Below are 57,671 nucleotides of genomic sequence, written 5' to 3'. Positions count from 1 at the left end.
AACCTCGGCGTCGACACCGTCGACCTGGTGCAGCTGCACTGCCCGCCGACGCCGGTCTACGCCACCGACGCGGTCTTCGACGCGCTCGACACCCTCGTCGACGAGGAACGCCTCGCCGCCTACGGCGTCAGCGTCGAGACCTGCGCCGAGGCGCTGACCGCGATCGCGCGGCCGAACGTCGCCTCCGTCCAGATCATCCTCAACGCCTTCCGGCACAAGCCCCTCGAAGAGGTCCTGCCCGCCGCGCGGGAGGCCGGGGTCGCCGTCATCGCGCGGGTCCCGCTGGCCAGCGGCCTGCTGTCGGGGAAGCTCACGGCGGCAACGGACTTCGCCGCCGACGACCACCGCAACTTCAACCGGCACGGTGCGGCCTTCGACGTCGGTGAGACCTTCTCCGGCGTTGACTACGCCACCGGGCTGACCGCCGTCGAACGCATCCGCGAGCTGCTCCCCGAGGGCATGACGATGGCGCGTTTCGCGCTGCGCTGGATCCTCGACCAGCCGGGTGTCAGCGTGGTCATCCCGGGCGCGCGCAACCCCGAACAGGCCACCGCGAACGCCGCCGCCGCAACGGACGCGCCCTTGAGCGAGGAGACCCACGAGGCCGTGCGCGCGATCTACGACGAGCTCATCCGCCCGCAGGTCCACCATCGCTGGTGAGCGCCGACAGATAGCCCAGCACGACGGCCCGGCCGACTGCCGGCGCCGACACCGGCAGTGGTCCACTGTGGATGACCGGTGCCCGGCCGCCGCCTCCGTGGGTCGCGAAGAACGCGGCCGTGGCCAGGTGTTCGGGGTCGCCGCAGGCCACCACGCGCTCCCGCCAGACCGGCAGCGGCTCGACGGAGAGCCCGCGCTCCTCGGCGATCCAGCGCCACACTTCGCGCAAGGAGGTCGGCGTCTCGGCGACGAGGTTGACCACGCCGGTCCGGCCGGTCGCCGCCGTCCACACCGCCGCTTCGGCGACCCAGTCGACGGGCGTCCACGGCTCGTCGACGTCCAGGTCCGGCAGCGACCCGACGGCCAGCCCGGCCCGCACCAGCCGCCACACCAGATCGGCGGGATTGACGTGAGGGCGCGCGATCGGGCCGGTGACCCGGCCGAGCCGGTAGACGGTCACCGGCAGGCCCGCCGCGGCCGCCCGGGCCGCGAGCCGTTCGGCGGCCCACTTGCCGCGCTGGTAGCCGTCGCGCAGCCCGCCGTGGGCGGGCACGAAGTCCTCGGGCAGCTCGGCGAGCCCGGCGCCGACGGCGACGGTCGACACGTGGTGCACCGCCGAACCTCTGCGGCAGGCCAGGTCGAGGATCCGGCGGGTGGCCTCGACGTTCGCCGCCCGCATGGACGCGTAGCCGCGGGTGAGGCTGACGGTCGCCGCCGCGTGCCAGATCCGGGTGAAGGCGAGCTCGGGGAGTGTTTCGCCCGTGCCGAGGTCGATCGGGACCGGCGTGACGCGTTTCGCCGGGTCGGGGAGCCCGTAGGCCGCGGCGGTCGCGGTCAGCCGCTCGGCCGAACCCCTTACCGTGCACCAGATCTCGGTGTCCTCACCGCACAGTTCGGCCAGCAGGTGCGCGCCGACGAAGCCGGTGGCGCCGGTGAGCAGGACGCGGTCGCCGACGGCCGTCGGCGCGGGGTGGGGGAGCGGTGCTTCGGCGTCGGCGAGCATGGTGTCGGCGGCGGGGCCCGCGCCGGGCGCGGACAGCGCCGCCGCGAGACCGGAGACGGTGGGGTGCTGGAAGAGCAGCGTCGCCGGTACCGTCCGGCCGAGGGCCGCCGAGAGCCTGCTCGCGACCGCGACGGCCTGCAGCGACTGCCCGCCGAGCGTGAAGAAGTCGGCGCCCGGATCGCCAACCGGGCGCCCGAGCACCTCCGACCAGGCGGCGGCGACCAGCTTCTCTTCCGGCGTGCCCGCGACCTCCGCTGCGGCCGGGTCGGCCAGCCGGGACAGCGCGCGGCGGTCGATCTTGCCGGTTCCGGTGCGCGGCAGGCGATCCAGCATCACCACCTGCGGTACGGCCGGGCCGGTCAGCCGGGTGGCGGCGTGCTCGCGCAGCTCCTCCACGGGCGCGTCGGCGGCCACGTAGGCGATGAGCCGGGAACGGCCGTGCGAGGACCGCGCGATGACCGCGACCTCACGTACCCTCGGATGTGCGAGCAAGGCTCCTTCGACCTCGGTGGGGTGGATGCGGTGTCCGGAGATCTTGAGTTCGTCGTCGACGCGCCCGATGTAGGCGAGGCCACCGGTTCGATCGTGTACACGTACACGGTCGCCGCTGCGGTACAGACGTCGCTCTCCTACCCCTATGAACCGCGCCCCGGTGAGTTCGAGCTGCTCCAGGTATCCGAGGGCGAGCCCGGGTCCGCCGAGGTGAAGCTCGTCCCCTGGACCCCGCACGGCGACGACACCCGGGAGCGGACGCCCGATCGGGACGTACTCTGAACGACCGTCCTCTTCGGACAGATCGGCGGCGAGCGCGACCACGGTCGCCTCGGTCGGGCCGTAGGTGTTGATCAGCCGCACGCCGTCACCGGCCGCCGCGAACCACTGCGCGACCCGCTCGGGCAGCGCGGCCTCACCGCCGATGATGACGGTGCGAACGCTCGGCGGGAGCCGTGCCGTGCCGGTGTGGAGGGCGTAGGCCAGCTCGTGCCAGTAGGCCGTGGGCAGGTCGAGGACCGTGATCCCTTGTGCCCCGGCGAAGGCGGTGAACGCCGCCAGCGATTCCAGCGCCGAGTCGTCGCGGACGACGAGGGTCGCCCCCGCGGCGAGGGTCGTGAAGATCTCCTCGACGGCGGCGTCGAAGTGCAGCGGCGCGAACTGGAGGACGCGGTCGTCGGCGGTGATCCCGTAGCGGTCGAGGGCGGCCGAGACGAAGAAGTCGAGGGCCGCGCGGCCGACGCGGACGCCGTTGGGACGGCCCGTCGAACCCGAGGTGTAGATGACGTAGGCGGGCTCGTCCCGTGCCGGGGGAGCGGGCTCGCCGACGAGTCGCCCTCCGACGACGACGCGGGGACGGGCCTCGGCGAGGATGGCGCCGTTGCGTTCGGCGGGGCCGTCGGCGTCGAGGGGCAGGAAGGCCGCGTTCGACCGCAACGCGGCGAGCATGACGCTCACGGCGCCGTGCCCGCGCGGCCAGGCGAGGCCGACGAGATCGCCTTCGCCGACGCCCTTGCGCGCGAGGTTGTCGGCGTTCATCCCGGCCATCTTCCACAGCGCGCCGTAGGAGACCTCGTTGTCGCCGTCGACGATCGCGATCCGGTCGGGGTCGGCGTCGGCGTGCGCGCGGATCCGCTCCAGCACCGGCCTGATCTCCGGCGCGGGCGTGCCCGGCAGCTCGCTCCACTCCCCGACGGTTCCGTTGTCCGCCAGTCGTTCCAGGATCCCGTCGGCGTGCGCCCGCAGCTCCGCGGGCGTGTAGAGGGCGGGGTTGGCCTCGACCACGAGCTCGGCGGGCCCGCGCATGGTCACCGACAGGTCGTCGACGGGCCCGGCCGTGATCGCGTGGGTGACGGCGAGATCGTCGCCGAAGCGCAGGTCCTCGGTGAAGGGGATGATGTTGACCACCGGCCCCCACATCCGCTTGTTCCCGCCGAGGAGACCGAGGTCGCGGCGGAGGTGCTCGTAGCGGTAGTGCTGGTGCCGCCGGGATTCCCTGAGCCGCGCGGCGACTCCGGTGACCAGGGCGCCGAGACCGGCCGCCGGGTCGACGGTGAGGGGCACCGGCACGATGTTCATGACCATCGCGGGGACGCGGGCGGCCGGTGTGCCGAGACGGTTGGCGACCGGCAGTCCGAGCGTCACCTCGCGGGATCCGGTGACGCGGTGGGTGTGGGCGGCGACCGCCGCGAGCGCCACGTGCGGCCATGCGGGACCCGCTTCGTCCAGTCTGGACTTCGCGGCGCCGGTGACCGTCGCGGTGACGCGGATGTTGGTGTACGACGGCGGTGCCACGCCGTCGGCCAGACCGCGCACGGGTTCGCGGTCGGCGAGCGCACCGGTCCAGTACTCCCGGTCGCGTTCACGGCGTTCCGCGGCCTGGTAGGCGGTGTCGGCGGAGACCAGGTCGGCCAGCGGAGCGAAGCCGGGCGTCTTCCCGCCGTTGTAGTGCTCGGCGACGGCCCGCGCGAAGAGCACGTAGCCGTAGCCGTCGAGGGCGACGTGGTGGACGCGCTGGTACCAGTACACGCGTTCACCGGCGAGGTAGAGCGTGTGGGCGAACAGCGGCCCGGTCGCCGGGTCCATCGGCACGGCGAGGTCGGCGTCGATGTGCGCGCGCAGCAGGGGCCACGGGTCGGCGGTGCCGCCGAGGTCCACGATGGACGGAGACCATCCCGGTGGGGCCGTGCCGATCCGCTGCCGGTCGCCTTCGAAGCGGCAGTGCAGTGCCTCGGTGCGCGCGACGGTCGCGGCGATCGCCCCGGAGAGACGCCCGGCGTCGGCGTCGCGGAGTTCGACGACCTCGGCGGTGGCGTAGGCGGGGCTGGCCGGGTCGAGGCGCTGCCCGGTGAGGATCCCGAGCTGGGCCTGGGTCGCCCTCACCGGGTGACCGCCAGTTCGCTGGCCCCGCGCCGGGCCGAGACGGCCTCGGCGAGTCCGGCGAGGACCGTGGCGGTGTCGTCGAGGCCGAGGCAGGCGTCGGTGACGCTGACGCCGTAGGCGAGGTCGGCGCCCGGCGGCTGGCATCCGCCGTGGATGAAGGACTCCAGCATCACGCCGACGATCCCGCGCTGCCCGCCGGCGACCTGCGCGGCGAGCGCGGCGGCCACGCCCGGCTGCCGGGTGTGGTCCTTGCCGCTGTTGCCGTGCGAGGCGTCGACGACGACACGTGGGGGCAGACCGGCCGATTCCAGCAACCGCAGCGCTTCGGCGACCGAGCCGGCGTCGTAGTTGGTGCCCGGCGAGCCCCCGCGCAGCACGACGTGGGCGTACGGGTTGCCGCCCGTGCGCCGGACGGCCGCGCGGCCTTTGGCGTCCACACCCACGACACTGTGCCCGGCGCCCGCCACCGTCACCGCGTCCACGGCCGCGCGCACGTCCCCGTCGGCGCGGTTCTTGCAGCCGACGGGCATCGGCAGCGCCGAGGCGAGCCGCCGGTGCGTGGGGCTCTCCACGGTCCGTGCGCCGATCGCCGCCCACGACACCAGATCGGCGACGTAGGGCGCGAGCATCGGTTCCACGAACTCGTAGGCGAGGGGCAGGCCGAGTTCGGCGAGCTCGACCAGGAGGCGCCGGCCGACGGGCAGCCCGGCTCGCACGTCGGCGACGGGCCGGGTGATCCGCTCGGCCGGGCCCGCGCACCAGTCGTCGAGGCCCGGGTCGAGCAGCAGTCCGGGCCAGCCGAGGCGGGTGCGCGGTTTCTCCAGATAGGCGCGCAGGACCACGCACAGCTCGCCGTCGAAGGCGTGGGCGAGAGCGGCCAGCGCACGCGCGTAGTCCACAGTGGCCAGTGGGTCGTGCGCCGAGCACGGTCCGGCGATGACGAGGAGCCGGTCGTCGACACCGTCGAGGACGGCGGCGATCTCGGCCCGCTGCGCGGCGATGCGCCCGGCGGTCGCCGCGGGGAGGGGAACGGCGTGCCGCAGCTCTTCGGGGCCGGGCAGGACGGCGTCGCTCATGCGTTCACCAGCACCCGGTGGAAGCCCTCGATGGTCGGATCCTCGGCGAGGTCGGCGAAGCCGACCGACAGGCCGCGCGCCTTCCAGCTCTCCACCAGCGTCATCACCCGGATCGAGTCGAGACCGGCGTCGATGAGGCTCTCGTCGTCGTCGACCGGTTCGTCCAGCAGCGCGGCGACCTCGGCGCGCACCTCGGCGAGGGTGATGCCCGGCGAGGACAGGCCGGCGACGGTCACCACCCGCCCGCACGTCGAGGCCACCAGGGACAGCGCCCGGTCGTGCTGTTCGCGACCGAAGTCGGCGGTGGCGTCGGCGACGACGAAGGGCTTGATGTCGCGTGCGAAGGCGTCGAGCGCGGTGTGCAGGATCCCGATGTGCGCGTAGACCCCGCACAGGACGAGCTGATCACGTCCCATCGCGGCCATGCGCTCGGCGAGATCCGAACGCACGAAGGCGGAGTAGCGGTGCTTCTCCAGCACCGGCTCGCCCGCCGCGGGGGCCACGGCCGCCACGATCTCGGCCCGGTCGGCGATCCCCGGTCCCCACATGTCGGTCAGCAGCCCGCGCGAGACCGGATCCTGCGGAGCCGTCTGCGCGGTGTAGACCGCCGGGATCCCGAGTTTCCGCAGGCGCGCCACACCCTCGTACAGCGAGGTGAACTCGCCGTCGTAGAAGTCCAGGAAATAGCGCTGCATGTCGTGGACGAGCAGCACCGCCCGCTCCGGCACGAAGCGCCAGTCCACCCGGTTCGGCGGCAGGGAATCGGCTCCCGGCAGCGGGTACGGGGCGATCCGGGGGATGGGCATCAGCTGTCCTTTCGGTGGCGGTCACGGAGGGCCTTCTTGTCGACCTTGCCCACGGCGGTGCGGGGCAGGGCCGCGACGAACACGACCTTGTCGGGGATCTTGAACGCCGCCAGGCCCGCCCGGCGGACGTGCGCGCGCAGCGCGCTTCCCTTGACCGGCGCGGCTTCCCGGGCGACGACGTAGGCGCAGGAGCGCTCCCCGAGATGTTCGTCGGGGATCGACACCACGGCGGCGTCGGCGACGGCCTCGTGGGCCAGGAGCACCTGCTCGACCTCGGCGGCGGCGATCTTCTCCCCGCCTCGGTTGATCTGGTCCTTGGCCCGGCCGGTCACGACCAGGTGCCCGCTCTCGGTGCGGCGCACCAGGTCCCCGGTCCGGTAGAACCCGTCGGCGGTGAAGGCGGCGCGGTTGTGGGCATCGGCGTCGCCGTACCGGGGTGACCAATATCCGCGAATGGTGTACGGGCCACGCGTCAGCAGATGCCCTTCCGTGCCCGGCGGCACGTCACGGTCGGCGTCGTCGACCACGCGGACCTCGTCGTCGGCGTCGCAGATCGGCCTGCCCTGGGTGGTGTGCACCAGCTCTCGCGGATCCTCGTCACGGGTGTAGCAGACCAGGCCCTCGGCCATCCCGAAGACCTGCTGGAGCCGCGCGCCCAGCCCGGGCGTGATCCGTTCGGCGACCGGGGGAGCCAGCCGGGCCCCGCCGACCTGCACGAGGTCCAGAGTGGACAGATCGGCGTCCGACGCCGGAGCGGCCCGCAGCCATACCTGCGCCAGCGGCGGCACCAGCGCCGCCATGGTCACGCGCTCGGCGGCGATGAGCGGGAAGGCCGTGTCGGGACTGCCGTCGGGTGCGAGGACGACCGTCCCGCCGGCGTGCAGGACGCCCAGGATCCCCGGCGAGGACAACGCGAAGTTGTGCGCGGCGGGCAGCACGCACAGGTACACCGTCTCCGGCGACAGCCCGCAGATCTCCGCGCTCGCGCGGACGCTGTAGGCGTAGTCGTCGTGGGTCCGGGGGATCAGCTTCGGCAGTCCGGTGCTCCCGCCGGACAACTGGAACAGCGCGACCGCGGAGGCCGCGGGCGGCTCGGGCAGCGGCCCGCCCGGGGGCAGCCCGGCCAGCGAGGCGATGTCGCGGACGTGCGGCACCCGCCCGGCGACGGCGGCGGCGTTCTCCTCGTCGGCGTGGAGGTACGCCACGGCGCCCGAGGCGGCCAGGAAGTGCCCGATCTCGGCGTGCCGGTGGGCGGGAAGCGCGAACACCGGGACCGCGCCGATCCGGAACAGCGCGAAGACCACCACGGCGAACTCGGGGTGGTTGCCGCACTGCACGACGACCCGCTCACCCGCGCCGATCCCGAGCCCGTGCAGCGCCGAGGCCAGTCGCAGCGCGCGATCCCGCAGCTCCGTGTAGGTCAGCCGCAGCGGTGAACCGTCGAGTCCGGTGCCGACCACGGCCTCCCGTGCACCGTGTTCTGCCGCGACACGGTCGAGCAGCGCGGGGAAGGCCTCGCCGGTCCAGTAGCCGCGTTCGCGGTAGCGGGAGGCGAACTCCTCAGGCCACGCGGTGAATCCGTGCGACATCGGCGGCCTCCGTTCCGGTCTCGACTCCGAGCGCTCCCAGCAGTGTGCGGAACTTCGCCGAGGTCTCGGCGAGCTCCGCCCTCGGTTGTGATCCCGGCACGATTCCGGCGCCCGCGTAGAGCCGCAGCCGGTCGCCGTCGACTTCGGCGCAGCGGATCGCCACGGCCCACTCGCCGTCGCCGGAGCCGTCGGTCCAGCCGACCATTCCGGCGTAGAAGCCGCGTTCGAAGCCTTCGACGCGGCCGATCAGCTCGCGGGCGGGGGCGGTCGGCGTGCCGCAGACGGCGGGCGTCGGATGCAGGGCGCAGGCCAGTTCGAGGGCCGAGACGCGTTCGTCGCGCAGTTCGGCGGTGATGAGCGTGCCGAGGTGCAGCATGGCGCCGGTCGTGGTCACGGTGGGTGTCGGGGGTGCGTCGACGCTCGCGCAGTACGGGGCCAGGGCCGTGGCGATCGCGTCGACCACGAAGGCGTGTTCGCGGCGGTCCTTGTCGCAGGCCAGGAGTTCGGCGGTGGCGACGGCGTCGCGGACCGGGTCTCCCGTGCGGGGACGGGATCCGGCGAGCGGATGGGCGGTGACGACGCCGCCGCGCCGGCGGACGAGCAGTTCGGGACTGGCGCCGACGAGGGTGCGCCGTCCGGGCAGCGGCACGGCGAAGGTGTGTCCGCGCGGGTCGCCTCCGGCGAGACCGCGCACGAGCGCGGGCACGTCGACGGGTGCGTTGGGGCGCAGCACGAGGGAGCGCGCGAGCACGGCCTTGTCGAGATCGCCACCGTCCATGAGGGACAGTGCGGTGTGGACGGACGCGAGGTAGTCGTCCTCGGGTGGTTCGGCCCGCAGTTCGCGCACGCCCGTTCGGTGCGGCGGCGAGCCGGTGACCGGTTCGCCCCAGGTGTGGGACTCGGGGATCACCAGCCGGGCGGGGGCGTCGTCGTCGAAGGGGATCGCGCCGACCAGCAGCGAACGGCGGCCGTGCGCGTCATCGCCGAGCGCGTCGAGGACGGCGGCGGCGCGGCGGGCGGCGTGCGGTCCGCGACCGGGGAGGGTGACGGTCGCCCCGGTGGCCAGCAGGGCGCGTTCGGCGGTGCTGTACAGGAAGGAGCGTCCCGGCCGGTAGGCGTCGAGGAGATCGGTTCGGGGCATGGTCATGCGGCGTTCCTCTGCTGAGGGGATGGGGGTCGGCGCCGTCAGCGGAGGGTCGCGCCGCCGTCGACGTAGAGGTCCTGCATGGTGATGTGCCGTGCGGCGTCGGAGGCCAGGAAGCACACGGCCTCGGCGATGTCCTCCGGGTCGGCGATCCGGCCGAGGGGGATGCCGACCTTGAAGGCGGCGGGGTCTCCGGCGATGACGGCGTCGGGCCCGCGGTCCTCCGTCCACAGCGCGCGCTGCATCGGGGTGTCGGTCGAGCCGGGGGAGACGATGTTGCAGCGGATGCCGTGGGTGGCCAGTTCCAGTCCCAGGCAACGGGTGTAGTGCGCGGCGGCGGCCTTGCTGGCGGCGTAGGCGGCCATCCCCGCACGCGGGACCCCGGCGGCGTTCGAGCCGACGGTCACGATGGCGCCCCGGCGGCGGGGGACCATGTGCCGGGCGACGGCCCGCGAGAGGTGCATGACGCCGGTGGCGTTGACGGCGAACAGATCCGCCCAGTCCTCATCGGACAGTTCGAGGGCCGGGCCGGTGCGCAGGATCCCGGCGACGCTGACCAGCAGCGAGATCGGCCCGATCTCGTCCTCGACGGCGGCCACGGCGGTGTCGACGGCCCGCGTGTCGGTGACATCGGTGTCGTACCAGGCGATGTCGGGTTCGGGCTTGCTCCGGTCGAGACCGGCGACGACGTGCCCGCTCGCGGTGAGGGCCTCGGCGACGGCGGCGCCGATCCCTCCCGCCACTCCGGTGACCACGGCGATGCCGTGCGTGTCCACGGTTGACCTCCCCAGTTGAAACTGAGGTTAGGCTAGCCTAAAAAAGTCACGATGTGAAAGAGGGTCGCGACAAAGTGAATGGGGAGCATCGTCCACAGGCGCTCGGTTATCCACAGGGAGTGGCGTTCATGTTCGCCACCCTTGCCTGAGCTCGCGCTACGGTCGAAATTAGGGCGGAGGCCGGGAGGCCCCTGGGGCGATTCACGTTCGGCGCGGCTCCCCCGCCACCCCCAGCACCGCCGCCTCGCCCGCGACCGCTTCGGTCCGCAGATCCCAGCCGCGCCAGGCGAAGCCGCCCTCGCCGGTGACCACCGAGAGGTCCACGGAGGCCAGCTCGTCCAGCCGCGTGGCGCCGACCTTGATCAGCGATTCCTTGAGCACCCAGCGATGCAGCCGCAGCAGCGGCCCCGCCGCGCGCTCTGCCGGGGCGAGCACCTCGTCGGGAACCGCGGAGCCGACGCCTTCGATGTCGACTCCGACCGGCGTCCGCGACGCCGCCGCCGCGACGAAGCCGCGCGTGTGCGACAGCGACACGTGCACGCCGTCGTGTCCTTCGATGAAGGGCCGCCCGTGGTCGTCTTTGCGACAGTCCGGGCAGCGCTGCCCCAGCACCAGCCCGCTCGCGGGCACCCCGAGAAGCTCGGCCGCGCACTCGCGGACCAGGGCGTGCGCGGCGAGGTAGGCGAGCCGGTCGGCGCCGAAACGGAAGCGGGCGGCCTTCTCCCGCTCCAGCGCGGTGAAGGCGAGGTCGGCGGTGACCGGCCCCGCGACCGCCCACCGCACGATCACCGGCCCGACCGCCGCGACGTCACCACGTAGGCCGAGGGGTGCGCGCCGGGACGCGTGAACTCGATCTCCTTGACGACCCGCAGCCCGTGCGTGCGCTGCACCGACTGGGTGAACAGCCGCTTGTCCTCGGTCAGCAGCACCGCCCGGCCTTTCGGGCGCAGGACCCGCCGCAGTTCCCGCAGCATCAGCGGGTAGAGGCGCTGGTTGTCGGCGTGCGAACCGATCCGCTTGCCGAAGGGGAGGTTCGCCACGACCCGGTCGACGCTCGCGTCGGGCAGCGGGAGCATCGTCGCGTCGGCCATCAGCGCCAGGCCCGGCACGCGACGGGCCGCGAGGTTCTCCTGCGAGGCCATCGCCCAGCGGTCGCGCAGGTCCCCGCCGAGCAGCACGCCCGGGTCGGCCATCTGACCCGCCGTGACCAGCAGCGTCCCGGCGCCGCAGCACGGGTCGAGGACGACCTGGCCGGGCTCGATCTTGGCCAGCCGCACCATCACGGCCGCGACGACCGGGTTGGTCGAGGCCGGCGCGCGCGTCAGCTCGCCGAAGCGGCGCGGATAGAACAGCGGCCCGAGTTCGGCGATCAACCCCTGGTCGTGGTCGATGTTGACCGCCCAGTCGCCCGAATCGTTCACCCACCCGTACTTCTCGACGAGCCGGTCGCGCAGCTCCCAGCGCTCCTCGCCGACCGGCGCGACCCGGAACCGCACGGGCCCCGTCAGCGCCGACACGGCACCGCCGGGCGCCGAAACGCGCGCGTCGACGTCGTCGAGCACGACCGCGCAGGTCGCGAAGTAGCGGATCGAGGCCAGTTCCCGCAGCGGGCCCGACCAGTCCACGACCAGCCCGTCCGGCCGCCGCGCGACCACCACCGCCCCCGGCAGCGCCCGCAGGTCCTCGAACAGGTAGTCGACCGCGCCCGGAACCGTCCGCAGCAGCAGCCGGTCGGTCACGTCCCGGTCGCCGTCCACGCCGCGCAGGACGGCGGTCCCCCTCGTATGCGTCACGTAGCCGGTTGTACCAGCTCCACCAGAACGCCCCCCGCGTCGGCCGGGTGCACGAAGTTCACGCGCGAGTTCGAGGTGCCCCGGCGCGGCTCGTCGTAGATGAGACGAACGCCACGTTCACGCAGGCCCGCGCAGGCCGCGTCGATGTCGGCGACCGTGTAGGCCAGCTGCTGCATGCCCGGGCCGCGCTTGGCGATGAACTTCCCGATCGTCGAGTCCGGCGACAGCGGCGCCAGGAGCTGGATCATGGAATCCCCCTCACCGATGCGCAGCATGGCCTCGCGAACGCCCTGCTCGGCGTTCTCCTCGGTGTGCACGCACGTCGCGCCGAACGTGCCCTCGTAGAAGGCCACGGCCTCGTCCAGATCGGCCACGGCGATGCCGACGTGATCGATCCGCAGCAGCCCGACGGGGGTGAGCGTTGCCATGTGACGCCTCCTTCGCTCCGTTGCGCGGAGCCTACCGGTGAGTAATGTGGAAGTGGCCGTTGTGCGGCTGTGACGACGTGGTGAGAACCACGCTCCCGGCGTGGAGCGGGCCGATCACGCGGATAGTCTGGCCCAGAGGCCGGCGACCCCGGCCACGGCGTCCACTCCGCACCACCCCAGACCGGAGGCGTAATGAGCAACGTCATCGTGCACGGCGCACGCACCCCGATCGGCAGGCTGCTCGGCGCCTTCGCCGACCTGCCCGCCACCACCCTCGGCGGCGTCGCGATCAAGGCCGCGCTGGAACGCGCCGGCGTCGCGCCCGAGCAGGTCGACTACGTGATCATGGGACAGGTCCTCCAGGCCGGCCAGGGACAGATCCCGGCCCGCCAGGCCGCCGTCAAGGCCGGCATCCCCATGCACGTACCCGCCCTCGGCATCAACAAGGTGTGCCTGTCGGGCCTCAACGCCATCGCGCTCGCCGACCAGCTGATCCGCGCCGGTGAGGTCGAGATCGTCGTCGCCGGCGGCATGGAGTCGATGACCGGTGCCCCGCACCTCCTCCAGGGCCAGCGCAAGGGCTACAAGTACGGCGACGTGACCCTCGCCGACCACATGGCTCTCGACGGCCTCACCGACGCCTACGACAACATCCCCATGGGCGAGTCGACCGAGCACCACAACACCCGCCTGGGCATCGGCCGCGCGGAGCAGGACGAGTTCGCCGCGCGCAGCCACCAGCTCGCCGCCGCCGCCCAGAAGAACGGCTTCTTCGACGACGAGATCACCCCCGTCGAGATCCCGCAGCGCAAGGGGGACCCGATCGTCGTCCGCGCCGACGAGGGCATCCGCGCCGACACGACCGTCGAGGTCCTGTCCCGGCTGCGTCCCTCCTTCACCAAGGACGGCACGATCACCGCCGGCAACGCCTCCTCGATCAACGACGGCGCCGCCGCCGTGGTCGTCATGTCGAAGGCCAAGGCCGAGGAACTGGGCCTGACCTGGCTCGTCGAGATCGGCGCGCACGGCTCGGTCGCCGGTCCCGACAACTCGCTGCACTCGCAGCCCGCCAACGCCATCAAGAAGGCCCTCGACAAGGAGGGCATCACCGCCGCCGACCTGTCGATCGTCGAGATCAACGAGGCCTTCGCCTCCGTCGGCCTCCAGTCGACCGCCGAACTCGGTGTCGACCCGGCCGTCGTCAACCCGCAGGGCGGCGCCATCGCCCTCGGTCACCCGATCGGCGCCTCCGGCGCCCGTCTCGCACTGTCCCTGGCGCTCCAGCTCCGCCGCGCCGGTGGCGGCGTCGGCGCGGCCGCGCTGTGCGGTGGCGGCGGGCAGGGTGACGCCCTGATCCTGAAGGCCCCCAAAGCGTGAGCGAAGTGGACCAGCTCGTCGACCGGGCCCGGCGCGGTGACCACCGCGCCGTGGCCCGGCTCGTCACGGTGGTGGAGAACGGCGGTGCGCTCGTCCGCGAGGTCGCCTCGGCGCTCGCTCCCCACGCGGGAAACGCGCAGGTCATCGGCCTGACGGGTTCGCCCGGCGTCGGGAAGTCCACCACGACTACGGCGCTGGTCAGCGCCTACCGCAAGGAGGGCAAGCGGGTCGGGGTCCTGGCCATCGACCCGTCGAGTCCCTTCTCCGGCGGCGCGATCCTCGGCGACCGGGTCCGCATGCAGGAGCATGCGCTCGACCCCGGCGTCTACATCCGGTCGATGTCCTCACGCGGCCACCTCGGCGGCCTCGCCGCGACGACACCGCAGGCCGTGCGCGTCCTCGACGGCGTCGGCTGCGACGTGATCCTGGTCGAGACGGTCGGCGTGGGGCAGGCCGAGGTCGACATCGCCAGCCTCGCCGACACGACCCTGGTGCTGCTCGCACCGGGCATGGGCGACGGGATCCAGGCGGTCAAGGCCGGCATCCTGGAGATCGCCGACGTCTTCGTCATCAACAAGGCCGACCGCGACGGCGCCGACCACACCATGCGCGACATCCGCTCGATGATGGCCCTGGTCACCCGCGAACCGCACGAATGGCGCCAGCCGATCGTCAAGACCGTCGCGCACAAGGCCGAAGGGCTCGACGAGCTCCTCGACGCGATCGACAAGCATCACTCCTGGCTCGACGAGCACGGCGAACTACAGCGGCGGCGGACCGCGCGGGCCTCGGCGGAGATCACCGCGATCGCGCTGGGCCTGCTGCGCGCGAAGCTCGACGTGACCGAGGAACTCGCGGGCGCGGTGGCGACCGGGGAGCTGGACCCGTACGCGGCCGCGGACCGGCTGCTCGGCGAGGCCTAGCCGGAAGGCGTGAGCGGCGGCGAACGCCACCGCCCACGCGCCTCCTAGGGCAGTGCGGGTTCGCGTTCCTCCGCCGTTCGCCCGCCGCGCGTCCCGCTCGGCCGCACCGAGATGAGGAGCGTGGCGAGCAGCCCGACCACCACGAAGGCCGCGGCGACGTACCCGCCGAGCGTGATGCCTTCGGTCATGGCCTCCCGGGCGGCTTCGGCGACACCGGTGGTCGCCGGGTCGGCGGCGAGTGGCGCGATGGCGGCTCCGGCGCTGTCGGTGACCGCGTCGGCGATCGGCCCGGACTGTGCCGGCGGCATTCCGGCGGCGTCGAGCCGGTCGGTCAGCCCGGCGCTCAGGGTCGTGAAGAACATCGTGGTGAGCACCGCGATGCCCAGCGCGGAACCGAGTTGCCGGAAGGCGCTCTGAATCCCCGAGCCCTGCCCGGCGCTGCCTGCCGGGATCTCGGCGAGCACGACATTGGTGACCTGCGCGGTGGCGAAGCCGACCCCGATCCCGTACAGGAACAGCATCGCCGCGACCATCCACCATGGACTGTCGGTGCGCGCGACGGCGGCCAGCCCGGCCAGTCCGGCGACTTCGAGGGCCAGCCCGATGCGCAGCAGGCCCAAGGGCGAGACCTTGGCGGCCATGCCGAAACTCGCCCCGCTGGCGACGAAGCTGCCGATCGCCACGGGCAGCAGCGCCAGCCCGGCCTGCACCGCGCTGTAGTCGAGGGTGAACTGGAGCCAGAGCGGCAGTACCGCGACGATCCCGAACTCGCCGAGGCCGATGATCATGGTGGCGATGTTGCCGTTGCGGAACGAGCCGATCGAGAACAGCCGGACGTCCATCAGCGCCCGGCCGGGGTCGGGGCGCCGGGTGAGCCGGATCTGCCGCCAGACGAAGCCGGTCAGGGCCAGTGCGGCCAGGACGAGCGCGACCGGTACCGGTGAGATTCCGCCGTCCCAGGTGAAGCCGGGCAGCTTCAGCGGCTCCTCGCTGCCGAGCCAGCCGTAGGTGCGCCCTTCGATGAGCCCGAAGGCCAGCAGGCCGAGCCCGAGGACGGACAGGACGGCGCCGAGGGTGTCGACGCGTCCGCGAGTCTTCGGCGACGGCGACAGGAAGGCCAGGCCGCCGACGATGATGAGCACGGCGAGCGGGATGTTGATGCCGAAGGCCCAGCGCCAGGACGCGTGCTCGGAGAGCCAGCCGCCCAGCAGCGGCCCGACCGCGGCCGCGGCGCCGATCGTCGAGCCCCACACGGCGAAGGCCTGGCCGCGCGCCTTGCCGGTGAATGTCGCGTTGAGCAGGGACAGGGAGGTCGGCAGGATCATCGCCGCGCCCGCGCCCTGGAGGAAGCGGGCGAGGACGAGCAGGCCGCCGTCGGGGGACAGTCCGGCCAGCAGGCTCGTCGCGCCGAAGACGACGACGCCGGCCAGGAACACGCGGCGGGCGCCGAGAATGTCCGCGCACCGGCCGACGAGCAGCAGCAGGGCCGCGAAGACGATCGCGTAGGACTCCTGGATCCACTGCGCCTGGGTCGAGTCGACGCCGAGGTCGCCGATGATCGACGGCACGATGACGTTGACGATCGTGGTGTCGACCACGATCAGCGCGACTCCCAGGGCGATGGCGACCAGGCCCAGCCACCTGCGGGCGGGGGATTGCGGGGACATCAATAAACCTCCATGGTGAAGTAATTCCATGGTGAAGGTAGTTTGTGCGACGATAGATTGTCAAAGTCATTCGACACAGATCACACGACCGGGAGGCGGGACCTCGATGGGCGAAGCCGGAGCCGAAGACCACGCGGAACGGCGCGACCGCCTGATGGAGGGCCTGCGCGCCTTCGGCGGGGTCTCCGACGAGTTCGGCCGCCGCTTCGCGGCCTGGCTCGGCCTGCACGCGACCGACGCCGTCGCGCTGCTGGAGATCTACTCGGCCGAGACGCGCGGGCTGCCGCTGTCACCGGCCCGCCTCAGCGAGCGCATCCCGCTGTCCTCCGGAGCGACGACCGCGCTGCTCAACCGCCTCGAACAGGCCGGGCACATCGTCCGCACCCGCGAACACGCCGACAGGCGCGTGGTCACGCTGCGCAGCAGCGCGGAGAGCCAGCGGCGCGCCGACGAGTTCTTCGGCCCCCTCGCCGGCCATCTCGACGCGGTCGTCACCGGCTACCCGCCGGAGCTGCTCGCGCGCTTCGACGAGCTCCTCGGCGACCTGCGCGCGGCCATGGAGGACTTCCTCGTCGGGCACGAGGGCGAAGGCGGGACATGGCCGCCCGAGCGGCCGGGGTAGGCCGTCCTACGGCGTCGCCTCCACCTCATCGAACCCCGCCGCGTCCTCCCCGCTCAGCCGCCGCGACGCCCCACCCTCGAAACGCCACACCGCGTGCTCACACGGCCCGCCCCACTCGCCTTCGGGGTCGAGCGGCTCCCGGCACACCACGTACGCGACGTTGTCGCGCACCTCGATGCGCCACACATCGCCCGGCTCCTCGCCCTCGGCCCCGATCCGGCCGTTGACCACGTGGTCGAAGGTGAACCCCGCGAACCCCACCGGGCGGACCCACGCCTCCTCCACCGGCCCCGACGCGACCGCGCCCGGCTTGAGGAAGTGGTCGATCAGGTAGGCCATCCACTCGGCGGCGTCGTAGAACTTCTCGGCGCCGTTCCAGGCGATGCGCGAACCGTCGGCGCTCGCCTCCCACCGGCACCACAGCCCCGGCTGACCCTCGAAGGGCTTGTTGAAGTCGCGGATGTCGGGATCCCGGCCCTGCCCGGCGTGCCCGGATCCATCCACAAAGTACGGACCCTTCGCGCGATCCATCCGGCGCGTGTTCGAAAACCGTGCCAGGAAGGCGATCTCGGCGGCGTTGAGCGGCGGAACCACCGCCATCGACCCGGTGAACTCCGTCTCGTAACCCATGGCCGGGAGCATCCCACGACCCCGCGACGGCCCGGCCCGGGCGTTTCGCACGCGTTGCCGTTCCACAACAAATCGGAAACACACCGGCCCATTGGGCCGCCGATGCCGGAATCTTGGGGCCAAGCAGAGGCAGTCCGACGGCCCAGGGCCGGGAACGAGGTGCGCGTTGGGCGGGGTCACCGCATCCGGTATCCGACATCGCTTCGGCCGTTCGGCCGTGGTGCTGGGACTGGCCGTCGTCGCCGTGGCCGCGGCCGTGCTCGCGCCCGCCTACACGGCGGCGGCACAGCAGTCGATGCTCACCGACGGCCTGCGCGCGCTGACACCCGCCGCGGCGGGCGTCGTCGTCGGTACCGAAGGCAGCGCCGGATCGCCCGCCTATACACCGATCGGCCAGGCCCACGAGGCCGTCGACGCGTCCCTGGCCGCCTACCCGGCCCTCGACCACGTCCTCGGCTCCGCCATCGGCGCCGTCGACTCCGACGCCGACGGCTCGGCCCGGATGCGCGGCGTCCCCGACGAACCCGTCGTCCGCCTCGCCTACCGCGACGAGGTCTGCGACCACCTCGACCTCGCCGCCGGGGCCTGCCCCGCCGCGCGCGGCGAGGTCATGCTGTCGGAGCGCTCCGCGGTGTGGCAGGGCGTCGAGGTCGGCGAGACCATCACCGTCGACAGTGGACTCCCCGGCGAGCGGGGCACCGACCTCGTCGTCACCGGCCTCTACCGGCCGCCCGCCGAGACCACGCCCTACTGGGGCCGCACCCTCTACTTCGAACAGGGCTACGACGACAAGGGCAACGCCCGCCTCGACACGCTCTTCGTCTCCACCGACGAGGACGTCCGCGCCATCGGCGGCCCCAACGTCGCCGTCACCAGCCGCTTCGAATACCCCCTGATCGCCGACCGCGTCCAGGTGACCGAGGTCGACGGCATGCTCACCGACCTCGGCGACTGGGACACCGCGCTGCTGCTGGAGGACCGCCGACTGGAGACCGGCCTGCCCGGCGCCTTCCGCACCATCGCCACCGACACCGAGGCCATCGCCGCGTCGGTGCCGATCGTGTCGGTCCCGCTGATCCTGCTGTGCTGGTTCGTCCTCTTCGTGGTCGTCGCCAACCTCTCCGCCGCCCGCGGACCCGAGGTCGCCTTGGCCAAACTGCGCGGCTACGGCCGGCCCGCCACCATCTACTTCGGACTTGCCGAGGCGCTCACCCTCATCGTGCTCGCCGCACCGGTCGGCGTCCTCCTCGGACTCGGCCTCGTCGAGGTCACCGCCGTCTACGTGCTCGCCGAGGGCACCCACGTCAGCGTCCCCGGTGAGGTCTTCGGCTACACCCTGATCGCGCTCGCCGGAGCCGCCGTGGCGGCCGCCTTCGGGGCGTGGCGGACGCTCTCGCTGCCCGTCCTCGATCTGCTGCGGCGGGTCCCGCCGCGTCGCGGCTGGAGGATCGGGATCATCGACGGCGTGCTGGCCGCGCTCGGCGCCGTCGCGCTGTACCAGGCCTATGAGGCCCGCGAGGCCGACGGCGGCGGTTCGTCGACGCTGGTGCTGCTCGCGCCGCCGCTGCTGGCGCTGCTGGTCGGCATCGTCGCCGCGCGGGCGCTGACCGCGCTGGCCCGCGCGCGGATGTCCCGATCGGGCGGTCGCGGCGCGGTGACCTCGCTGCTGACCTGGGCGCAGATCGCCCGGCGCCCGGCCATGCGGCAGGTGATCGTGCTGATCACGGTCGCGGTCTCCCTGCTGTCCTTCGCCTCGATCGCCTGGCAGATCGGGGAGCACAACCGCGAACTGGCCGCCGGCGACACCCTCGGCGCCGAGCGGGTGTACGAGGTGACCGCCGCGAACCCGGCCGCGCTCATCGACGCGGTGTCGCGGATCGACCCCGAGGGCGCGTTCGCCATGGGCGTCGCGCGCACCCAGGTCCGTTACGGCGACGGGGTCGTCGGCGTCGTCGCGGTCCAGTCCGACCGGCTCGACGACGTCGCGGTGTGGCGCGACCACGACCGCGACTGGCTCGCCGCGACCGGTGCCGCGCTGCACCCTCCCGGCCCCGGCCCGCTGATGGTGAGCGGGCCGCTGGCCGTCACCGCGAACGTGTCCACTCTGGAGGTCGGCCGGCCCATGAAGCTGGTCGCCCGGGTGGCCAGTCCCGGCGACCAGCCGCAGACGGTCCGCCTGGGGGACTTGACGAAGGGCGAGAAGAGCTACCGGGCCGAGCTGCCCGGCTGCGAGGCCGGATGCCAGCTGATCGGGCTCGGCGTGAGCCGCTTCCCGGGGACCTTCGACGACTTCGAGGTCGAGCTGTCGATCAGCTCGCTCACCGACGGGGACACCGATCTGACGCCGAGCCTGACCACCGAGGGCGCGTGGCGACGGCCCTGGGACCTCACCCCGGAGATCACCATGCGGGTCTCGCCGTCGGCCGGGGGCCTGACGCTGCAGGCCGATTCGAGCGACCCGCGCGACCTGATCGTCGAGCACGCCGCCATCCCGGCGTTCCTTCCGACGATGCTGTCGGGCGAGGTCCCGGCCGATGATCCCTACGCCGTGGACTTCAGCTTTCCCGGCCTGCACGGCAGACCGCAGCCCTTCCACGTCATCGGCAGCGACAAGATAGTGCCGCGCGGTGGAACGAGGGCACTGCTGACCGACCTGTCCTATACCGCGATGCAGGCCGGTTCGAGCGCCGCCGTCGCCGGGATCTCCACGCTGACCTACGAAGTGTGGGCCAACGCCGACGCGCCCCTGGACATCGTGGACCGGCTCGCGGCCCACGGTGTGTCCGTTGTGGACTACGACGACGTGGACTCGCACCTGGAGATATTGGGCCGCAAGGCCCCCGCGCTCGGTCTGCGGCTCTACCTGCTGGCCGGGGGCGCGGCGGTCCTGCTGGCCGTCGGAACGGTCCTGTTCACCGCGCAGTCGGCCTCGGCGGCGCGCGGCTATGAGGTCGCCGCGTTGCGGGTCGCCGGCGTCGGACGCGGGGTCATCCGCGCGAGCATCGCCCGCGAGTACACGATCGTCATCGGAGTGCCCCTGCTCCTCGGCCTGCTCTCCGGGCTCGCCGGGGCGTGGCTGATGCTGCCGACGGTGCCGCTGGTGAGCGCGGGCGGCGACGCGCTGCCGACCGTCTACGACGCCGGAGGGCCGTGGCCGGCGGCGACGCTGACGGTCGCGCTGCTCGGCTTCGCCGCCGCCGTCTGGTTCGCCGTGGGGACCCTGCGCCGCAACGGTCGCGCCGCTCGGCTGAGGGAGGGGGAACAGTGACCGCGAGCTTCAACCACCCCGCGATCGGCGTCACCTGCCGCGGACTGGTCTACATCTACCGGCTCGACGGCTACGACGTCGTCGCACTGTCCGGTGTGGACCTCGACGTGACACCCGGCGAGTCGGTGGCACTGGTCGGCCCGTCCGGATCGGGGAAGTCCACGCTGCTGTCGCTCATGGCCGGACTGCTGCGCCCCGCCGCCGGCCGCCTCAGCGTCGGCGAACGCGACCTCGCCAAGGCCGGAGCCCTTGAACTGCAGCGGATGCGCGCGAGCGATGTCGGCGTCGTCCTCCAGGGCGCGTCGCGCAACCTGCTGCCCTACCTCAGCGCCGAGGACAACATCCGTTTCGCTCAGGGCGGCGTCCCGCGCGACCGGCGCGAGGACATGCCCTCGGCGCGCGAGCTGCTCGAACTCGTCGGCCTGCCCGGCCGCGCGCACGCCGCGAGCCTGCCCAGGGCGCTCGCCCCGGGCGAGCGGCAGCGTCTCGCGGTGGCCGTCGGCGCCGCCAACGGAGCCGGGCTCCTGCTGGCCGACGAGCCGACCTCGCAGCTCGACACCGCCTCGCGCGACGAGGTCCTCGACGCGCTGGAATCGGTGCACCGCAGCGGCCGCACGGTCGTCGTGGTCACCCACGACCCCGACGTCGGCGGGCGGATGGGCCGTACGGTCACGATCCGCGACGGCCGGGTCGGCTCCGAGGGCAGGCGCGGCGAGGACTATCTCGTCGTCGGCCGGGACGGTTCGGTGCACCTGCCGCCGGAGATCCTGCGGCTGCACCCGCCGGGGACGCTGATGCGCGCCGAGGCGGCCCCCGACGGCACGATCCGGCTCGTTCCCACCATCGGCGCCGGGAGGCCGCAGTGAGCACAGTGGACGGTGGCGCGCTCGTCGCCGAGGAACTGCGGGTCACCGCCGGGGAGCACGTGATCCTCGACGGGATCTCCCTGCTGGCCGAACCCGGCCTGGTGCTGGCCGTGACCGGCCCGTCGGGCGCGGGGAAGACGAGTCTCCTGTGGACGCTCACCGGCCTGATGCGCCCGGCGGGCGGGACGGTGACCTTCGCCGGGAACCCGGTCGGCGACCGCGACGACGCCGTGGCCAAGGGGATCGTGCTGATCCCGCAGGACAACGGCGTCGCGGCCAGCCTCACCGCCTACGAGAACATCCAGATCCCGCTGCTGGTAACGGGTTGCCCGGCCGTGGACGCCGACGAGCGCACGGCCGCCGCGCTGGATCGCCTCGACCTCACCGGTCAGGCCGACCAGCTCGTCGAGGAACTGTCCGGCGGACAGCAGCAGCGGGTCGCCATCGCCCGCGGGATCGCCATGCGAGGTACGGTTCTGTTGGCGGACGAGGTGACCAGTGAGCTCGACGCGGCCAACCGGGAGAAGGTCCTGGAGCTCCTGCACGCCGAGGCCTGGCGTGGTGCCGCGGTGGTGTTCGCCACGCACGACCCGGACGCCGCGGCGTCGTGTGACCGTCAACTGCACCTTGTGGACGGTGCGGCCGAGTACATAGGACGGTGACGCATAGCGTACCGTCCTTACCATTTCTGTCGCCTTTGCGACTGTGCGCACATGTTGACCTCCCTGACCTGCGGCGTAAGGTCGGCAACGGCGGCAGTACTCACAGTTCACCCAGATCAGTGGTGGTGATCGCGGATGATCAGTCCTTTGGTGCGACGCATGCGTCTCGGCATGGAGTTGCGCGCCCTCCGGAAGAAAGCGGGTCTCACACACGAGCAACTCGCGCGGAAGGTCGGCCAGGCGCGCATGAAGTTCTCCAGGCTGGAGAACGGCCGCATTCGTCCCGATGTCGGCGACATCATCAAGGTTCTCGACGCCTTCGAAGTGGACGGTGTCGAATGGACCAAGCTCGTCGCGATCGCCAGGGACGCCGCCGATCAGGGCTGGTGGCACCGGATAGCCGAGCAGATGGGCACCAGGCAGGCGATGTACGCCGACCTGGAGGCCGGTGCGGCCACCATCCGGGCCTATGAGCAGAACTTCATTCCCGGACTCCTCCAGACCCGTGCCTACCTCGAATCACGCGACGAGACGGCCGCACTCCTCTCCGGGGGAGGCGGCGTGAATCCGCTCGTGTGGGAGGGCCGCGCGGGGCGGCAGCGGATGCTCCAGCGGCCGGGCGGCACGACCTACGAGGTGATCCTCGACGAGATCGTGCTGCGCAGGCTGTCGGCGCCCGCTCCGGTCATGGCCGAGCAACTGGAGCACATGCTGCGCACCATGAGGGAATCGGACCGCATAACCGTCCGCATTCTCCCCGTGGACGCCGCTGTGCCGGGGTACTCGGTGCCCTGGTCGACGTATTCCATCTTCACCTACCCGGACCCCGAAGATCCCGTGGTGGCCGCAGTGGAGATGTCGGCGGTCGACGAACTGCTCGCGGACCCAGAGCACGTCAACCCGCTCCTCGCTCATTACGAACGTCTCCGTGAGGCCTCGCTATCTACAAAGGACAGTGAGAAGCTGCTCAGTAGCACCGCGCAGCGGTTGACTGACAGGAGGTAACAGTGGGCGGCTATAGGTTCCTAACCTGGCGCAAAGCACGTAAAAGCGGCCAGGGAAACGGCAACTGTGTCGAAGTGGCGTTCGCCGCACCGTATTCGGTGATTGGCGTACGTGACTCCAAGGACCGAGGTGGACCGGTCCTGGAGGCGACCACGGAGACCTGGGCCGGGCTGCTCAACATGATCGATGGTGGGGACCTGAAGAAGCTCTGACCCCATGGTTCGAGCTTCTTCGAAGCCGGCACCCCGGCCCACGGGGTGCCGGCTTCGTACATGTGTCCGGCATGGGAGATCGCGGCCGCGTTAGCGATCGTTAAGGTCGGCGACCTAGGATGGGCTGGGCAGTGCAGCCGTACCGGAAGGAACCCACGTGAACTCCGCCGACATCTCCGCAGGTCGCGACCGCTGGCAGGAGCGATACGACGCCGCGCGCAAGCGCGACGCCGACTTCACCACCCTTTCCGGGCTCGAACTCGAACCGGCCTACGGACCGCCGCGGGACGTCGAGGACCCCCGCATGGACAGGATCGGCTGGCCCGGCGAGTTCCCCTACACCCGTGGTCTCTACCCGACCGGCTACCGCGGCCGCGCGTGGACGATCCGGCAGTTCTCCGGCTTCGGCAACGCCACCCAGACCAACGAGCGCTACAAGATGCTGCTGCGGGCCGGCGGCGGCGGCCTGTCGGTCGCCTTCGACATGCCGACCCTCATGGGCCGCGACTCCGATGACGCCAAGTCCCTCGGCGAGGTCGGGCACTGCGGCGTCGCCATCGACTCCGCCGCCGACATGGAGGTGCTGTTCGACGGCATCGACCTGCAGGGCGTCACCACGTCGATGACCATCTCCGGTCCGGCCGTCCCCGTCTTCTGCATGTACCTCGTCGCCGCCGAACGGCAGGGCGCCGACATCACGAAACTGGACGGAACCCTCCAGACCGACATCTTCAAGGAGTACATCGCCCAGAAGGAATGGCTCTTCGAGCCCGAGCCGCACCTGCGTCTCATCGGCGACCTGATGGCCTACTGCGCCGGGAACATCCCCAGGTACAAGCCCCTGTCCGTTTCCGGGTACCACATCCGGGAAGCGGGCTCGACCGCCGCGCAGGAGCTCGCCTTCACCATCGCCGACGGCTTCGGCTACGTCGAGCTGGGGCTGTCGCGCGGGCTGGACGTCAACGTCTTCGCGCCGGGTCTGAGCTTCTTCTTCGACTCGCACATCGACTTCTTCGAGGAGATCGCGAAGTTCCGCGCCGCCCGCCGCATCTGGGCGCGCTGGCTGCGCGACGTGTACGGAGCGACCAGCGAGAAGGCGCAGTGGATGCGGTTCCACACGCAGACCGCGGGTGTGTCGCTGACGGCGCAGCAGCCGTACAACAACGTCGTGCGCACCGCCGTCGAAGCCCTCGCCGCCGTCCTCGGCGGGACGAACTCCCTGCACACCAACGCCTTGGACGAGACCCTCGCGCTGCCGACCGAGGAGAGCGCCGAGGTCGCGCTGCGGACCCAGGCCGTGCTGATGGAGGAGACGGGCGTCGTCAACGTCGCCGACCCCCTTGGCGGCTCGTGGTACCTGGAAGCCCTCACCGACCGCATCGAGGCCGAGGCCGAGGCGATCTTCCGCAAGATCCTCTCCCTCGGCGGCGAGAAGGGTGAGGACGCCGGAACCGTCGCCCGCGAAGCGATGGCGGCCGGCGGGCACGAGATCGGCCCCGTCACCAGCGGCATCCTGCGCGGCATCGAGGACGGCTGGTTCACCGGTGAGATCGCCGAGGCCGCCTTCGTCTACCAGCAGCGGCTGGAGCGCGGCGAGAAGCGCATCGTCGGCGTCAACTGCCACACCGAGACCGTCGCCCGCGACCTTGACATCCTGCGGGTCTCCCACGAGGTCGAACGCGAACAGGTCCGCATCCTCGCCGGCCGCAAGACGGCGCGCGACTCCGCCACCGTCGACGCCGCCCTCAAGCACCTCGTCGAGATCTCCCGCACCGACGCCAACATGATCCCCGCGATGCTCGACGCCGTCCGCGCCGAGGCGACCCTGGGCGAGATCTGCGACGTGCTGCGCGAGGAGTGGGGGGAGTACCGGGAGCCGGCGCGGTTCTAGAGCTGGCAGCCTGGGGTCAGTCAGTCAGCCTGCCGGCTGGCTCACCCCGCTTTCCCCGCGACCGTCGTCCCAGCTGCCAGCAGTCGGTCACGGGTGGCGTCGGTGTACGTTCGCATGCGGCGTTCGAGAGTTCCAGCAAGCCAGGACAGACGCTGGAGTTCCCTAAAATGAAGCGCCAGCTCGCGTTGCGTTGCAATCTCGGGCAAAGGGACTCGGATGCGGCGGAGGTCCGCCGCAACGTGGATTCCATGTGAGGGGCTTCGGCGTACTTGCCGGTCGGCCGGCTCACCGGCCAGGTACCCGGCCAGGTACCCGGGGTCGAGGATCGCTGCGTCGGTGCGGATGATCACGACATGCGGTCCGAGGTGAGCGCCCAGGTCGTCGTCCGTGGCGAGCCTGGCGTGCAACATGGAAGTGGTGACCGTTGCCAGGACGTCTCCAGGGCGGATGACGGGTGCGTTCGGATCGTCGATCTGAGAAACCGAAGTCGGTGGTTGTGCATCCGAAAGGTCAGCCGGGAGGAGCACCTTCCCACCCGGGCCGCTGGTGGTTGCGGCTCCGGGCTTCCGACGCCGGATCCTGATGATGTCATCGGCTTCGAGTTCACCGAGTTCTCGTGAACCGGCCGACCGGAGGTCCGCGCGGCCCAACCGCGTGTCGCCACTTAGGCCTTCGTTGAGGGCGGACAGAAGTGCGGTCAGTTCGTTGCGGGCGGCATCGCGGGCTTCATCAGGCCATCTTTGCGACGTTGAGATGGTGAGATACCTGGTCGGGGAGAAGTCGACTCGTTCGTCGAGAAGTTCTTTGGCGGGAACGGTGCGGAGGTGGTCGGTGAGTGCCGGATCCTCCGGGTCTGCCTGGAACCTCCTCCATGCCTCCAACGCATCGGTCTCGATCGCTGACCAATCCGGTCCATCGCGTCGTGACCGCTCGGCGAGATCTACCATGAGCACCGGCCTGGGGGCGGTGGTGTGCTCGGTGCTCGGTGCCTGAAGGATCCAGATCTGTGGAGCCGCTGCGGATCCTTCGACCGAACCCCGCGGCAGTGATATGACAGCAGAGATAACGGCCGTTCGCACAAGCTCACGGCGAATGGCGCGGCCAGAGGGTCGTGAAGCCACCCCCGCCGGGAGTAGAACTGCCGCGTGGCCTTCTGGCCGTAGATGCGCCAGTGTGCGCTGTATCCAGGCCAGCTCGGAATCGCGGCTGGACGGGGTACCTAGCGGCCAGGTGAAGCGATCACCGGCGCCTTCAGCGGCCCAGTCGCGGTCGTTGGGGGGTATGACCGTCGCGATGGCTCGTGCCGTCCGGGGGCCGAAGACCTCCCGTCGCAGTGCGTCGACGGCATGAATGTCCATCATGGATGGTGCGGCCCCGGCGAGGGTGAGTCGCAGGGCGGTCAATAGCGCGGCATCAGGATCGCCGACTTGTCCAGCTAGCCGTTTCGCATTGCCGACGGCGGCCAGGAGGACCTCGCCGACGCCACATGACGGATCCAGGAGCATTGCGTTCGCGTCGTCGGAGGCGAGCGCGACAAGAAGTCGCGCGAGAGGCGCCGATGGTGTGTGGGAGCCGGTACGGCGGCCCAGAGTTTTCTCGATCAGTCGGACGGCGATGGTTCTGGGATCAGGGCTGTCGGCCAACGCCAGCGCCGATCTGATGACCGCGTATTCGCTGGTGTGAAGCTGGGCGGGTTCAGGTAGCGAGAGCAGGCCAGGATGCTGTTGGGTGAAGCTGAGCCGAGCTTGACACACGTCTGCGAGCAGTCGTGTGCCCGGGGCGCCGGGGTCGGGCTGAGCCGGCGGGTACAGAAGTGTGAGAACCGCGTGGTTGAGGGCGGCGGCGACCCCGGTGTATTCGGCGGCGGCTGCGACGGCCTGCAACAGTGCGTGCTCTGTTGGGAGGGCGACTGCCTTTCCCTGCTCCCGCAACCACGCTAGAACCTCGTCGAGGTCGAAGCGAGGACTGGACTCCGTGCCTCCAATGGGACGTGGAAAGTCGGCGTGACGCTTGCGCCAGTTGCTGACGGCCGTGGGACGGACGTTCGCGAGGCGCGCGATGTCGGCCGAACTGGCTTCGACGGCGTCCATATGTGCGGCCTCCCGACCTCTCGATGCTGGCGAAATCCTAGGTCATCGATCAAGTCCCCATGGTTCTACCGGGAGGGTATGACGATCATAACCACATGGGTTGACGATATTCACACAGTCTGTGTACTGTCTCCTGTACTTCCAGTCAAGGGGGTCGAATGACGGAGAAGTCTCTGAACCTGTTGCGCCTGTCCACTCGCGAGTTCGGCGCCGAGACCTGCCCGGCGCACCAGCGCCGCCGCCCGGAGTCGCAACTGCCGAAGAGCGGTGAACCGATGCTCATCGGCGAACTCCACACTGCGGTAAAGAAGCGATTCATCAACGGCGAGACGCCGCCGGAGCTGGTCGAGCGGATGCGACGCGTCCGGTCCCTGGGGCCGATCGAGCGACGCTGGCTCTGTTCGGCGGTGGCGCGGTTTCCCGACCCGTTCATCGACGGGTACCGATTGACCGGATTCGAACAGGTTGCTCACGTCCCGCTGGAACGGCGGGAGTTGTACGGCTGGGGACTCTGGGCCTACACGGAGAACTACGACGCCGTGCGCGTCTATCTACCCCGGTACCGGGCTGGTGGTGCGCCCTATCCACGTGAACGCGTGCTCGCGACCGCCTACCTTGGCGCTCAGGGCTTCCCAGGAACCCCTCCGCCTTACGGCACCTGGTACGAGCGGCCCCATCAGCCGCGGGACATTCCCCGGATGCCCGCGCAGGTGGAGGTGGCCGAGTATTACGCCGACACCGGGCGCCTCGAGATCCTCTACCGAGGCTCAGCGGAGCAGACGGAACGGGAGTACCTCGCTCATGGCGCTCGCATGTCCCGCCTGCTGCGCATTGAACCGCTGATCCGGCGACCCGGCGGCGACTGTGACCGCTGCGTTCTGATCGGCGACTGCTCAGCGGTTCCGAAGGTTCCGGGGCTGCTCGGTATTAAGGGGAACGGCAAGGGCCGCCGTACCTGGTCGGCGACCAACGGCCGCAATTTCGGCGCCTGCCCCCGGCGGGATCACCTCTACCGCCGGAATCTTCCTGGCATGGCTCCAGGGACGCGAGAACTGATCGGCCGTGCCGTGGACACGGTTCTCGACGGTCTGCATCGCAGCTCCAGGGCTTGTACTGCCGCTGACCTTCCCGCTAGCCGGGCAGAGTGGTTTCGGGCCGGATACGAACTGGAGCCCGACGCGTCAGATGTTGCCACGGCGATGCTTCGGCAGCACTTGCCCCGCTGCCCTTGGCTGGCCGGGCCGTCGGTGAGGGCGGCCCGGATGGACCGCACAGTGACGGTCTATGACCCGGTCGCCGATGTCGTCGTCCATGCACAGGCCGACCTCCTCTACGAGGAGGACGGCGCGTGGGTGTGGCGAGAACTGAAGACCCGGGAGCGGGTCTGGAACGGCGACCCGCTTCAGTCGCATGATGCGTTGCAGTTGTCCCTCGCGGTCTTGCTGGCCGGAGCGGGGATCGACGGCCGCCGGGTTCGACGGATCGAACTCGAACAGATCACCGTCGACGAACGCGATTTGCACCCGATACCCGTCGATGACGCCGATGTCCTCAGTCGTGCCCGGGAAGTGGTCCACGCGGCCGTCCAAGACTGGTACCACGACCCCACCGACGCGCCGACCCCCGGCCGGGCCTGCGCCTTCTGTCAATACCGGGTGATCTGTCCGGATGCGGCGGAGGGCGGCACATGAGCGATCCAGTGCCGCTCCAGCGCGACCTGCTTCACCTCTTGGCCTCCGCGTTCGTCGACCTGTCCGAGCGCGAAGCCCCCGGAGAACCCGTGTACTCGCTCCAGGTGCAACGCGCGTACAACCTGCTCGTCCTCGCCTGCCTGCGGGCAAAAGTGGAGCCACCGGCGAGCGTGCCCGCCCTCGTACGCCTCGCCGCCACGGCGGCCCCCTCCGAGTGGGGCCTCGGACTGGATCTGTCCGAACTCCTCATCGACCCGGTCACCCGCACCCCGACCGATGCCTGTCGGGAATGGCACCTGCCCTACCCGGACCCACTCGCCGAGCGGCACGAGAACGAGATCATGCTGACCGCGCTGACCCGCTGCCGCGAAGCGGAGGATCCAGGCGCTTATGTGGCGTTCCGGAGGCTGCTCGTTGAGCGTCCGGTGCTGACCGGGGCCGAGCTGGACGATCTGCTCGGTGATTTCGAGCTCTTCCTACTGGCCGATCTCCTGCCGTCGGTGTATCTGCCGGCTACGGCGGCCCATCGTGGGCCGAGCGGGGACTTCGCGATCTGTGCGGGGTGCGGGTGCCTCCTGCGCCCGGCAGCCGGCGGATGGGCCTGCGAGCTCGACCGCTGCCGCGACCGTGGGGCCGCTCGCGTCGGAAGCGCGCTGTCCGCCGCCCGCCGCCCGCACCAGCTGACCGCCCCGATGCGCTTGTTCATCACCGGCCCCGGGCTCGTCGAGATCGACTTGGAACGCCTTCTCACCGGGCTCGGGCTTACGGTGGAGATGTGGCCCGCCTTCGATGCATACGACGTGCGGGTCACCTTCCCTGACGGCACCGTGTGGGCGATCGACGCCAAAGACCGTGCCGACGCTCGGCTCCTGGCACGCACCCTTCCACCTCCGGTGCGCTTGCCCGCCTGGAACCGGTTCTTCCTTGTGGTTCCCGACCGCCGGCTAACGGGCCGGATCGACTACCGCGAACGGTTCCGGCGCCACTGTCGTCCCGAGGTCGCCGCCGAGCTCACCATGTGCGGCGTCACAGAACTCGTCGCTTCGGCGGCTGCCCGGCCGGCGGTGGGACATGCGTGACACCTCGTCCTGGCATGAGCGCGAGGCCAGAAAGCTGCGGCCGGGGTGGCCGAGTGGTGCCGGACTCGCTGTCGCCGAGTATCTCGACACCGAACTCGTGCTCTCGGCTCTCGTTGATCTCCTGCCGCACTGGACGGCCCAGGACGCCTGGGTCTTGCTGACCGGCTATCCGTACGCCCGTGCCTACGAGCCCATGCTTGGTCCGGTCCCGTTGCTACGGCTGTCCCGGCTGCGCTGCTATGTCCAGTCGGTCCGCCGGCGGACGTGGCTGGAGAACCTGGACCGGTACGGGCGACTCCCCGACGGTGTCCGGACCTTCCGGATCGACGACACCGGGCGGCCCTCGCCTTACACAGACCCCGCCAGCCGGGAACGGCACTCCGGCTACCGGGACCTGCTCGACACGGCCCCTCCGCACCGGACCGGGGCATTGAGAATTGCGGGTGTTGGTGAGTACGTGTTCCGGGCCGGTGAGCGGCAGCATGCGGTCCACTTCACCGAGGACCTTCCGCTGCGAGCCGCCGAGCGCCACGACTTCAACGCGCCGGTTCGCGGCGGCGGGAAACCGATCACGGTCACCAAGGACGACCTGCTGTCATGTGCACACGAGATGGACGTGATCGAGGCGGCCGACCCCGAGATCCGGCCCGGGTCCTGGGTTCGGCGGCTAGCCCGGGTAGAGACTTTGGTGCGCGAGCATCCCGGCGCTGTGTTCCAGGAGGACGGGGACTGGGAGTTCACCCTTGCCGGGCTCGTCCACTTGGTCGGCATGGTCGGCGCGGGCAAGAGCACCGTTCGCGACATCCTCGCCTTCTACCTTGTTCGCCGTCTGGGGCTGCGGGTCGGAATCCTCGTCGCCGACGTCGCCGACTCCCTCGACATCACTGACCGTCTCTCGCGCGTCGGCGTGCCGACGGCCCCGATCGTCGGTCGGTCTACGCGGGAACGCCACATCCACCGCCTGCACCGGCGACGCCACACCGCGGGCGAACCCACGATGCTGCACCATGACCACCCTGGGTTCGACTACCTGTCCAGCGCCTGTCCCGCCGACGCACTACGCGGCTTCGAGGGCGCACGGCCGCTTCCGATCAACGACGCCCCTTGCACCGGCCTGGTCAACGCCGACGCCGATCCGCGCACCGGAACCCGACTCGGCTGTCCACTGTGGGCGGACTGCCCACGGCAGCGCGGCGCCCGGCAACTGGTCGACGCCGACGTGTGGGTCGGCAACCCCGCGAGCGCCCTGCACAGCCGTGTCCCGTCCCACCAGATCGACGAGCGAGTCCGCTTCCTGGAGGTCATGGCCCGCCGCTGCGACGTCATCATCGTCGATGAGGCCGACCGGGTCCAGATGGCCTTCGACATCGCCTTCGCCCCGGCCGTGACCCTCTACGGACGGCACGGTGACTCCTGGCTGGACGAGGTCACCAGCCACGGCGTCCGCGAACTCGTCCGGCTGGCCAGGGCACAGTTGTCGAACAGGTTGGTCGAGGACTGGGTCAACGCCGTCGGCACCGCGAACCTGGCCGCCAACCGGGTGTTCGGGCTGCTCCTCAAGGACGAGCGTCTGCGCGAGTGGGCCCGCATCGAGTACTTCAGCGCGTTCACACTCCACCACCGGTTGCTGGCCGACTGGGGTGAGGGGGCCGACGGCCGCGCCGCCCGCGTCTTGAGCGCCTACCGCGACCGCCCGGTCCAGGTAGGTGAAGCCGCCGATGAGGCCCCGGGTGAACAAGAGATCCTCGACCGGCTCTCGAATGTCACCCTCGAACTCCTGTCCTCTGGCCGCACAGACGAGACCACGCGACGTCTGCGCGCTCTCGTGGAGGAACTGGCGGGGCCCGAGCGCGCCGCCGATACCGGCGAGGTCACTCGTCTGGAGTTCACCCTCCTGTTGGCCGCCCTGCACAACCGCCTCAACTTCATCACCTGGTCGTGGCGGGCCGTGGAGTCGATCCTCAACCTGGAGCCCGTCTCCAACGTCCTGTCGCACTACCCCCCGCGCGACTACGAGCCGATCCTCGCCGAGGCGGCGATGGGCAACATCCTCGGCTTCCAGTTCATTCACGACGAACAGCGCGGCGAGCCCGGGGGTGTGCTGCGGTTCTTCCGTTACGAGGGACTCGGGCGGCAGTTGTTGCGCCGTCTCGACGGCTTCTGCGCACTCGACGGGCGTCCCGGGCCCCATGTCCTGCTGATGTCGGCGACGAGCTGGGCGGGAACGTCGACGAGGTATCACCTGGGCGTCCCCGTCACGGTGGTGCTGCGGCCGAACGAGCGGGAACTGTCGGCGATCAGCGCGTCGACCTTCGAGAAGCTGCCGCTGCGTCCTGAGGGTGGGGGACAGGCCATCAGCCTGTCCGGCCAGCGGCCGGAGAACCGCCCGGCCGCCCTGCGGGCGATGCTGAAGAGTCTCGCGGTGCCCCCAGGCGGCCTCGGCGCCGGTGAGTCCAAGTTGGACGCCGAGCTGAGCCTGATCGACGATCTGGACCGCAAACGAATCCTGCTTCTGGTCGGTTCCTACGTCGAGGCCCAGGAGGCCGCCGCCTACCTCAGCGGGCTGCCGGAGTGGCGCGAGCGGATCGTCCAGCTCGTCCCTGACGACGCCGACAACGACCACAGCTGGCTGACCCTGCGGCGCGGTGACGTGGCGCGCTTTCCGGAAGGACAAGGGCAGATCCTCATCGCGCCTCTGCTTGCCGTCGAGCGTGGCCACAACATCGTTCTCGACGACGGGAAGGCCGCCATCGGCTCGGTGCTGTTCCTCGCCCGGCCTCACCCGCGTCCTGATGACATCAATCTGGCGATCCATGCCCTCAACGATTGGACCCTGCGCAAGATCACCGGCAGCGCCTTCGCCGCCGACGCTCGCGCCGCGGGCAGTCCCGACGACGCCGGGCGTGAGTTCCGCAAACAAGCCCGGGTCCAGTGGGGGAGGCTGCTCGCCCGCAAGCTCGCATGGTCGAACCTCGGTCCTGCCGAGCGCGTGGCGTTCACCTGGGACCAGCTGGTGACGATCTGGCAGGTCATCGGTCGCGCCGTTCGCGGCGGCGTGCCGACGCGAGTGGTCTTTGCCGACGCAGCCTTCTTCCCCAGGGAGGCCTACGACTCCGATGCCGACAGTGAGGAGACGAGCCTCCTGGTGAGCATGCGGGCCATTCTCACGCCCTACTTCGACGATCACTCCAGCGTGCCCGCCGGCGACCGGGAGCTGGTGCGCCAGCTGTACCGGCCGCTGTACGAGGCCTTGTCCACCCTCGAATGACCGGAGAACGCCATGGCCATGGGATACGACGAGCTGCACGTGTCCGCCTTCGAACCGAATCCCTCCGAATCCGACTACACCGAGTGCTGGCAGGTGTTCACGCTGCCCGGCGAATGGAAGGCGGCGATCTTGGAGGCCCTCGCACGTGCCCGGCGTAAGCAAGACCGCGCCTATCTGCCGATCAGGGCCTTCAACCGGGTCATCAGTGCGGTCGTGCCCGACGTGCTGCACGTCGCCTCCAATGCCGACGACCTCGACAAGCCGTGGCTGTACGCCCGCAACGCGTTGCCGGAGAACGTGATGACCAGGCTTGTCGCGGCCTGGATGCGATACTTCGGCGCCTCATACGACCTCAAGCCGGTGGAACTGCGCGATCTGTTCGGCGTTCTCGACGTGGGCGGCAGTGCCGTGTGGGAGCCGGCCGTCGTCGACTTGTGGGAGAACAATCCCACCGCCGGCGGGACCGCCGGGCCACATCAGCGCCTGTTCTGGCTCCTGCCCGACACCCTTGCCCGCACGATCGCCTCGGCGTCGGCCGAGCACCCGTACGACCCGGGCGGGCAGGCGATCACGTTTCGTCAGGTCGTTACCGACGAAGGGGCTGAGCTGGTTTCCTGGCCGCCGAGCAAGCACGGTGGCTTCCACTTCTCGGCGGTCATCTGGATCCGCTTGCACACCGAGCCGTTCAGTCCCGTGCCGAGGGTGAACCTCCGGGTGGGGTTGAAGCGATGGAAGCGCAGCCCCAGCAAGGGGCGCATCCACATTCCCGACCGCAAGAGCATCGGTGTGTACCTCAAACCGCACAGCCCATGGATCGAGGACACGCCGGTACCGGAGCGCTTGTCGCGGGTGTCCTTGCGACGGGGCAGGGACGGCGAGATCGTGTGGTCGTACGGGGAGCCGGCGGGGATGCTGGCCGAGCTCGGGACGACCGGGATGCCCGATCCGGCGAAGCTGTGCGCCGACCCGGACTCCTGGATCAAGACGGCGGGGGTTGTCCACCACACCACGCACGGGCGCCACGGCGTCCAGCTCGGGATTTCGCCCACCGAGACCATGGACATCATGGAGTGGGTCGCGTCGTTCCTTGAGCCGAAGTATCGGCGAGTCGAGCCGCTTCGGCTGGTTCCGGGGGCGCTCAAACCGCGGTTCCAGGTTCCGAAGGTGCTGAAGAACGTTACGGAGGTCGTTCCTCCCACACCTCCTGAAACCGATGACCCCGCCGAGCGCGAGATCTACCGGATGGCTCTGGAAGCCGCGGAGAAGAAGCAGGCGGTGAACCTCAAGAACAAGCAGAAGGCTGCCGCCGACGCTGAGACGGCGGTCAACGCGTGGCGGGAGCTGCTGTCGCACGCGACCGATTGCGATGAGGTCGCCGTGCACCTGCTCTACCGGACCCCGGAGGTCCGCGAACGGATCGTCGAGGCCGCCCGTTCCTGCCTGGACGTGAGCGAGGTGCACATCGAGGAGGACGCCGCGTTGGGCCGCCAGGTGATCTATCTGGACGCGGAGACCGTCGCCGTCCGCATCACCGCCGACCGCCTTGGCGGCCTCGACGAGCCGATGCTCATCGACGGTCACACCCCGTACGGCCGCAAGCAGTACGAGCAGGCGAAGGCGGAGCGGGCCGAGCGGACGCGGGCCTACCTCACCGAACTTGCCGTGGACGCCGAACTGCTCGTCGTGGAGCTCCCTGACAAGGACTTCTACGCCGGTGAGCGCAACCGATCCATCACGACCGACCCTAAGCAGGCGATCCGTGTGGGCGCCGGTCGTGCCGGGTACGTCGTCCAGTGCATCACCGGCAAGCCCAGCGGGGAGAAGGAGGACGTGGACAGTCTCCCGGACCGGGCACGGGCGGCCTGGGAGGACGGCCTTCGCGCGGTCGGAGTGCGCTTCATTCCGGAGCACACCGTGGGGGACGCGATCCCCAAGGATCTGGAACAGCTCGCCTTCTGGCTCGTCAAGCGCAACCGGACAGGCCGCACCCGGCCGGCCTTTACGCCGGTGGCGGTGCTGATCCGTCCGGGTGAGCGCAGGATCATGGCGAAGCTCCCCGACGGACCGTGGCGGCCGTACCCGGACATCCTGCGCGAGGTCACCGAGCTCAAGCCACTCCCGGCGGGCACGAACACGTGGGAGCAGAAGAAGACCGTTGGGCGTTTCGTCGAGGACGTCCTGCTGGAACTGCGCACCCGGCAGCTGCTGGTGCTGGTGTCGGCGAACAACGCCCGGCAGCGGTGGGACGGGATCTTGAACCCCCGCCTGCTCGCCGACCAGATCGGATACGGGATCAGCGTGTCCAAGACCCTAGCGAAGCTGAACCCACGTGCTCGGGTGGTGAGGCTGCGCAACTCCGGAAGCGACCGGGTGGAGACTCCACAGTGGTGGGCGCCGGACCCGAAGACCTTCGACGAGCGGACGAAGCGGATCACCGAGGCGGGGTACTCGTCGGGCTTGTGGCGGCACGAGAGCTCCTCGGACCGCGTCTTCTACAGCACTGCGGAGAAGAACGACCGCCTCAACTCCCACAAGCGGACGCTGCGCAAGCTGACCGAGTCGGTCTCGGCGGCGGGCAAGCCGGTGCGCGCGCAGGCAGGGAAGACGATGCCTCGCCCGGAGTTGGTCGAGATCGCGGTGCTCGGAATGGTGGCCGGGGACAACCCCCGCGACTGGGCGGTGTTCACCCACCAGCAGCGCTTCGTGTCGGAGTACCGGATCGGGCTGGCTTGGCCGCTGGCGCTGAAGCTGGCCGCCGACATTGGTGACTACGCCCAGTCGGGTGCGGACGAGGAGGCTGAGGACGCGGAAACCGCCCCGGCCGAGGAGGAGCCGGAGCAGCCGGGGTTGTTCGGACTGGAGGACTTGGGCTGAGTCCAAGCGGCGGCCCGGGACGGTGTGAACCGTCCGGGGCCGCTTCGCTGTGACCTCGGTCTACTGTGGGTCTGGGTTGACAGTATTCACACTGATCCCTGATATATTTGGGATGTGGAGTCCACTTGTGCTGCGCGGTCATACCGCGTCTGGATGGTGAGGCTGCACTCGCAGCGGTTTTCAGTTCTGTCGCAGCAGTGTGCGACGCGGAGTTGAAAATGTCTCACGAGTGGGCTACCGTACGAGGAGCGCTCCACAGTGGAGCGTGGGGGCAGCTGAGACAAAAAGACGGCCCCGGTGCAACGGGGCCGTCGTCCAGGTCATACCTGGATGCATTGATCACGCTCAGCCTACCTCAGCGAAGAGGTAAGGAGATGGCCAGTGGCCAAGGAGTACACCGCTGAACTGCGCGGACAGGCCGTGCGGACCTTCATCGAGACGTGGACCGACTACCCGTCGGAGACACAGGCGATCAAGGCGATCGCCGCCGCTTTCGGGCCCGCGCCCGAGACGATCCGAACCTGGGTCAAGAAGCACGAGGCCGCGGTCGAGCGGGAAGAGTTGCTGAACGATAACGACAGGCTGCGCGAGGCCCACCGCCACGCGACGTCGGCACTCCTGGCCGTCGCGGCATAAGGAGTAGTTGCACACCGTGAGTACGGACGAGGACCTGATCACCGCTGACGAGATCGCGTACTACGCGGACGTGAGCGCGTCGGCGGTGATCAATTGGCGGGCGCGGCACGAGGACTTTCCTCCATCGCGCCCGATCGGCGGGAAGGAGCATTACCCGCTCGACCACGTCCTCGCCTGGCTCGACGGACGGCGCATCCCCCGCAACCGGCTCGCCCACGGCGAGCTCCCGGGGGCGACCTACGGCTCCCGCCTGCGGCGTGGTCTCGGACGCGAGGCCACGCCGCAGGCGGCGGCGACCGACCCGCGCAAGTGGGCGGAACAGCTGTGGCGGGACGCCGAACGGCTGTGGGAGGGCTCCGACCCGAAGGAGCTGGCGGAGTTGTTGCTGTTCAGGATGGAGGAGACCTCCGGGGACGTACCGTGGCCCACCGACGAAGTCGGCTCGCTGCTCATCAGGTTCGTCAACGGTTATGCGGCCAAGGATCCGCACGGCTTGTGGCGTGCTGAGCTTCACGACGCGATTCTTCGGCGGGGCGGCATCCTTGACGATCCGAAGGCTTCCCAGGTGTCCACGCCACCATCGTTGGCGCGATTGCTCGCCCGGCTGGTCATGGGCCGAGGAATCCGAAACGTGCTCGACCCTAGTGTGGATTCGCCCGCGACGGCTCTTGAAGTGGCCCGTGTGGCTGACTCGGACGGCTTCTCGCGCCCTTCGTTCACCGGGCTCGCGTCGACACCTCTCCTGACCGACGAAGTCGGCCGTGTGCTGACGCGGATCGGTGCCGGGACCTTCACGGTCGCTTACGAGGAGTTCCCCTCGTGGCTGTTGGGGGTCGATGACGGGTGGGATGCGGTCATGGCCAACCCGCCGTTCAACGCCAAGACCCCCAGTGGTGTCCCCGCGCGGCTGTGGCCCTTTGGCATTCCACCGGAATCGAACGCCAACTTCGCATGGCTCCAGCTCGCCTGGGCGGCGCTTGTCGAGGGTGCCCGCGCGGCGGTCGTGCTGCCGGTGAGTTCGCTCAGTGCGGGCCTGCGGGATCGGGAGATTCGAGCGACGATGCTGAGTCGGGGCGCCGTCGAAGCGGTCATCACCTTGCCCGCGAAGCTGTTCGCCACGACCGGCGTGCCCGTGGCGGTGTGGCTTCTGACCAAGGGTGCTGTCGAGGAAGACCGCGACGTGTTGCTGATCGACGCCTCAGAAATGGGGCGCCCGGTGTCCCGCACACAGCACGAGCTGTCCGATGAGGACATTGACGAGATCAGCACCACGGTCCTCGGATGGCTTGTTGACGCGCCGACGTTCCGGGCCGGCTTCGCTGACGTGGTTTCCCTTGCGGAGATCAGGGCTGCCGACTGGTTGCTGCTGCCGGGCGTCCACTTCGGTGATTCCGTGGAATCGACCCTGTCGGAGGCCGGGCCGGGGATCCTTCGTGCGGAGCTGAACCGACTCCGCGATGACCTGGTGACCACCGAAGACCGGATGTTGGCGCGTCTGGGCGAGGCGACCAAGGCGATCAGAGGGCAGCGCGAGACCACTCAACTGCGTGAGATCTGCTTCATCAAGTCGGGGCCGGCCGGTCGCCGTTTGACGCTGATACAGCCGGGGCTGGAAACCGTGCCGGTGGTGACGCCGAGGGACCTGGCCGGAAATCGAATCGCCGCACGTCCGCTCGGGGCGGTGTCCCGGAAGGTCGCCGAGGAGGCTCGGTCCTATCAGGTGCGCAAAGGCGACCTGCTGTTCTCCCGCGTCGGGGACCTGGGGCGGGTCGCCGTCGCCAAGCCGGAACACCATGGCTGGGTCATGGGTTCGGGCTGTTTCCTGCTGCGGGTCGAGTCCGACGACGTCGACCCGGAGTACCTGGCGCATTTCCTGCGACGCTCGTCGGTGCAGGAGTGGATTAAGCGCAACAACTCCGGCTCGGCTGTGGCGACCCTCAACCCGACGGTTCTGGGGATGCTCTCAGTGGACGTTCCGTCCTGGGAGGAGCAGCAACGAGTGGCGGGAATCCTCGGCGCACTGGATGAGAAGACCGCGCTCCACCGCAGACTGGCCGAGACCACGGCCGCACTGCGCGAAGAGCTTTCGGGGGCGCTGTTCGATCTTGACCCGGGGGTGCCGACGAAGTACCTGCCAGTCATTCACGTGCTGGAGCGGTTGCCGAGCGGGAAGTGGGTCAGTTACCAGGACTTGGCAGATGTGGTGGGGAGCGGCGCCCAGACAATCGGCACGGTCTTGCGGGAGGCCGTGTACGTGCCGAACGCGTACCGCGTTCTGCGATCGAATGGGAGAGTCTCACCCGAATGGGAGACGAACGACGGGCTGCTCACCGCCGCCGATGTTCCCCGCCTGCTGGAACTCGACGGGGTGCCGTTCGAGAAGGGGGCAGCGGCGCAGTCGGCGAGGGCGTCGATGGAGGAGCTACGGAGCCTTCTTGAGGAGATCCCTCACGATGGCCTCTCTAAGCAATGAGATCCGCAGCGATCGCTCGCGAGCGTCACCGCCGGCGGCGGTGACGAATGCGTTGGTGGGCCTGCCCTTGACCAGGCCGAGAAGGGCTGTGAGGAGCAGGAGCAGGATGGTGGCTGCCAGGATCGCATAGCTCAGTTCGGGGCGATGTGGCTGCGGATAGGCGAGTGAGGCTACAGCGAGAAGGACGCCGATGATGAAGCTGAGCCAGAAGCCGCGGAAGTATCGGATCATTGACCTGTAGCGCCCGCTGGCGCGTACGGCTTCAAGCTCCGCACGGGTCTCGGATGGGATCATTCCGGCTTCCAGGGCGCGAAGAGCTCGGTCGAGCTGACCGAGCCGGGAGTGAACTGGAGTTCGGTGATGCTCGCTGTATTGAAGGCGAACGGGTCGTCCAGACCGGCGACTCCGGTTGTGCCCTGGTTGATCCGCTCGATCTCGGCGGTCCATGCGCTCTGACTGTGGATCACGCCCGCGATGCAGCCCGCGACCGCGCCGACGGCCGTGCCGATGATCGCGCCCGGAATCGCTCCCACCAGGGCGAAAGGCGCGCCTATCGCGGCCCCTGCGCCACCTCCCACGACGGTACCGCCGAGGAGGCCGCCGAAGAGGTCGAGCTGATCGTGCCACATGGTGCGCAGGCCCTTGAGATTCTGCTGGATGTACTGCACGCATTGGGACTGGGACGCCTCGACGGCCCCGACGAGTCCGCTCACGCCGTCACTGCCGATGGCCAGATCGCGATGTGCGTTGATCCGGCTGACGAGGCTGACGTTCTCGGCGGCGGAGGAGTCGCCGTTGACGTACGTTGCGAGGGCTTGCCAGCGGTGCCCGAACGCGTCTGCGCCGGCGCCCTGCCACCGGTTCATCAGCGTGATCTCCTCGGAGTTCTCAGAGGTGATCGTTCCGTAGCTGTCTTTGGCGGGGAGGAGCGCCAGGATCTGTGCACGCATCGCTTCGGTGTCCACGGAGGCGAGCCCATGGATGACCACGCTTGGCAGTGGCAGGCTGTCGGGCGCGCCGAGGAAGGTTCGCGCCAGGTCGTCGGCGGTCTCTATGTCGTCGGCGTAGGCGTCGGCGACCGCCCGCAGGTCTGATCCGTAGCTCACTCCGCCTCCTAGAAATGCCTGTAGGGATCGATGGTCTCGTTGGCCGCGTCGTCTGTGTCCTGGTAGTCCTTGGCGACCTGGTCGAGGGCTTGGGCGTGGTACTGAAGTTCCTTCGCGACCGTGCTGGCCTCGTTCTTTCGCCACAACAGGGCAGCGTTCCAGTTGTCCATGAGTTGCTGCGCCCAGGGAGCGTCGGCGCCGCCGAAGGAGCCGATGGGGAGGAGCCCTCTGGTGACCTGATCGGGGATGGCCTGGACTTCGGCTCTGGTGCGGTCGCAGAAGTCGCGGAACCAGGTCAAGGTGGAAAGATCAGCCTCCACTGTCACTCACTTTCCTTCGCCTGAGGGCTTGAACGCGTCGACGACGACTTTCCACTGCGCTCTCTGCACCGTGGTGACAGCCTGGTTGTACGCGTCCACAATGGATTGACCGAGCTGTGTCGGGCCGCAGGTGCGCAAGGCTCCCGGCCGGATGGACACCTCGCGTACTCGTAGATCGCCGCCGACCTCGACCCGTACCGTCTTGTCCGGCGATGTGACGCCGACCCGGGCGTTTGCCGCCTTCTGTTTGGCGGCGGCCAAGGTGCTTCGGAATCTGTTGATCGCGCGGTTGACTTGGGTGTGGTGTTCGCGCATTGTCGATGCCATGGCCGGTCAGTCCTTCTGCTCGGCAACGGTCTTGACGGCCGTGCATGCGACCTTCTCGGCTTGCCGGATCGCGGCAGTGACGATGTGGGCGAGGTCAGCCTCGCCGAGTCTGCCGGTCGCGTTGTTGCGGAACTCGATGCCGGTCAGCGTTCCACCCGCGGTCATGTGGACCCGTACCATCCGATCATCGGAGTCGACGCTGAACCTGACCTGGGACAACTGCTCGGCAGTGGTCTTCACGTCCTTGCTCGGACGGAACTCCGAGGACCTGAGATCGTCGATGAGGTCGAGGGTCAGATCATCGAGGGGCTCGGGACGAGCGCTGTCATGCATCGCTGAACCGTTTCCGTAGGCAGGGCAGGACGGCCGAACCTACGGTAGCGCGATGCTGCAACAAGGTGGCTCATCGTAATCGAGGATGCCGGTCAACCCGCGCGGACGGCGTCCAGCGCCTTGCCGATCTCGGCCCGGGTGGCGGCGTCGAGCCGCGAGGACTCCACCAGGTCGACGACCTTTGGCAGGTCCGGCGGATGCACACTCGACAGCATGTCGCGCAGGGCATCGGGGCCTTCGAGTTCGAGGGTCGGCGCGAAGGACTCGGCGAGCATCAGGCCGGACTCGTCGAAGGTCAGGTCGTCCTCGTGGAGTTCGCCTCGGTCGGTGAGCAGGTGTATCGCGGTCGGAGCGAGTTCGGGATCGTCGCGCAGGTCGCGCAGGAGTGCGTCACCGCTGGGGAGGGCGTCGGCGAGCACCGACAGGAGCGCGGCACGGCGGGTCCGGAACGGGACGGTCCTGATCGCTTCCACCAGGTCGCCGGCGTAGCGGCCAGCGCGGGAGAGCCAGATGTCGATCTCGGCGAAGGCGTCGGGTGCGGGATAGAGACCGTCGGCGATCACCCCGAGGAGCTGGACGGGTGTCACGTCGGCGAGTTCGCCGATGAGGGGAACGTCGAGGCCTTCGGCGAGCAGGCGCTCGCGGACCGCCCAATGTCCGAGGTCGGTGAGCCGGATCAGACGGGTGGGCGCGGTCAGTTCCTTTCGCAGACGCTTCACCATTCGCGGTGGAAACTGCGCGGCGTTGGGCCCGGTGAGGTCGGCCAGGTACATGGGATCCGCTGTCCCGTGTTCGGAGGTGAGGACGCCGTAGTCGGCGAGCAGGTCGAATGCCCGGCCGAGTCCGCGGTCGATGTCCGCGCGGAGTTGTTTTGACTGCTCGTCGTGGCCTTCGGGCTCGGTCCACCAACGTTCGGAGAGGGCGTAGACGATCGGTTCGCGCATCCTGGCCACCGGTGCGGGGGAGGGCAGGCCGTAGAGGGAGTTGAGGATGTCGGGGATGTGGACGACGAAGCCTTCGGTGAACAGGTCGTGGAGCGATTCTCCCGGCCAGGGCGACACGCAGACGGCTTCGCCGAGTTCGGCGAAGTCGTCCACGGCCTTCCGGAACAGGGCGAGGGGTTCGCGCAAGAGGGCCGCGTTTTTCTTGACCTGGACGAGGCGGCCCTTGTACTGGCGGATGATCCAGGTCTTCTTGGCCCACTCGATGAGTAGGCTGAGCTTGGGCATGCCGGTGGCGTCGGGGACGTCGAGGTCGGCTTCGCCAGTGCTGAGCAGGCGGGCGGCCTCACGAGCTTCGGGGAGCCGTAGGACGTGCTCGACCTGGACGAGGTCGCGGCCTTGGGGGCCGACCCAGTCGACCAGGGTGGTGAGGGCGATGACGAGGGGGTTCGTGGCGGCGGCAGCGGCGAGGGCCTCGGACTCGGGGAGCGCGACCGGGGGCTGGGCGAAGGCGCGTCCGGTCTCGGTCTGCTCCTCCTGAAAGTGGCGACCCATGATCGTCTCGAAGAGTTCTTGGTCGTAGCGGACGCGGCCCTCCCCGGCCCGCTGGATGAACTCGTCCATGGCGTTGTTGTCATCGAGTTCGACGCCGTTGGCGAGCGCGGTCATCGCCCAGAACTTTGCGGGACCCTAGGTGAAAGGGTCCGTGATGAGGTCCCGGTATGTCGGTGCGGTGGCCTCGATCGCCTTGCGCAGCGCGGGCAGGGAGTGGCCGCGGGGGTCGAGGAGGCCGTGAGTGTCCAGATAGGACAGAAGAGTGTTCAGCTAGGCGGGTGCCTCGGCGAGGGCAGTGGCCTCGGAGGTGACGTTGCTGGGGATGTAATGGAGTAGAAGGCGGCCGACCTCGGTGATGGTCCAGTGGCCGAGTCGGCCGTCGGTGGAGTCGTGGCGGAAGTCGAGGGCCGCCGACCAAACGAAGCCGTCGGCGGGGAGGCCGTGGGCTTCGGCCCAGGCGAGGCCGCGCCGGATGAGGAGGTCTTTGGCGGCCTCGTAGAGCTCGGCTTCGTCGGGTTCGTACCGCATCCGCATGTGGCCAGGGAAGCAGGTGCCCCGACGGCGGATGCGGTCGGGGCACGAGGTCAGGCGTCGAAGTCGCCTCGTCTGAGGCCGCCGACGAAGCCGGCCCACTCGGCGTGGGAGGTGGTGAGGACGGGGCCGGTGCGGTCCTTGGTGTCGCGGACGGCGACGAGGGTGGAGGTGGGGGCGAGCTCGACGCAGTTGCCGTCTCCGTTGGGGCTGTAGCTGCTCTTACGCCACAGTTGACGTGGGTGGGGCGTGGTCATCTAGAGTCCTTCCGCGATGCTGCTGATGAGCTTGATGGACTCCGAGGGCGTCAGGGCCGCCCTGGCCAGGTCAGCGTATATCGTTTGAAGACGGTCGAGCTTCACCGGATCCTCCACGAACATCCGGGTAACGGCGGTTTCGGCGTAGGCGACGTCCGGGTAGTGCTCGCCGAGCGTGAAGTAGGTGAAGGTGCCGCAGTATGCCGCGTGATCGGCGTTGGCGAAGGGCAGGACGCGGATCGTGATGCGGTCCCGCCGGGCCAGTTCGGCCAGGTGCATCAGTTGCTCCCGCATGACCTCAGGGCCGCCGACCTGCCGGTGGAGAGCGGATTCGTCGATGACCATGTCCAGCTCGGGAGATGCCGAGTGGTCGAGGATCTCTTGTCGCCGGAGACGGAGGTCTACCCACTCCGTGATCTTCTCCTCGCGATCCTCGTCGACGGCGGCACCTCGAATGACCGCTTCGGCGTATGCGCGGGTCTGGAACAGTCCGAACAGCGCCAACGCCTCGAAGGATCGAATGCTCTTCGCGCGGGACTCCAGCCAGGCGTAATCGGCGAAGGTGGTTTCCTGGCCCGTGCCGACCATGCCGTCCCACCAGTCCCGGCGCCAAGCGATGTCACGGAGCTCGATCAGCTTGGCGCGTGTGTCGGGATCGGAGATGTTGTAGTGGTCAAGGAGTTCCTTGAGATCGGCTCGCCGGACCTGTGTGAGGGCGTTCTCCATCCGGCTTACGGTCGATGAACTGGTGCCGAGGAAGTCGGCAACCTCGTCGATGCTGAGCTGGTTTTCCAGCCGGTATCCCTTGAGCGTCAGGGCGAGCCACTGGCTTCGCAAGCTCGGACCAAGTACACGGCTCTTCGGACGTCCCATCGCGACCTTTCAAGATTCTTTGGGCAGTTGCAGAGCAAGTAGTTGCATTTCGGACTTGCCCATGCAACAGTAACACTCAGCGTGTCCACTGTCGCCAGTGGTGATCGTCGCAGCTCAGTGCCACTGGGCAGGCGGGATCCACTCTGTGTCAAGGGATCACGCGATGAAAACGATCAGGGCGGGCCGTATCAGGCCTAGACAACCGTCGGCCCGCCCTGATCTCCACAGACACGAGAGGAGCGATCGATGGATCGCGGTACTCGCCTGTACCTACCTTCGTACCATGCGGCCTGGCACGTGCCGCAACGCCGTATCGGCTGGGCCTGGTTCTTCGGCCTTCCGGTCCCGTGGCTGGTTCGCCGCTGCCGGAGCTGCCTACAGAGCTATCCGTGCCCGACAACCGTCCGGGGCCGCGTCGCGGCGGGGGCTCGGCTGACCTGGATGACGGAGACGATTCTCGGCGGGCGACTGCCCGCGTTCGTCACCGCCCGGTCCGCGAACCCCGAGCGGATAGGGGTCGCACGATGAGTCACCCGCCGTACCCGACTTTCAACCTTCTTCGCCCGCCGCCGCCCGAACCCCCGCCGTCGGCGAACCGGCCCGAACTATGGAGCATCCAGCTCCACTGGTGGTGGCGGCACACGCCGACGTCCATCGGCGACCGCGAGTGCAGGTTGTGCTGCCACCTGTGGCCGTGCCCGTCCTGGTTCCACTGGGACGACCTGCTGCACAGGAACACCGGCACGCCGCACCCGACGACGGACCTGCCGCAATCATGACTGCCTTGGTGATCCGCCACCTGGACGCCGACGCGGACCTCTGGAGCCTCGCCTACGCGGTCGCACTGCGCCTGGTTGCGTTCCTCAACCCCCACAAGACCGGACGACACCGGATGTGGAAGAAAAGCTGCGTCCAGTACCTCGTCCGAAAGGACTGGAAGGAGTGCTCCCGATGGAGCTGACCGAGTGACCCCGCAGCTGCTACCCCTCCTCCGCCGGATGGCGAGGTCCGTGGCCCGGAGGAGGGGTGAGTTCGGAGGTGAAGTTCTCCCCGTCGACAGGTGGGACGGTGGTCGAGACGCCGGCCGCCGCCATCTGGTCGTAGTACTTGAGGATGTAGTCCTTCGTGCGAAAGGTGCCGTGCGCGGCGATGTCCTTCCGCTTGACGATGGGGAAGGTTTCCATGATGTAGTCCACGTCTTCGCGAGTGATCCCGTAGAGGTGGAAGAAGAGTGCATCCAGCTCTGCTCGGATGACGAAGCGGCGGTCGTCATTCCAGACGAAGGGCGGGCCGTCGTCGCCAACGTCTCGCGCGAACGGGGCCATGTCATAGGTGGTGTAGGTAAGTTCCAACACTCGGGCAGTAATGAACGACAGATGCGGCTTGACGACTTCAGGGCTCAGGAATGGTAGTTGCTTGAGGGTAAACAGCTGTAGGTGGGTGCCGCCGAGCTTGATCCTAGTGCAGTAGTCCAGGATGAACGAGTTCATGATCCCGGTGAGTGCGACGCCAGCGGTCGGTGGATCCAGCAACGGGAACATTATCGGGATTGTGTGTGATGCCGCCGACGGTGGCAGGATGCAGCTGATCGCTGTCCGCTCGTTTGTGGGAAGTGTAATATCGCGCCATCCGAGGAGCCATTGCTGATTCCAGCCTTTGTCTGTGAGCCGGGAAGTGACCTCGGTTGAGGACACCCAGTATCGAGGTATGGCCGCTGTTGAAGGCGACTGTTTCTCGGCTGATCCAAGGTCGCGAATGGTGCCGTCATCATAAGTGGCCCAGCGATGATCAAAATGGTGCATCATCTTTGCTTCGTATACAGGAATCCGTGTGGCGTTATCTGCATCGAAGAAGAGTTCCGAGTCCTCGGCCATATGGATCAAGCGAGTCTGGAAGTCAAGCTGCCAGGGATTGCTGTTCTGTACCCCGTCTCGAATCAGCACGGTGCGAGGTGGTTCGTAGATTTCAAGGGCTAGGTCGGCGTCGCGGCGGCTGCGGAACACAGGGCACGTGCCGGTGTTTGGATTAAGGAGGGTGATCTCGTCAGGGCTAAGATTGAAGGTCCGATCGGCATCGTCAAGCTCGGACGTGCTGCGCGCGTAGAAGACAAACTCTGCTTCAGGTTCGCGTAGACCACCCCCAGCCGTGACTAGAAGACAGAACTTGAAGGCATGGTGCACCTCAGGGAAGATCAGCGATTCGTTCTCGAAGCCGTGCACTGCGACCAACGAACCGGTCGTGACGAGATCTTTGAAGAAATGCTGTGTTGTTGCGTCAGTCGCGATCCCGGTCGGGACAATGACCCCAGTTCGGCCATGATGGCCTGTCAGGGCCCGATCGGTTTCGGTGAAAACGCTGTAGGTGTTGATGTCTCCGGTGCCAGTCAGTGGGAATCGCTTCGAGGCCTTCGTGAAGTGCGACTGTCCCGACGCTTCCCGCTTCGCTCTCTCGAACTCCTGGTAGAGCGTTGAGTTGGTCTCGGACAGTGTTGCGATCATCCGCTTGCGGGCGGCCGCATTCGGTGCCTCGGCGATCTCCGCGTGCCGCTGGGAGAAGAACTCCTGCTCCTGAAGCTTGATTCGTTCCCACGGCGGGTTCCCCACCACCGCTGAGAACCCCCCAGTCCACCCCGTCTGTTCTTCGGCCCCGAGCCCATGGTCAGGTACCTCGAACACCTCCGGGAACTCCAGATGCCAATGGAAGAACGCGTATTCCTCCGCGAGCCGACGGACCTCCGCCTCGGTGTCCATCGGCAACTTAATGTCCGCCGCAAGTTCCCGGTACCGCTGTTCCGTCGGTGCATACATCCCGTCGTCCTGCTTCGGCCAGAAGAAGGCTGCGCACCATGTGTCTGCGAGGAGCCGCCTCTTGGCGACTTCCTGCGAAGCTTTCCATATCCGATAGTCGGCCTCTTGGGCGTGTACCGCCCTGAGGTCTCGTGCCGGAGCCTGGGTGATCTTCAGCAGTTCGGCCGCGATTCCAGTGTTCGAAGCGTCTGCGCTCGCAGCCCCGATTCCGAAGAGGCCGATCTGCCCCGATGCCCGTTGCTTCCGGTTGTCTCTCTTCAGCTCCCGCGCGACGGCCTTGTCATCCCCCTCGATCGCGGTCCATGCATCGTCCGGGATTCCCTCATTCATCAGCTTCGGGTAAGCCCCGATCAGTGCGTTCCCTCGCTTCACATGCGCGTCCAGGAACCCCAGCGGCATCCCCGGCACCATGGCTTCCATCCACAGCGCCACCTTCGCCAGCTCCACCGCCATCGGGTTCAGGTCGACCCCGTAGATGCACCGCCCGATGACCTCCCGCAGTGCCTCCCGCGTCTCCTCAAGCGTCGGCTCCGGCGTCTCATGCCTCACCGACGCCACCCGCTTCGCGATCCGCCGCGCCGACGCCACTAGGAAATGCCCCGACCCGCATGCCGGGTCGCAGACCTTCAGGCTCAGGAGCTCCCGGATGATCGCCTTCCGGTCGTCCCCGCCTTTCTTCTCCGCCGCGTCGATCACCGGGTCGAGCGTCGTATCCAGAAGCTTTTCGATCAGCGAGGACGGCGTGTAGTACGACCCCGTCGTCTTCCGCTCGTTCCCCGCCAGAGTCTCCAGCACAAACCGCCGCTCACCTGGCACGAACTGCGGCACCCGCTCCAGCAGCGACTCGTAGACCGACCCCAGTTCCTCGGCGTCCAGGTGCCGGTAGTCGATCGCCCGCCATCTCCGCGCACCCTTGTCGTACACCGCCGCCAGGGATCGCACGGCAGCCAGCAGCGCTTCGTTGGAGAGTTCTTTCCCGATGAGCAGCCGGTCGCCCTCGGTCCGGTCGAAGATCCCGCCGAGCCCCGGCAGCCCGAGTGTCTCCAGCCCTTCCTCATCACCGAGTCCGTCGAGGACGAACCGCACCCCCTGGAACAGGTCCACGTGCCTGCTCCCGCGCCGTTTCCGGGCGTGGCTCCGCAGTCGGGCACTGGAGAAGTACTCCCGGTACCGTTCCAGCACGGCGGAATCGGTGTCCTCGGTGTGCAGAACCCCCCGCTCCTCCGCGACGAACCAGAACAGCAGTCGGTAGGTCAACCTCAGCACCGCGTGGTGGAACTCGTCCTTGTCGAGCCTGGTGTCGTCTGGGTCCAACTTGTTCGCACGATGGGCGAGGAACCCTGTCCCCAGGGTCTGGATCGCCGTCTCGACCCCGTCCCGCAACTGGTCCAGGGCCCGCACTCCCGTGCGGATCGCCTCCCCGCGCCAGGTCTCCAGAACACACGTCGAGGCCGGCGCATCCCCTTCAGTCCGGAACCGGGTCGCGTGCAGCAGCCGGTACAGCAGCACGAAGTCCGCGACCAGTTCGCCCTCGAAGATGTCCGCGAGGTTGAACTCCACATAGGCCGGTCCGGACAGCGCCGAGTTGTCCCGCAGCAGTCGCAGGGTCCGTCCATTGGAGACGATGCCCCACAGATTGTCATCGGACCTGTTCAGGCACTCCTGCGTCAGCGCGTAGGCCGATCGGTCGTCGATGTCGGTCGCCCAGTTCACCAATTGAATGGGCACATGCCCCCACTGGTGGGTGATCGGGAAACTCGTACGCCCGTCGTCGTCAGAGGCGGCGATCCCGCCGCCCGCCACCGTCGGCAGTCCGCCGTACCCGAGCTCGTCGAACAGCGGCAGTAGCCACTCGTCGCGAGCCCTGCCCGAAGGATCGGAAAGTGCCTCGCCCTCCTTCAACTCTGCGGGGAGCTTCATTCCCGCCTTACGGAGTTCGCGCCAGGCCGACAGCAGGTACGACCAGCGCCGCTCCGCCGCGTCGTCCACCCCGCGCGACCCCACCACCCGGTAGTCCGCCGGCGCTGTGTGCGCCAGCCCGCGCCCCTCAGCGACCCGCAGTAGGAAGTCCGCGGGCAGCAGCCCTCCAACGGTCGTGAGCGAGGTGAACTGTGTCGAGACAGTGGCCATCAGGCGCCTCCGGGCGAGACGGGCAGGTATACGTACACACCGAGCAGGTCGGCCGTGCCCTGGGGCGTCACTCGCAGGCCGCCGAGCCTCCGCTGGCCCGCACCGCCGACCTCGCGCACCCGCCGGTGCGCGCTGTACAGCTCTTCGGCGAGCCGGTCGGCAGTCTCGGCGAGGTGCTCGTCGAGGGCGTCGCGGGTGTCCAGGATGCGTGCGACTGAGTTCTCCGCGAAACTCCGGTCCACATTGGCCTTCGGTTCGGCGTTGAGGAGTTTCAGAGTATCGCCGTGATCGAGCCACACAGCCCTGTCCGGCGAGCCGGTGAAGGCCAGCAGTCGCACGTCCTCCGCCACAAGGTCGCGGACGCCGTGCCGGGACGGCAGGACGAGCTGGAAGCGGAACCGCGCCAACAGCAGAGTCGTACGGACGCTCACCGCGTCGGTTCGCATCACGCCGGTACGCCGGGCCGGGCGTTCGTTGCTCGGCAGGTCTTTGTCCAATGCGGTATCGAGTGTGTAAGCGGCGAGCGCGGAGATCGCCGGATCCGTCCGAACCAGGGCCGCCTCCCCGCGCGGGACAGCCGGGTTGACGCGGAACACCACCGGCTTGCCCTTGTCGATGGTGTCGCCGCCGAGGGCGGTGCCGAGGGTGTCGCGCAGCCCGACGGGGGTGGTGGTGACGTCGGCGGTGAAGCCTTCGGGGGTATCGGTGATGAGCCCGCCGTAGGCGCGCAGCGCCCGGCGGGTGAACAGGTCCACGTCGGCGGCGGCGCCGAGGACATCGCGGACGGTGTCGATCTCGGTCTTCACCTCATCGGGCTTGATCGCGTTCTGCGCGTACCGTGCGCGAGTGCGCTTCTCGCGGTCGGCGGCCGACTGCCACTCCTTGTCGAGGGTCTGCTCGACGTCGGCGAGTTCGAAGAGGCCAGGCTGGTCGGCGCGGTCGTCGCGGTCGGTCAGCACCAGCCATTCCACGATGGCGTCGGTGACGCCGGCTGAGGCCTCGTCGGGCACCGAGACACTGATGCCGAGTTCCTTGCGGATCCTGCGGTGTTTGGTGATCAGGACGTCGAGGACCTTGCCGTCGATGCCGTTGTCGGCTCCGTAGACCGTCACGACCTTAACCTGGTCCCGCGTCTGCCCGAAGCGGTCGACGCGGCCTTCGCGCTGGTCGTGGCGGGTCGGGTTCCATGCGAGGTCGTAGTGGACGACGGCGTCGAAATGGTGCTGGAGGTTCACGCCCTCCGACAGGCAGTCGGTCGCGACGAGTACTTTGCGCGCGGAGGGGTTCTCCATGCTCGCGGTGGCCAGGTCGGCGATGCGCTGGAGCCGCTGCTGCGGCGACAGGGTGCCGGTGACGGCCTCGACCAGGACCTTGCCGGGCAGTGCCTCGCGCAGGTGCTCCGCGACGTACTCGGCGGTGGGAATGTAGTGGCAGAACACGATGGGGCTGTAGCCCTCGGCGAGCAGCCGCTTCACGTGCTTGATGAGGGCGGCGAGCTTGGCGTCGGCGTCTGGGCCTTCGAGCGCGGCGGCCTGGTCGGCGAGCTGCTTCAGGACCTCGGCGGCGGCCTCGTCGTAGTCGGCTCCAGGTGCGAGGTCGATGCCCTCCAGGCGATCGTCGTCGACGCTGTCCAAAGTGATCGGACGGCCGAGGAGGTCGGCTTCCTCGGCGGTCTCGGCCATCGCCGCCGCCGAGCGGGTGCGCAGGGTCAGTTCAGCGGCCCTCGGTGAGGACACCAGGGACCGCAGCAGCGCGATCGCCGACCACCAGGCGATGCGCTCGGAGCGCCGGTCGGCGCGTCCCCTGGCGCCGGTGACCTTGCCGCGCGCGTGGTCGATGGCGGCGTCCAGGAGGGCACGGTAGCCGGGGGTGAGCTTGTAGGTTTCGTCCTTGAAGAGCCTGTCGGCTGGGAACTCGGTGTCCTCGTCAAGGTAGTGGCGGATGTCGGCGCGTTTGCGCTGCACGAAGTACTCCGCCAGGAGCCGTCGGCCCGCATCCGTGTCGATGTCCACATTCGACAGGCGAGGGTGGAGGAGGCCGAGGAGGTTGCGGAACGCGGCCGACTTCCCGCTGTGCGGGGTGGCGGTCAGCAGCAGGAGGTGCCGGCCGGTGTCGGCGGCGACCTGCTGGAGGAGTTCGTAGCGCAGCTGGTTGCGTTGGGTGGATTTGTCGTCGTCGGAGGCCACGCAGCCGTGCGCCTCGTCCACGATCACCAGGTCCGGGCAGTTCTTCAGGAACTCCGCACGGTATTTGGGGTTCTTGATCAGATCGGTGGAGACCACGACGTGCCGGTACTTCTGGAAGATGGTCTGCCCGAGGTCGAGGGTCCTCCGCAACCGGTTCACCGTCGAGGCGAGGACCAACTCGGTGTCGATGTTGAACTTCTGCCGCAGTTCGTCCTGCCACTGTTCGGCCAGCGCCGGCGAGCACAGGACGGCCAGACCGGAGGCCTCTCCTGAGGCCAGGAGCTCGGTGGCGATGAGTCCGGCCTCCACGGTCTTGCCGACACCGACGTCATCTGCGATGAGCAGCCGGGCCGTTTCCTGCCTCAGGGCCATCAGCAGTGGAACGAGCTGATAGGCGCGTGGGTCCACCGCAAGGCCTGCCAGGGCGCGGAACGGTCCCGCGGAAGAACGGAAACCCACTCGCATCGCCGTGCGCAGCAGACCCGCCGAGGCCGCGTCGCCCAGGTCGCCGGGCGTGGGCGGCGCGAAGGTCGCTTCGGCGACCCCGCCCGGCTCCAGGTCCGGGAAGACCGCAGCGATGTCGTCGTCGGAACCGCCGAGGGGCCGCAGGACCAGCATCTCGGATGTCGACTCGGGGAGGACCACCCAGTCGCGGGCGCGGGTGGTGACCAAGGTGCCCGGGGTGTACACGGTCATCGGGTTCCTTCGCTGGGTTCGGGCGTGTCGGTCAAGCCGGGACCGAAGACGTTGCGGTGCCGGCGGAAGACGCCGATCCAGTCGTCGACTTCCTTGTGACTGAAACGGATCACCTCCCAGCCGACGTCGATGAGGCGGTTCTCCGCCTCGGTGTCGCGGTGGATTCGGCTCGCGCCGGCGTGATGGGGACCGTCGACGAACACCGCGACATCGACACCGTCGAGGCGGTACACGAAATCGGGGCGGCAGCCCAGTTCCGGCAGACTCACCTGCGCCTCGGTGGGCAGCCGGAAACCGTGCCGCTTCACCTCGTCCAGGAAGTGCCGTTCGAGACTCGACTCCGCTGCATTCGTCAGGCGCTGATGTCGGCCGGTGCGGGACTCGCCCTTCCCGGAACTCAGAGCAGTGCCTTCCGCCAGCCGCCGTAGCAGCTCGTAGGCAGAGTGCCGGTCGATGAGCCGGTGATGGAACTGATTCCCGTAGGACAGCAGGCAGTCGTAGCAGGCCTTGGCGCACCCGTCGGGGTTCCGGTCGGTCATGGCTTGCGCGTCAGGATCGAAATGACAGATCTCCAAGGCGGCCCGGGCCGCGCGCGCCAGCGCCGGCGGGTCGTTCTCGAACTGGCGCAAGACACCGGCGCCGCCCTCGCTGGACTCCACGAACAGCAGGAACTCGGTGCGATCGTCTCCGCTGGGCAGCTCGGCGGACAACTCCACGTCTTCCAGCTGGTACGCCGCTTCGATGCCGCGTTCCAGGGCATACATGACCGACAGCGCGGTCTCGCGGTCCACCGGCTCGGCCAGGCGAAGCAGCGCGATGTTGTGGGTGTCCTCAACGAACGGGATCACGCGCTTGCGGACCGTGGTCTTGTCCTCGTCGTCGACCTCGCTGGCGTCGCCGACCGCGCGATCAGCCGCGCCCTTGCCCAGCCAGCGGCCCGTCACCGGGTCGATGAAGTAGCCATCGTCCTTCTGCGTGCGCCGGCGCCGGTTGACCCGGCGCACCAGGGCGGCGTCACCGTAGATGTAGGTCGCCACGTCACCGCCGTCGCGGTCCCGTACACGCGCCTCCACGCGGCCCGGGCGCTCGCCGTGGTCGACGAACTTGAACGCGGTCTCCACGACGTAGCCGACCCGGTGCCGCTCCTCCTCGTCGGAGGTGATCCGGTCGCGCTTCTCGGTGTAGACGGTCTTGAGTTCCAGGAGATTGGTGTCCAACTCGGTCAGGTCGGCGCGGCATACTTCGCAGCGGTCGGCCAGTTCGTCGGGCAGGTGCGCGCAGCCGCACACCCCGCAGCGACGCATTCTCCGCAGGACGAGCTCCCCGTTGCTGTCGCTGTCCGTTTGCACTCTGCGGACCTCGAAACGCTCGCCCTCGTGATAGATGAGGGCGCTGGGACCGAACTCGGTGATGGCGATGAAACGCGAGCGCTGAATGTAGTCGCCCTCGCGCCGGTCCCCGCCAGGGATGAACGCGGCGAGCGGGAGCCTGGGGAAGGAGTATCCCGGCAGGAATCCCTCACTGGCCAGGTATCGGAACGGGTTGAAGTCGGCGCTCATCGTGTTCCGGTCCCCGCCACCGTTGCGTAGCAGCCTCAGCTGGGCGCGGGCCTCGCGCTCACGTCGGGCCGCCTCGTCGCGTTCCCGCTGGCGTAGCTGCCAGCCGATACTTCGGTTGAACTGTTCACGGACGTCGGTGCTCGCCGCTCGGTACAGACCTCGCCAGCGTTCGAAGGCGTGGTCGAAGTCTGTGGGGATTCGCTTCACGACGCCGTCCAGCCAGGCTTCGTCCCACCAGGTCGTCCCTACGAGAGCGGACCTCAGCGGCTCCAGAAGCTCTGAGGCCTTGCGTCTGGTCCTGTCCAGGGGCGCCCGTTGCCGGCTCTTCTCCTTCAGATCGTCGAAGAGGGGCATCTTCGCGTCGGGGGCGAAGTCCTCGTCGTCGAAGGCAGAAGTGTCCACTGTCGACGGGATGTCCTTGCCCGGGGAGATGTCTGCTTCGGTGAGCCAGATCGATTGGATATGCGAGGTGATCAGATCCTCGTTGCACAGGTCGAGGCGGGGTGGAGTGACCGAGCCGGAGACCATCTTCGTCCGGTTCTTGAAGTAGTACTGGTCGTGGGAGTTTCCCGTCGCGCAGTAGGTGACGATCAGCGCCGGTTGCCCGTGGCGCCCGGCTCGGCCCGAGCGCTGCGCGTAATTGGCCGGGGTCGGCGGTACGTTTCTCATCAGTACGGCGTTCAGGTACGCGATGTCGACGCCGAGTTCCATCGTCGGGGAGCAGTACATCACCGGCAGGTCGGCGGACCGGAAGTCCTTCTCCCGCTTCTCTCGCAGATCCGCCGGTACCTGAGCGGTGTGCTCACGCGCCCACAGGTGGTTCAGGGTGTCGGTCGGCCGTCGGTACAGGTTCAGGAAGAAGCGGTTGACTTCGGGGCGGCTGTCGTCGGGCCGGGTCGTGGTGAGCCGGTCGTGGATGCCGTACAGACCCGGGCCGAGCCGCCAGCGCAGGCAGGCGGCGTTGAGACGGTAGCCGTTGCGGTCGGGTGTGTGCGCCTGTCGGGTCGCTCCCCGCACGAAGCGCCGAGGCGCTGGCGCGGTCTCGGTCAGGATTCCCACCTCGGCGAGCAGACGCAGGAGTTGCGCGATGATGAGGTCGCGGTCCTCCAGCTTGATTTTCTCGTTGAGGGTTCGCTGGAGGTAGGCGCCGACCTTGCCGCGTGAAGAGAAGAACTTCAGCAGGCGGTCATCGAAGCCCCCGCCGGATCCCGGGTAGACGATGGTCTGCTGTGGACGATCGGAAGGCGTCAGTCTCCAGCGCTCGCTCAGGCGGCGGTTCGTGGCGGCGGCGAGTTGCTCGAAGCTCTCTTGCCGGAAGCAGTCCACTTCGATGGCCAGTTCCCGGCGCATCGCGTCGAGGACGGTGGTGACGATCTCGGCCCGCTTGGCTGCGGTGGCGTCGGCTAGCAGGTGCACGCCGGCCCAGCGGGGTTCGTCGGCGCAGAGCTCGTCTAGGTCGGCGTAGTGGACGTGCAGCAGGTCGACCTGTTCGAGGTTCGGCAGGGTGATGCGCCAACCGCCGCCGAGGTCGGCGTGCAGGAGCAGGTCCAGTCGTCGCCGGAACACCCCCGTGGTCTCCTGGCGTGCGCTGGAGTACTCGCCGGTGTTCTCGGCGTAGTCGGCGTGGTTCAGCCCCATGGCGGTGGCGACCGCGGTCGCCACGTCCTCGCTGCGGAGGTACGGCTCATCGGCGGGTCGGTCCTTGAGCGCGAGGTGCAGCGCGGCGCGTTGCAGGACGTGGCGTACGAGGTCGTTGAAGTGCCCGGCTTGGAGCGAGGCGTCCTGCCGGTTGTCCACGAAGGACAGCAACTTCTGGTCCGCCTTGGGCATGTTCCGCAGCTCGCGCAGGATGGCCGCGGACAGAACCGACGTCGCGGTCGACCTCCCCTCCTGGTTGAGCGTTGCCAGAACCGCGAAGTCGCCGGATCGGCGGCGCTCGTTGACGACCCCGCAGGACAGGCAGAAGCGGAAGCGCCCCGGAATCCAGGTGGCGGAGGCGCCGTCGGCGATCTCGAAGCCCTGCGGGGTCACCGCCACGGCTCGGGGAACGTCGCCGACCCGTGCCTTCTTGACCACCGGTTTCCCACCGGCGGCGAATTCGATCCAGGAGTCGGGGAGTCGTTCCAGGAGTTCGTCGGTGTCTGCGGCCGGCCACTCCTCATCGGAGCGGATGTGCAGGTAGCCCTCGGCGATGTGGTCGTCTTCGGCCACTTCGATCTGGTAGCGGGCCGTGTAGCGGGGTACCGGGCCGCTGGTATCGCGCCAGACCGAGTAGTAATCGCGGCCGCAGGTTCGGCAAAACGAGAGCGGGACGTAGATCTCCTGCTCTCCACCGGGCCGTTCCACTTGATAGTCGCGGGTGAAGTACCGGCGGTTCTCGGTGTCGAGGGTGGCGTAGACGTGGTCGCCTTTGGACAGGAACTGGTGCAACTTGAAAGCGAACAGCGGCCTTCCGGGCGTCTTGGCGCCATGGAGCAGGAGGCGGCGGATCGCGGCGTCGCACTCTTCGACGGAGGTGCCGGTCTGGCTGGCGAGTTCTTCCGCGGCGGCCTCGACCGTGATCGGCGGACGCCGTTCATAGGTGCCGTCCGAAGCGCGGGCCAGACCGAACTCGTCCTCGATCCAGGCGGCGAGTGGATGGGCACGCAGATCCTCGTACTTCGGCGGGAGGACGGTGGCGTGCACATGCTGTGCGGTGACCGGTTCGGCGTCGGGAACGGTCACACGGACGAGGGTCTCCTCGATGACGTGCTCGGGGCGGATCTCGCGGCCGAAGATGAGGCCGGCGACGCCTGCGACCTCCTTCTTGCGTTCCTGCCGGCCGGTTCCGCCGGTGGACATGGTCGCCGAGGTTCCCACACACTGCACGTCGGGGGCCTCGCAGGCTTGCTTGAGGCGGCGGATCAGCCACGCGACATCTGCGCCCTGGCGGCCTCGGTAGGTGTGTAGTTCGTCGAATACGAGGAACTCCAGTCCTTTCGCGGCCGCGATGACCTTGCGGTCCTCTCTGCGGGTCAGCATCAGTTCCAGCATCACGTAGTTAGTGAGCAGGATGTCGGGTGGATTCGCGCGGATCTCGGTCCGCTTCTCTTGACCCTCCTGACCGGTGTAGCGAGCGAAGGTGACCGGTTCGGCGCCTTCGCCGAAGCCGTCTCCGAGGAATCGTTCCAGCTCCTCCATCTGACTGTTGACAAGGGCGTTCATCGGGTAGACGAGGATCGCGCGGATGCGCTTGTCGTCTGGACCCTTCTTGCCCTTCAGGACCCGGTCGACGATCGGCAACAGGTATGACAGCGACTTGCCGGAGCCGGTGCCGGTGGTGAGGACGTAGGAGGGCCGGTCCTCGCGGGAGGCGACCTCAAGGGCTTCGCGCTGGTGGCGGTAGAGACCCAGCGGCTTGTCTACCCCCGACTTCTTGTCGAAGCGGAAGATCGCATCGCAGCCGTCGTGTAGGAGGCCATCGGCAATCAGTTCGGGGACGGTTCCACCAGCGGCGAAAGCGGGATTGAGCGCCACGTACGGGTCGGGCCACTGCTCGCGGTCCTCGGCTCCTTTGTCGAGGTACTTCTGGATGCGGGGGTCATCGATGATCACGCCGCCGCCCGTGAAGTTCGCGTACTCCTCGACGAGTCTGGTGCGTTGCTCGAAGACGTTGAGGAAGGAGGCG

42 protein-coding genes (2 of these 42 cut by a window edge) are annotated in these 57,671 nt (G+C 69.1%); 18 read left to right on the top strand and 24 right to left on the bottom strand.

Annotated features, from left to right (window positions below; translation table 11 throughout):
• Positions 1–660, top strand: partial view of an aldo/keto reductase gene (locus HNR73_RS03945; protein ID WP_184785886.1) — the 3' portion only. It extends 312 nt beyond the left edge of the window; 660 of the gene's 972 nt are visible here — the last part of the coding sequence; the start codon falls outside the window, past its left edge; it ends in the stop codon at positions 658–660.
• On the opposite strand, the gene HNR73_RS03940 is transcribed toward HNR73_RS03945, so the two are convergent.
• From HNR73_RS03940 to mce, 9 genes are all read right to left on the bottom strand, one after another.
• Entirely contained in the window at positions 629–4,537 is a 3,909-nt protein-coding gene (locus tag HNR73_RS03940; protein ID WP_184785885.1) for an AMP-binding protein, read from the bottom strand. The two genes, HNR73_RS03945 and HNR73_RS03940, sit on opposite strands and share 32 nt — an antisense overlap.
• Entirely contained in the window at positions 4,534–5,613 is a 1,080-nt protein-coding gene (locus HNR73_RS03935; protein ID WP_184785884.1) for a 3-deoxy-7-phosphoheptulonate synthase, read from the bottom strand. Before HNR73_RS03935 ends, HNR73_RS03940 begins: the two co-directional genes overlap by 4 nt.
• Entirely contained in the window at positions 5,610–6,419 is an 810-nt protein-coding gene (locus tag HNR73_RS03930; RefSeq protein WP_184785883.1) for an isochorismatase, read from the bottom strand. The genes HNR73_RS03935 and HNR73_RS03930 overlap by 4 nt, the downstream gene beginning before the upstream one ends.
• On the bottom strand, positions 6,419–8,008 hold the full coding sequence (locus HNR73_RS03925; RefSeq protein ID WP_184785882.1) for a (2,3-dihydroxybenzoyl)adenylate synthase: 1,590 nt from the start codon (positions 8,006–8,008) through the stop codon (positions 6,419–6,421). The genes HNR73_RS03930 and HNR73_RS03925 overlap by 1 nt, the downstream gene beginning before the upstream one ends.
• The gene (locus HNR73_RS03920; protein ID WP_184785881.1) at positions 7,980–9,155 is read right to left on the bottom strand and encodes an isochorismate synthase; all 1,176 of its coding nucleotides are present in this window, start codon (positions 9,153–9,155) and stop codon (positions 7,980–7,982) included. Before HNR73_RS03920 ends, HNR73_RS03925 begins: the two co-directional genes overlap by 29 nt.
• A 38-nt stretch (positions 9,156–9,193) precedes the next feature.
• Complete coding sequence (locus HNR73_RS03915) at positions 9,194–9,928, bottom strand: 2,3-dihydro-2,3-dihydroxybenzoate dehydrogenase (protein WP_184785880.1); 735 nt, start codon at positions 9,926–9,928, stop codon at positions 9,194–9,196.
• Positions 9,929–10,129: 201 nt separating this feature from the next.
• Positions 10,130–10,717, bottom strand: coding sequence for a 4'-phosphopantetheinyl transferase family protein (locus tag HNR73_RS03910; protein ID WP_184785879.1), 588 nt, complete (start codon positions 10,715–10,717; stop codon positions 10,130–10,132).
• Complete coding sequence (locus HNR73_RS03905) at positions 10,714–11,721, bottom strand: methyltransferase domain-containing protein (protein ID WP_239122013.1); 1,008 nt, start codon at positions 11,719–11,721, stop codon at positions 10,714–10,716. Before HNR73_RS03905 ends, HNR73_RS03910 begins: the two co-directional genes overlap by 4 nt.
• Positions 11,718–12,149 (bottom strand): methylmalonyl-CoA epimerase, encoded by a 432-nt coding sequence (gene mce, locus HNR73_RS03900; protein WP_184785878.1) that lies wholly within the window; start codon positions 12,147–12,149, stop codon positions 11,718–11,720. The genes HNR73_RS03905 and mce overlap by 4 nt, the downstream gene beginning before the upstream one ends.
• 192 nt (positions 12,150–12,341) lie before the next feature.
• Here mce and HNR73_RS03895 point away from each other — a divergent pair, with 192 nt between their 5' ends.
• Complete coding sequence (locus tag HNR73_RS03895) at positions 12,342–13,526, top strand: acetyl-CoA C-acetyltransferase (protein ID WP_184785877.1); 1,185 nt, start codon at positions 12,342–12,344, stop codon at positions 13,524–13,526.
• Entirely contained in the window at positions 13,523–14,449 is a 927-nt protein-coding gene (gene meaB / locus HNR73_RS03890; protein ID WP_184785876.1) for a methylmalonyl Co-A mutase-associated GTPase MeaB, read from the top strand. The genes HNR73_RS03895 and meaB overlap by 4 nt, the downstream gene beginning before the upstream one ends.
• A gap of 44 nt (positions 14,450–14,493) precedes the next feature.
• Here the strand turns inward: meaB and HNR73_RS03885 are convergent, their stop codons facing one another.
• Positions 14,494–16,116 carry a DHA2 family efflux MFS transporter permease subunit gene (locus HNR73_RS03885; protein WP_184785875.1) on the bottom strand — a complete coding sequence of 541 codons (1,623 nt, stop codon included), beginning with the start codon at positions 16,114–16,116 and terminating at the stop codon, positions 14,494–14,496.
• 106 nt (positions 16,117–16,222) lie between these two features.
• Between HNR73_RS03885 and HNR73_RS03880 the strand changes: the two genes are divergently transcribed.
• On the top strand, positions 16,223–16,738 hold the full coding sequence (locus tag HNR73_RS03880) for a MarR family winged helix-turn-helix transcriptional regulator (protein WP_184785874.1): 516 nt from the start codon (positions 16,223–16,225) through the stop codon (positions 16,736–16,738).
• A 6-nt stretch (positions 16,739–16,744) separates the two neighbouring features.
• Here HNR73_RS03880 and HNR73_RS03875 read toward each other — a convergent pair whose 3' ends face one another.
• Positions 16,745–17,368: a hypothetical protein gene (locus tag HNR73_RS03875; RefSeq protein ID WP_203685917.1), complete on the bottom strand. Its 624-nt coding sequence runs from the start codon at positions 17,366–17,368 to the stop codon at positions 16,745–16,747.
• Between the two features lie 217 nt (positions 17,369–17,585).
• Between HNR73_RS03875 and HNR73_RS03870 the strand changes: the two genes are divergently transcribed.
• The 6 genes from HNR73_RS03870 to icmA all read left to right on the top strand — a co-directional run bounded on the left by HNR73_RS03870 (position 17,586) and on the right by icmA (position 25,272).
• Positions 17,586–20,636: an FtsX-like permease family protein gene (locus HNR73_RS03870; protein WP_184785873.1), complete on the top strand. Its 3,051-nt coding sequence runs from the start codon at positions 17,586–17,588 to the stop codon at positions 20,634–20,636.
• On the top strand, positions 20,633–21,502 hold the full coding sequence (locus HNR73_RS03865; RefSeq protein ID WP_239122012.1) for an ABC transporter ATP-binding protein: 870 nt from the start codon (positions 20,633–20,635) through the stop codon (positions 21,500–21,502). The genes HNR73_RS03870 and HNR73_RS03865 overlap by 4 nt, the downstream gene beginning before the upstream one ends.
• 5 nt (positions 21,503–21,507) lie before the next feature.
• The gene (locus HNR73_RS03860; protein ID WP_373316590.1) at positions 21,508–22,164 is read left to right on the top strand and encodes an ABC transporter ATP-binding protein; all 657 of its coding nucleotides are present in this window, start codon (positions 21,508–21,510) and stop codon (positions 22,162–22,164) included.
• 135 nt (positions 22,165–22,299) lie between these two features.
• Positions 22,300–23,169, top strand: a complete 870-nt coding sequence (locus HNR73_RS03855; RefSeq protein ID WP_184785871.1) for a helix-turn-helix domain-containing protein — start codon at positions 22,300–22,302, stop codon at positions 23,167–23,169.
• A gap of 2 nt (positions 23,170–23,171) precedes the next feature.
• Positions 23,172–23,381 carry a DUF397 domain-containing protein gene (locus tag HNR73_RS03850; protein ID WP_184785870.1) on the top strand — a complete coding sequence of 70 codons (210 nt, stop codon included), beginning with the start codon at positions 23,172–23,174 and terminating at the stop codon, positions 23,379–23,381.
• Positions 23,382–23,538: 157 nt separating this feature from the next.
• Complete coding sequence (gene icmA / locus HNR73_RS03845; RefSeq protein ID WP_184785869.1) at positions 23,539–25,272, top strand: coenzyme B12-dependent isobutyryl-CoA mutase large subunit; 1,734 nt, start codon at positions 23,539–23,541, stop codon at positions 25,270–25,272.
• Between the two features lie 41 nt (positions 25,273–25,313).
• On the opposite strand, the gene HNR73_RS03840 is transcribed toward icmA, so the two are convergent.
• The gene (locus HNR73_RS03840; RefSeq protein ID WP_184785868.1) at positions 25,314–27,362 is read right to left on the bottom strand and encodes an N-6 DNA methylase; all 2,049 of its coding nucleotides are present in this window, start codon (positions 27,360–27,362) and stop codon (positions 25,314–25,316) included.
• Positions 27,363–27,520: 158 nt separating this feature from the next.
• Between HNR73_RS03840 and HNR73_RS03835 the strand changes: the two genes are divergently transcribed.
• The 6 genes from HNR73_RS03835 to HNR73_RS03810 all read left to right on the top strand — a co-directional run bounded on the left by HNR73_RS03835 (position 27,521) and on the right by HNR73_RS03810 (position 39,383).
• Entirely contained in the window at positions 27,521–29,053 is a 1,533-nt protein-coding gene (locus HNR73_RS03835; protein ID WP_184785867.1) for a PD-(D/E)XK nuclease family protein, read from the top strand.
• Positions 29,050–30,132 (top strand): restriction endonuclease-related protein, encoded by a 1,083-nt coding sequence (locus tag HNR73_RS03830; protein WP_184785866.1) that lies wholly within the window; start codon positions 29,050–29,052, stop codon positions 30,130–30,132. Before HNR73_RS03835 ends, HNR73_RS03830 begins: the two co-directional genes overlap by 4 nt.
• Positions 30,125–33,400, top strand: a complete 3,276-nt coding sequence (locus HNR73_RS03825; protein WP_184785865.1) for a pPIWI_RE_Z domain-containing protein — start codon at positions 30,125–30,127, stop codon at positions 33,398–33,400. Before HNR73_RS03830 ends, HNR73_RS03825 begins: the two co-directional genes overlap by 8 nt.
• A 12-nt stretch (positions 33,401–33,412) precedes the next feature.
• Positions 33,413–36,274, top strand: a complete 2,862-nt coding sequence (locus HNR73_RS03820; protein ID WP_184785864.1) for a pPIWI_RE module domain-containing protein — start codon at positions 33,413–33,415, stop codon at positions 36,272–36,274.
• Positions 36,275–36,655: 381 nt separating this feature from the next.
• Positions 36,656–36,910 carry a hypothetical protein gene (locus tag HNR73_RS03815; RefSeq protein ID WP_184785863.1) on the top strand — a complete coding sequence of 85 codons (255 nt, stop codon included), beginning with the start codon at positions 36,656–36,658 and terminating at the stop codon, positions 36,908–36,910.
• A 16-nt stretch (positions 36,911–36,926) separates the two neighbouring features.
• Positions 36,927–39,383: an N-6 DNA methylase gene (locus tag HNR73_RS03810; RefSeq protein WP_184785862.1), complete on the top strand. Its 2,457-nt coding sequence runs from the start codon at positions 36,927–36,929 to the stop codon at positions 39,381–39,383.
• Here HNR73_RS03810 and HNR73_RS03805 read toward each other — a convergent pair.
• The 9 genes from HNR73_RS03805 to HNR73_RS03765 all read right to left on the bottom strand — a co-directional run bounded on the left by HNR73_RS03805 (position 39,333) and on the right by HNR73_RS03765 (position 44,590).
• Positions 39,333–39,677, bottom strand: coding sequence for a hypothetical protein (locus HNR73_RS03805; protein WP_184785861.1), 345 nt, complete (start codon positions 39,675–39,677; stop codon positions 39,333–39,335). The two genes, HNR73_RS03810 and HNR73_RS03805, sit on opposite strands and share 51 nt — an antisense overlap.
• Positions 39,674–40,489, bottom strand: coding sequence for a hypothetical protein (locus tag HNR73_RS03800; RefSeq protein ID WP_184785860.1), 816 nt, complete (start codon positions 40,487–40,489; stop codon positions 39,674–39,676). Before HNR73_RS03800 ends, HNR73_RS03805 begins: the two co-directional genes overlap by 4 nt.
• Before the next feature lie 8 nt (positions 40,490–40,497).
• Complete coding sequence (locus HNR73_RS03795; protein WP_221330711.1) at positions 40,498–40,815, bottom strand: hypothetical protein; 318 nt, start codon at positions 40,813–40,815, stop codon at positions 40,498–40,500.
• Positions 40,816–41,136, bottom strand: coding sequence for a YbaB/EbfC family nucleoid-associated protein (locus HNR73_RS03790; protein ID WP_184785858.1), 321 nt, complete (start codon positions 41,134–41,136; stop codon positions 40,816–40,818).
• 6 nt (positions 41,137–41,142) lie between these two features.
• A complete protein-coding gene (locus HNR73_RS03785) occupies positions 41,143–41,469 on the bottom strand; it encodes a YbaB/EbfC family nucleoid-associated protein (RefSeq protein ID WP_184785857.1) in 327 nt (108 codons plus the stop codon).
• Positions 41,470–41,561: 92 nt separating this feature from the next.
• Entirely contained in the window at positions 41,562–43,079 is a 1,518-nt protein-coding gene (locus HNR73_RS03780; RefSeq protein ID WP_184785856.1) for a hypothetical protein, read from the bottom strand.
• Between the two features lie 156 nt (positions 43,080–43,235).
• Positions 43,236–43,499 carry a hypothetical protein gene (locus HNR73_RS03775; RefSeq protein ID WP_184785855.1) on the bottom strand — a complete coding sequence of 88 codons (264 nt, stop codon included), beginning with the start codon at positions 43,497–43,499 and terminating at the stop codon, positions 43,236–43,238.
• Positions 43,500–43,549: 50 nt separating this feature from the next.
• Positions 43,550–43,753, bottom strand: a complete 204-nt coding sequence (locus HNR73_RS03770; RefSeq protein ID WP_184785854.1) for a DUF397 domain-containing protein — start codon at positions 43,751–43,753, stop codon at positions 43,550–43,552.
• Complete coding sequence (locus tag HNR73_RS03765; RefSeq protein ID WP_184785853.1) at positions 43,754–44,590, bottom strand: helix-turn-helix domain-containing protein; 837 nt, start codon at positions 44,588–44,590, stop codon at positions 43,754–43,756.
• 560 nt (positions 44,591–45,150) lie between these two features.
• On the opposite strand from HNR73_RS03765, the gene HNR73_RS03760 reads away from it, so the two are divergent.
• Positions 45,151–45,405 carry a hypothetical protein gene (locus HNR73_RS03760; RefSeq protein WP_184785852.1) on the top strand — a complete coding sequence of 85 codons (255 nt, stop codon included), beginning with the start codon at positions 45,151–45,153 and terminating at the stop codon, positions 45,403–45,405.
• Positions 45,402–45,587 (top strand): hypothetical protein, encoded by a 186-nt coding sequence (locus tag HNR73_RS03755; RefSeq protein ID WP_184785851.1) that lies wholly within the window; start codon positions 45,402–45,404, stop codon positions 45,585–45,587. The genes HNR73_RS03760 and HNR73_RS03755 overlap by 4 nt, the downstream gene beginning before the upstream one ends.
• 19 nt (positions 45,588–45,606) lie before the next feature.
• Here the strand turns inward: HNR73_RS03755 and HNR73_RS03750 are convergent, their stop codons facing one another.
• The 3 genes in view from HNR73_RS03750 to HNR73_RS03740 are tightly spaced (each overlapping or abutting the next) and all read right to left on the bottom strand, a layout consistent with a single transcriptional unit that may run on beyond the window.
• Positions 45,607–49,563, bottom strand: coding sequence for an Eco57I restriction-modification methylase domain-containing protein (locus HNR73_RS03750; RefSeq protein WP_184785850.1), 3,957 nt, complete (start codon positions 49,561–49,563; stop codon positions 45,607–45,609).
• Positions 49,563–52,445: a DEAD/DEAH box helicase gene (locus HNR73_RS03745; RefSeq protein WP_184785849.1), complete on the bottom strand. Its 2,883-nt coding sequence runs from the start codon at positions 52,443–52,445 to the stop codon at positions 49,563–49,565. The genes HNR73_RS03750 and HNR73_RS03745 overlap by 1 nt, the downstream gene beginning before the upstream one ends.
• Positions 52,442–57,671 carry the 3' portion of a protein kinase domain-containing protein gene (locus tag HNR73_RS03740; RefSeq protein ID WP_203685915.1) on the bottom strand. It continues 974 nt past the right edge of the window, so only the last 5,230 of its 6,204 coding nucleotides appear in the window; its start codon lies off the right edge, out of view; it ends in the stop codon at positions 52,442–52,444. Before HNR73_RS03740 ends, HNR73_RS03745 begins: the two co-directional genes overlap by 4 nt.

Origin of the sequence: Phytomonospora endophytica, from assembly GCF_014202425.1 — a bacterium.
GTDB classification, from domain to species: domain Bacteria; phylum Actinomycetota; class Actinomycetes; order Mycobacteriales; family Micromonosporaceae; genus Phytomonospora; species Phytomonospora endophytica.
The sequence above is the reverse complement of the archived record's forward strand: the minus strand, read 5'-3'. Positions and strand labels throughout refer to the sequence as shown.

Coding starts and splice junctions, on each gene's coding strand:
- HNR73_RS03875 (WP_203685917.1), bottom strand. CDS start 17,368: ATGGGTTACGAGACGGAGTTCACCGGGTCGATGGCGGTGGTTCCGCCG.
- HNR73_RS03935 (WP_184785884.1), bottom strand. CDS start 5,613: ATGAGCGACGCCGTCCTGCCCGGCCCCGAAGAGCTGCGGCACGCCGTT.
- HNR73_RS03920 (WP_184785881.1), bottom strand. CDS start 9,155: ATGACCATGCCCCGAACCGATCTCCTCGACGCCTACCGGCCGGGACGC.
- HNR73_RS03750 (WP_184785850.1), bottom strand. CDS start 49,563: ATGGCCACTGTCTCGACACAGTTCACCTCGCTCACGACCGTTGGAGGG.
- HNR73_RS03775 (WP_184785855.1), bottom strand. CDS start 43,499: ATGCGGATGCGGTACGAACCCGACGAAGCCGAGCTCTACGAGGCCGCC.
- HNR73_RS03930 (WP_184785883.1), bottom strand. CDS start 6,419: ATGCCCATCCCCCGGATCGCCCCGTACCCGCTGCCGGGAGCCGATTCC.
- HNR73_RS03755 (WP_184785851.1), top strand. CDS start 45,402: ATGACTGCCTTGGTGATCCGCCACCTGGACGCCGACGCGGACCTCTGG.
- HNR73_RS03885 (WP_184785875.1), bottom strand. CDS start 16,116: ATGTCCCCGCAATCCCCCGCCCGCAGGTGGCTGGGCCTGGTCGCCATC.
- HNR73_RS03820 (WP_184785864.1), top strand. CDS start 33,413: ATGGCCATGGGATACGACGAGCTGCACGTGTCCGCCTTCGAACCGAAT.
- HNR73_RS03760 (WP_184785852.1), top strand. CDS start 45,151: ATGAGTCACCCGCCGTACCCGACTTTCAACCTTCTTCGCCCGCCGCCG.
- HNR73_RS03780 (WP_184785856.1), bottom strand. CDS start 43,079: ATGACCGCGCTCGCCAACGGCGTCGAACTCGATGACAACAACGCCATG.
- HNR73_RS03855 (WP_184785871.1), top strand. CDS start 22,300: ATGATCAGTCCTTTGGTGCGACGCATGCGTCTCGGCATGGAGTTGCGC.
- HNR73_RS03785 (WP_184785857.1), bottom strand. CDS start 41,469: ATGCATGACAGCGCTCGTCCCGAGCCCCTCGATGATCTGACCCTCGAC.
- HNR73_RS03825 (WP_184785865.1), top strand. CDS start 30,125: ATGCGTGACACCTCGTCCTGGCATGAGCGCGAGGCCAGAAAGCTGCGG.
- HNR73_RS03770 (WP_184785854.1), bottom strand. CDS start 43,753: ATGACCACGCCCCACCCACGTCAACTGTGGCGTAAGAGCAGCTACAGC.
- mce (WP_184785878.1), bottom strand. CDS start 12,149: ATGGCAACGCTCACCCCCGTCGGGCTGCTGCGGATCGATCACGTCGGC.
- HNR73_RS03925 (WP_184785882.1), bottom strand. CDS start 8,008: ATGTCGCACGGATTCACCGCGTGGCCTGAGGAGTTCGCCTCCCGCTAC.
- HNR73_RS03805 (WP_184785861.1), bottom strand. CDS start 39,677: ATGATCCCATCCGAGACCCGTGCGGAGCTTGAAGCCGTACGCGCCAGC.
- HNR73_RS03880 (WP_184785874.1), top strand. CDS start 16,223: ATGGGCGAAGCCGGAGCCGAAGACCACGCGGAACGGCGCGACCGCCTG.
- HNR73_RS03895 (WP_184785877.1), top strand. CDS start 12,342: ATGAGCAACGTCATCGTGCACGGCGCACGCACCCCGATCGGCAGGCTG.
- HNR73_RS03835 (WP_184785867.1), top strand. CDS start 27,521: ATGACGGAGAAGTCTCTGAACCTGTTGCGCCTGTCCACTCGCGAGTTC.
- HNR73_RS03745 (WP_184785849.1), bottom strand. CDS start 52,445: ATGACCGTGTACACCCCGGGCACCTTGGTCACCACCCGCGCCCGCGAC.
- HNR73_RS03830 (WP_184785866.1), top strand. CDS start 29,050: ATGAGCGATCCAGTGCCGCTCCAGCGCGACCTGCTTCACCTCTTGGCC.
- HNR73_RS03840 (WP_184785868.1), bottom strand. CDS start 27,362: ATGGACGCCGTCGAAGCCAGTTCGGCCGACATCGCGCGCCTCGCGAAC.
- HNR73_RS03790 (WP_184785858.1), bottom strand. CDS start 41,136: ATGGCATCGACAATGCGCGAACACCACACCCAAGTCAACCGCGCGATC.